52 protein-coding genes (1 of these 52 cut by a window edge) are annotated in these 56,212 nt (G+C 62.5%); 16 read left to right on the top strand and 36 right to left on the bottom strand.

Going from position 1 to position 56,212, the window contains the following annotated elements:
- Positions 1-106: 106 nt before the first annotated feature.
- Positions 107-1,360: a tRNA 2-thiouridine(34) synthase MnmA gene (gene mnmA / locus IB272_RS24075; protein ID WP_051659745.1), complete on the bottom strand. Its 1,254-nt coding sequence runs from the start codon at positions 1,358-1,360 to the stop codon at positions 107-109.
- A 167-nt stretch (positions 1,361-1,527) separates the two neighbouring features.
- The gene (locus IB272_RS24070) at positions 1,528-2,277 is read right to left on the bottom strand and encodes a LuxR C-terminal-related transcriptional regulator (RefSeq protein WP_034806462.1); all 750 of its coding nucleotides are present in this window, start codon (positions 2,275-2,277) and stop codon (positions 1,528-1,530) included.
- A gap of 478 nt (positions 2,278-2,755) precedes the next feature.
- Between IB272_RS24070 and IB272_RS24065 the strand changes: the two genes are divergently transcribed.
- The gene (locus IB272_RS24065; protein ID WP_003527546.1) at positions 2,756-3,031 is read left to right on the top strand and encodes a DUF1153 domain-containing protein; all 276 of its coding nucleotides are present in this window, start codon (positions 2,756-2,758) and stop codon (positions 3,029-3,031) included.
- 206 nt (positions 3,032-3,237) lie between these two features.
- A complete protein-coding gene (locus IB272_RS24060; protein WP_060581188.1) occupies positions 3,238-3,519 on the top strand; it encodes a GNAT family N-acetyltransferase in 282 nt (93 codons plus the stop codon).
- Between the two features lie 331 nt (positions 3,520-3,850).
- Here IB272_RS24060 and IB272_RS24055 read toward each other — a convergent pair whose 3' ends face one another.
- Positions 3,851-4,201: a flagellar export protein FliJ gene (locus IB272_RS24055; RefSeq protein WP_034806460.1), complete on the bottom strand. Its 351-nt coding sequence runs from the start codon at positions 4,199-4,201 to the stop codon at positions 3,851-3,853.
- 441 nt (positions 4,202-4,642) lie between these two features.
- Here IB272_RS24055 and ctrA point away from each other — a divergent pair, with 441 nt between their 5' ends.
- Positions 4,643-5,344, top strand: coding sequence for a cell cycle two-component system response regulator CtrA (ctrA, locus tag IB272_RS24050; protein WP_025424706.1), 702 nt, complete (start codon positions 4,643-4,645; stop codon positions 5,342-5,344).
- 276 nt (positions 5,345-5,620) lie between these two features.
- Here ctrA and IB272_RS24045 read toward each other — a convergent pair whose 3' ends face one another.
- Together IB272_RS24045 and IB272_RS24040 are read right to left on the bottom strand one after the other, a co-directional pair.
- Positions 5,621-5,983 carry a response regulator gene (locus IB272_RS24045; RefSeq protein WP_034806707.1) on the bottom strand — a complete coding sequence of 121 codons (363 nt, stop codon included), beginning with the start codon at positions 5,981-5,983 and terminating at the stop codon, positions 5,621-5,623.
- A gap of 253 nt (positions 5,984-6,236) precedes the next feature.
- A complete protein-coding gene (locus tag IB272_RS24040) occupies positions 6,237-6,887 on the bottom strand; it encodes a histidine phosphotransferase family protein (RefSeq protein WP_034806457.1) in 651 nt (216 codons plus the stop codon).
- Positions 6,888-7,161: 274 nt separating this feature from the next.
- Here IB272_RS24040 and IB272_RS24035 point away from each other — a divergent pair, with 274 nt between their 5' ends.
- On the top strand, positions 7,162-7,755 hold the full coding sequence (locus IB272_RS24035; RefSeq protein WP_082572792.1) for an EipA family protein: 594 nt from the start codon (positions 7,162-7,164) through the stop codon (positions 7,753-7,755).
- A gap of 161 nt (positions 7,756-7,916) precedes the next feature.
- Positions 7,917-9,080 (top strand): hypothetical protein, encoded by a 1,164-nt coding sequence (locus tag IB272_RS24030; protein WP_060518656.1) that lies wholly within the window; start codon positions 7,917-7,919, stop codon positions 9,078-9,080.
- 46 nt (positions 9,081-9,126) lie between these two features.
- On the opposite strand, the gene IB272_RS24025 is transcribed toward IB272_RS24030, so the two are convergent.
- Entirely contained in the window at positions 9,127-9,963 is an 837-nt protein-coding gene (locus IB272_RS24025; protein WP_034806450.1) for an RNA methyltransferase, read from the bottom strand.
- 4 nt (positions 9,964-9,967) lie between these two features.
- Positions 9,968-10,351, bottom strand: a complete 384-nt coding sequence (locus IB272_RS24020) for a hypothetical protein (RefSeq protein WP_034806447.1) — start codon at positions 10,349-10,351, stop codon at positions 9,968-9,970.
- A 29-nt stretch (positions 10,352-10,380) separates the two neighbouring features.
- On the opposite strand from IB272_RS24020, the gene IB272_RS24015 reads away from it, so the two are divergent.
- The gene (locus tag IB272_RS24015; protein WP_034806444.1) at positions 10,381-11,409 is read left to right on the top strand and encodes an RluA family pseudouridine synthase; all 1,029 of its coding nucleotides are present in this window, start codon (positions 10,381-10,383) and stop codon (positions 11,407-11,409) included.
- Positions 11,410-11,619: 210 nt separating this feature from the next.
- Positions 11,620-12,525, top strand: coding sequence for an RNA polymerase sigma factor RpoH (gene rpoH, locus IB272_RS24010; RefSeq protein WP_034806441.1), 906 nt, complete (start codon positions 11,620-11,622; stop codon positions 12,523-12,525).
- Between the two features lie 109 nt (positions 12,526-12,634).
- Here the strand turns inward: rpoH and IB272_RS24005 are convergent, their stop codons facing one another.
- A complete protein-coding gene (locus IB272_RS24005; RefSeq protein ID WP_060581187.1) occupies positions 12,635-14,938 on the bottom strand; it encodes a hypothetical protein in 2,304 nt (767 codons plus the stop codon).
- A 63-nt stretch (positions 14,939-15,001) separates the two neighbouring features.
- Positions 15,002-16,300 (bottom strand): adenylosuccinate synthase, encoded by a 1,299-nt coding sequence (locus IB272_RS24000; RefSeq protein WP_034806437.1) that lies wholly within the window; start codon positions 16,298-16,300, stop codon positions 15,002-15,004.
- 204 nt (positions 16,301-16,504) lie between these two features.
- Here IB272_RS24000 and IB272_RS23995 point away from each other — a divergent pair, with 204 nt between their 5' ends.
- Both IB272_RS23995 and IB272_RS23990 read left to right on the top strand, forming a co-directional pair.
- Positions 16,505-17,386, top strand: a complete 882-nt coding sequence (locus tag IB272_RS23995) for a DMT family transporter (protein ID WP_060581219.1) — start codon at positions 16,505-16,507, stop codon at positions 17,384-17,386.
- Positions 17,387-17,511: 125 nt separating this feature from the next.
- Positions 17,512-19,326, top strand: a complete 1,815-nt coding sequence (locus IB272_RS23990) for a methyl-accepting chemotaxis protein (RefSeq protein WP_192445200.1) — start codon at positions 17,512-17,514, stop codon at positions 19,324-19,326.
- Between the two features lie 43 nt (positions 19,327-19,369).
- Here the strand turns inward: IB272_RS23990 and IB272_RS23985 are convergent, their stop codons facing one another.
- From IB272_RS23985 to tolQ, 14 genes are all read right to left on the bottom strand, one after another.
- Positions 19,370-19,876: a GNAT family N-acetyltransferase gene (locus IB272_RS23985; protein WP_060581186.1), complete on the bottom strand. Its 507-nt coding sequence runs from the start codon at positions 19,874-19,876 to the stop codon at positions 19,370-19,372.
- Positions 19,877-19,996: 120 nt separating this feature from the next.
- A complete protein-coding gene (gene serA, locus IB272_RS23980; protein ID WP_034806426.1) occupies positions 19,997-21,592 on the bottom strand; it encodes a phosphoglycerate dehydrogenase in 1,596 nt (531 codons plus the stop codon).
- 132 nt (positions 21,593-21,724) lie between these two features.
- Positions 21,725-22,903 carry a phosphoserine transaminase gene (locus tag IB272_RS23975; protein WP_060581185.1) on the bottom strand — a complete coding sequence of 393 codons (1,179 nt, stop codon included), beginning with the start codon at positions 22,901-22,903 and terminating at the stop codon, positions 21,725-21,727.
- A gap of 252 nt (positions 22,904-23,155) precedes the next feature.
- Positions 23,156-23,989, bottom strand: coding sequence for an outer membrane protein (locus tag IB272_RS23970; RefSeq protein WP_060581214.1), 834 nt, complete (start codon positions 23,987-23,989; stop codon positions 23,156-23,158).
- A 189-nt stretch (positions 23,990-24,178) separates the two neighbouring features.
- Positions 24,179-25,003 (bottom strand): outer membrane protein, encoded by an 825-nt coding sequence (locus IB272_RS23965; protein WP_060581121.1) that lies wholly within the window; start codon positions 25,001-25,003, stop codon positions 24,179-24,181.
- Between the two features lie 380 nt (positions 25,004-25,383).
- A complete protein-coding gene (glmM, locus tag IB272_RS23960; RefSeq protein ID WP_060581120.1) occupies positions 25,384-26,736 on the bottom strand; it encodes a phosphoglucosamine mutase in 1,353 nt (450 codons plus the stop codon).
- Between the two features lie 316 nt (positions 26,737-27,052).
- On the bottom strand, positions 27,053-28,993 hold the full coding sequence (gene ftsH, locus IB272_RS23955; RefSeq protein ID WP_034806263.1) for an ATP-dependent zinc metalloprotease FtsH: 1,941 nt from the start codon (positions 28,991-28,993) through the stop codon (positions 27,053-27,055).
- A gap of 100 nt (positions 28,994-29,093) precedes the next feature.
- The gene (gene tilS, locus IB272_RS23950) at positions 29,094-30,359 is read right to left on the bottom strand and encodes a tRNA lysidine(34) synthetase TilS (RefSeq protein WP_060581119.1); all 1,266 of its coding nucleotides are present in this window, start codon (positions 30,357-30,359) and stop codon (positions 29,094-29,096) included.
- A gap of 64 nt (positions 30,360-30,423) precedes the next feature.
- Positions 30,424-31,452 (bottom strand): tol-pal system protein YbgF, encoded by a 1,029-nt coding sequence (gene ybgF / locus IB272_RS23945; RefSeq protein ID WP_034806258.1) that lies wholly within the window; start codon positions 31,450-31,452, stop codon positions 30,424-30,426.
- Positions 31,453-31,715: 263 nt separating this feature from the next.
- On the bottom strand, positions 31,716-32,249 hold the full coding sequence (gene pal / locus IB272_RS23940; protein WP_034806256.1) for a peptidoglycan-associated lipoprotein Pal: 534 nt from the start codon (positions 32,247-32,249) through the stop codon (positions 31,716-31,718).
- Between the two features lie 297 nt (positions 32,250-32,546).
- The gene (gene tolB / locus IB272_RS23935; RefSeq protein WP_034806253.1) at positions 32,547-33,860 is read right to left on the bottom strand and encodes a Tol-Pal system beta propeller repeat protein TolB; all 1,314 of its coding nucleotides are present in this window, start codon (positions 33,858-33,860) and stop codon (positions 32,547-32,549) included.
- 79 nt (positions 33,861-33,939) lie between these two features.
- Positions 33,940-35,019 (bottom strand): hypothetical protein, encoded by a 1,080-nt coding sequence (locus IB272_RS23930; protein WP_034806249.1) that lies wholly within the window; start codon positions 35,017-35,019, stop codon positions 33,940-33,942.
- A gap of 9 nt (positions 35,020-35,028) precedes the next feature.
- Positions 35,029-35,481: a protein TolR gene (tolR, locus tag IB272_RS23925; RefSeq protein WP_034806246.1), complete on the bottom strand. Its 453-nt coding sequence runs from the start codon at positions 35,479-35,481 to the stop codon at positions 35,029-35,031.
- A gap of 27 nt (positions 35,482-35,508) precedes the next feature.
- Complete coding sequence (tolQ, locus tag IB272_RS23920) at positions 35,509-36,231, bottom strand: protein TolQ (protein WP_034806243.1); 723 nt, start codon at positions 36,229-36,231, stop codon at positions 35,509-35,511.
- A gap of 294 nt (positions 36,232-36,525) precedes the next feature.
- On the opposite strand from tolQ, the gene IB272_RS23915 reads away from it, so the two are divergent.
- Both IB272_RS23915 and ligD read left to right on the top strand, forming a co-directional pair.
- Positions 36,526-36,837, top strand: a complete 312-nt coding sequence (locus IB272_RS23915) for a hypothetical protein (protein ID WP_192445199.1) — start codon at positions 36,526-36,528, stop codon at positions 36,835-36,837.
- Positions 36,837-38,462: a non-homologous end-joining DNA ligase gene (ligD, locus tag IB272_RS23910; protein ID WP_192445197.1), complete on the top strand. Its 1,626-nt coding sequence runs from the start codon at positions 36,837-36,839 to the stop codon at positions 38,460-38,462. Before IB272_RS23915 ends, ligD begins: the two co-directional genes overlap by 1 nt.
- Here the strand turns inward: ligD and IB272_RS23905 are convergent.
- The 3 genes from IB272_RS23905 to ybgC form a co-directional block, all read right to left on the bottom strand.
- Entirely contained in the window at positions 38,459-39,352 is an 894-nt protein-coding gene (locus IB272_RS23905) for a haloalkane dehalogenase (protein ID WP_113135985.1), read from the bottom strand. The two genes, ligD and IB272_RS23905, sit on opposite strands and share 4 nt — an antisense overlap.
- Positions 39,345-39,941 carry a TetR/AcrR family transcriptional regulator gene (locus IB272_RS23900; RefSeq protein ID WP_034806234.1) on the bottom strand — a complete coding sequence of 199 codons (597 nt, stop codon included), beginning with the start codon at positions 39,939-39,941 and terminating at the stop codon, positions 39,345-39,347. Before IB272_RS23900 ends, IB272_RS23905 begins: the two co-directional genes overlap by 8 nt.
- Positions 39,942-40,067: 126 nt before the next feature.
- Positions 40,068-40,523 carry a tol-pal system-associated acyl-CoA thioesterase gene (gene ybgC / locus IB272_RS23895; RefSeq protein WP_034806232.1) on the bottom strand — a complete coding sequence of 152 codons (456 nt, stop codon included), beginning with the start codon at positions 40,521-40,523 and terminating at the stop codon, positions 40,068-40,070.
- A gap of 124 nt (positions 40,524-40,647) precedes the next feature.
- Between ybgC and IB272_RS23890 the strand changes: the two genes are divergently transcribed.
- From IB272_RS23890 to IB272_RS23875, 4 genes are all read left to right on the top strand, one after another.
- The gene (locus IB272_RS23890; protein WP_034806229.1) at positions 40,648-41,868 is read left to right on the top strand and encodes an NAD-dependent epimerase/dehydratase family protein; all 1,221 of its coding nucleotides are present in this window, start codon (positions 40,648-40,650) and stop codon (positions 41,866-41,868) included.
- Positions 41,865-42,725: a glycosyltransferase gene (locus IB272_RS23885; RefSeq protein WP_060581115.1), complete on the top strand. Its 861-nt coding sequence runs from the start codon at positions 41,865-41,867 to the stop codon at positions 42,723-42,725. Before IB272_RS23890 ends, IB272_RS23885 begins: the two co-directional genes overlap by 4 nt.
- Positions 42,722-43,612, top strand: coding sequence for an NAD(P)-dependent oxidoreductase (locus IB272_RS23880; RefSeq protein ID WP_060581114.1), 891 nt, complete (start codon positions 42,722-42,724; stop codon positions 43,610-43,612). Before IB272_RS23885 ends, IB272_RS23880 begins: the two co-directional genes overlap by 4 nt.
- A 179-nt stretch (positions 43,613-43,791) precedes the next feature.
- Complete coding sequence (locus IB272_RS23875) at positions 43,792-45,000, top strand: hypothetical protein (protein ID WP_034806219.1); 1,209 nt, start codon at positions 43,792-43,794, stop codon at positions 44,998-45,000.
- Between the two features lie 125 nt (positions 45,001-45,125).
- Here the strand turns inward: IB272_RS23875 and IB272_RS23870 are convergent, their stop codons facing one another.
- The 4 genes from IB272_RS23870 to ruvC form a co-directional block, all read right to left on the bottom strand.
- The gene (locus tag IB272_RS23870) at positions 45,126-46,028 is read right to left on the bottom strand and encodes a metallophosphoesterase (RefSeq protein ID WP_034806217.1); all 903 of its coding nucleotides are present in this window, start codon (positions 46,026-46,028) and stop codon (positions 45,126-45,128) included.
- Positions 46,029-47,072: a Holliday junction branch migration DNA helicase RuvB gene (gene ruvB, locus IB272_RS23865; protein ID WP_034806214.1), complete on the bottom strand. Its 1,044-nt coding sequence runs from the start codon at positions 47,070-47,072 to the stop codon at positions 46,029-46,031.
- 96 nt (positions 47,073-47,168) lie between these two features.
- Entirely contained in the window at positions 47,169-47,786 is a 618-nt protein-coding gene (ruvA, locus tag IB272_RS23860; RefSeq protein WP_034806211.1) for a Holliday junction branch migration protein RuvA, read from the bottom strand.
- Between the two features lie 66 nt (positions 47,787-47,852).
- Positions 47,853-48,365, bottom strand: coding sequence for a crossover junction endodeoxyribonuclease RuvC (ruvC, locus tag IB272_RS23855; RefSeq protein ID WP_034806209.1), 513 nt, complete (start codon positions 48,363-48,365; stop codon positions 47,853-47,855).
- A 170-nt stretch (positions 48,366-48,535) separates the two neighbouring features.
- Between ruvC and IB272_RS23850 the strand changes: the two genes are divergently transcribed.
- Complete coding sequence (locus tag IB272_RS23850; protein ID WP_060581213.1) at positions 48,536-49,537, top strand: LLM class flavin-dependent oxidoreductase; 1,002 nt, start codon at positions 48,536-48,538, stop codon at positions 49,535-49,537.
- Positions 49,538-49,547: 10 nt separating this feature from the next.
- On the opposite strand, the gene IB272_RS23845 is transcribed toward IB272_RS23850, so the two are convergent.
- From IB272_RS23845 to IB272_RS23820, 6 genes are all read right to left on the bottom strand, one after another.
- Positions 49,548-50,177: an HAD hydrolase-like protein gene (locus IB272_RS23845; protein WP_060581113.1), complete on the bottom strand. Its 630-nt coding sequence runs from the start codon at positions 50,175-50,177 to the stop codon at positions 49,548-49,550.
- Positions 50,178-50,248: 71 nt separating this feature from the next.
- Positions 50,249-50,995: a YebC/PmpR family DNA-binding transcriptional regulator gene (locus tag IB272_RS23840; protein ID WP_060581112.1), complete on the bottom strand. Its 747-nt coding sequence runs from the start codon at positions 50,993-50,995 to the stop codon at positions 50,249-50,251.
- Between the two features lie 85 nt (positions 50,996-51,080).
- Entirely contained in the window at positions 51,081-51,563 is a 483-nt protein-coding gene (locus IB272_RS23835; protein ID WP_090299744.1) for a hypothetical protein, read from the bottom strand.
- A gap of 18 nt (positions 51,564-51,581) precedes the next feature.
- Positions 51,582-52,418 (bottom strand): MBL fold metallo-hydrolase, encoded by an 837-nt coding sequence (locus IB272_RS23830; protein ID WP_090299742.1) that lies wholly within the window; start codon positions 52,416-52,418, stop codon positions 51,582-51,584.
- Positions 52,419-52,701: 283 nt separating this feature from the next.
- The gene (locus IB272_RS23825; RefSeq protein ID WP_060581110.1) at positions 52,702-55,878 is read right to left on the bottom strand and encodes a multidrug efflux RND transporter permease subunit; all 3,177 of its coding nucleotides are present in this window, start codon (positions 55,876-55,878) and stop codon (positions 52,702-52,704) included.
- Positions 55,875-56,212, bottom strand: the 3' portion of a protein-coding gene (locus IB272_RS23820) for an efflux RND transporter periplasmic adaptor subunit (protein WP_060581109.1). It continues 817 nt past the right edge of the window; only the last 338 of its 1,155 coding nucleotides appear in the window; its start codon lies beyond the right edge, outside the window — the gene reads right to left on this strand; it ends in the stop codon at positions 55,875-55,877. The genes IB272_RS23825 and IB272_RS23820 overlap by 4 nt, the downstream gene beginning before the upstream one ends.

Below are 56,212 nucleotides of genomic sequence, written 5' to 3'. Positions count from 1 at the left end.
GCCGTCTTGACTGGACGGGCGGCTTATACGGCCCGCCTCCGCCCACTGTCAACCCAAGTCTCCGGGAAAATGTGAAGTTTTCACAACAGCCCGGAAATCAAGGGCTTCAGGCGGCTGCCTGCGCCGAAAGCAGCGCCTTCAGCGCGGCTTCTGCGCCGGCTTCGCGTTCCGATTTGCGAATAAATCCGCCGCCATAGACGCGCGCATCCTCGCCGACGCCGGAATAGAGTGCGCAGGCTTGGCCGGGTGCAATACCGGCTTCGCCTTCCGCAAGCTCCACATAGATGCCCTCTTCGTCCATCGCGAGCACGGCAGGCGCCGGCTGGCGGGTGGAGCGCACCTTGGCGAAACATTCAAAGCCCCGCGCAGCGGCCACTTCGACGTCCTCATCACCCAGCCAGTTGACGTCGCGCAGGTAGACGCGGCGCGTTTCCAGCGCCTCCTTGGGGCCGACGATGACGCGGCGCGAGCGGGCGTCGAGATAGACGACGTAGAGCGGCTCGCCGGTCGCAACGCCGATGCCGCGGCGCTGGCCTATCGTGTAGTGCAGGATGCCCTCATGCGTGCCGAGCACGCGGCCGTCGAGATGCACGATCTCGCCGGAAAGCGCTGCATTCGGCTTCAGCTTCGACACGATGTCGCTGTACTTGCCCTGGGGCACGAAACAGATGTCCTGGCTGTCTGCCTTCTGGGCGACGACGAGGCCCATCTCCTCGGCGAGCTTGCGGGTCTCGGCCTTGGAGAGATGCCCCAAGGGGAAGCGCAGATAGTCGATCTGCTCCTGCGTCGTTGCAAAGAGGAAGTAGCTCTGGTCGCGATCGGCATCCGTCGGCCGGTAGAGCGCCCGCTGGCCGGCATAGCGCGGTTTCGGGCTCGGGCGCGAGCGGATGTAGTGGCCGGTCGCCAGCGCATCGGCGCCAAGCTCCTTGGCGGTCAAAAGCAGGTCGGCAAACTTGACCGTCTGGTTGCAGGCAACGCAAGGGATCGGCGTTTCGCCGGCGATATAGCTTTCGGCGAAGGGATTGATCACCGTTTCGCGGAAGCGCGCTTCGTAGTCGAGCACGTAGTGGGGAATGCCGAGGGTTTCGCAGACGCGGCGTGCATCGTCGATGTCCTGTCCGGCACAGCAGGAGCCGGCACGGTGCACGGCGGCGCCGTGATCGTAGAGCTGCAGCGTGATGCCGAGAACGTCGTAGCCCTCGCGTTTGAGCAGGCCGGCAACGACGGAACTATCGACGCCACCGGACATGGCAACGACGACACGCGTATCTTCGGGCTTGCGGTCAAAATCGAGACTGTTCACGGGATCCAATCCGGCCTTCGGGCGGCAACCTTGCGCCTGCCCTGTTTCACGCTTCATGCGATGCTTTGCCGAGGAACTCTCGGCCCACGGCATCTTCGGCTCCGCGGCGGCCGGCATCAATCGGATGCATAGAGCGCGTCGCAGTACTTTCAGTTCCGCGACATATAGAAACTTGTCCGTCCGGCGGCAAGGCCGGCCCCGGCCGCTGCCCGGCCTTAAAGGCGTCAGATCAGCTTCAATCGCATGGCGCGGGCAATCGCCTGCATGCGGTTGACGGCATCGAGCTTGCGGGTCGCGCTCTTGAAGTAGCTGCTGACCGTGTAGGTCGAGATCCCCAGGATGATGCCGATCTCGTCGCTGCTCTTGCCGGCAGCCGCCCAGCGCAGACATTCCAACTCGCGGCTCGAGAGTTTTTCACGTGCCGTATTGCCGGTGTCGAAGGTGCGCTCCAGACATTCGAAAAGCTGGACCAGCGTGAGATACAGCGTCGCCCGCTCGACGCCGGCAGGTGCCTCGCGACGGCCCGAAAGCATGGCGATGAAGGGATCGCCGCCACTCGTGTGCAGCAGCACCGCGAAATGGCGCGCCATCTCCGGATGGGCCAGCAGGCGGTGCACCATGGCCTCGTCCGCGGGCTTGGCCGCAACATCGAGCAGCTCGGCCCCGCCGGTCACCGGCAGCTTGGTGAACCGCAACTTTTCGACCAGCCCGCTCGACTGGAAAGTCTCGCAGGCGTCGTACTGGCGCACCAGTTCGGACGGCCAGTTGCTGAGCACCAGCCGCTCGGAAAAGCGCTGCTGTTCGGCCAGCGGCATGCGCGCGATCATGAAATGGCCGAAGCCATAGCGCGCGATCAACCGCCGCATGAGATGCAGAAGTTCGTACTCGGTGCGGACGGTGGCCGTATCGATGTCCGAAAACATCTCCACCGTTTCAGCCTCGCGCAGCAAGGCCGGTTCATGCGATTCCTTCATCTGCGATCACCACATCCCCGGCGCCACCGCACCGGTCGAGAGAAATACAAACAACGCCCCACATCTTCAGGAGCATGAAATTCACCCGACAGGCGAAATAAAACTGCCGCTCCCGGCCTGCCCGCGAAAGAAACGCGCCCGGTTGTGAAAACTATGACGATGCACCAAGAATGAATGCGGGAGCGTACATACGACGCTCATCCTTATTTCGGGGCTTCGTTACCAAAAATTTTAGTTAAAGTGAAATGTGGTATTTGCATGGCTCCCATGTCAATTCCGCGAGAATTCGGATTGTTCTCAAGCGTTTCCACAAGTCGGGGAAATATTGCCCCAAGATCTAAGGGGCGCCGTACACGGGCAAAAGCCCACCGGAAGTGTCTCAAATTATGAGCAAATTGTTACTTGACGCTTAGGCAAATGTTAAATGTGGCAGGCTAAGGTCACGGTCATATGGTCTTGAGTTTGTGTAGAGAGTCCCATGACCGAAATGATGCGACCACGCGTGAAATATGTCATCGGCCCCGATGGCAGCCCTCTGACGATTGCGGATCTGCCGCCGGCTAATACCCGGCGCTGGGTGATCCGCAGGAAGGCTGAGGTTGTTGCCGCCGTGCGCGGTGGCCTGTTGAGCCTGGAAGAGGCGTGCGAACGCTATACCCTTACCGTCGAGGAGTTCCTGTCCTGGCAGTCCTCGATCAACGATCACGGTCTCGCCGGCCTGCGCACCACTCGCATCCAGCAGTATCGCCACTAGTTCGCCCATCACAGGGCCATAGGTCGCGCGGCGGCTCCGGGTTTCCCGGGGCCGCCGCCGTCGTTTTCCCAGGTCCCGCGCGCACCGGCATTGGTTGCGTTTAACGAACGCTCTGTCCTCCGGCGATGGCGGGGCAGGCGATTCCGATTTGCGGAAAACTGCGCTAGCTTCCACGCAGACAAACCCGTTCATCAAGGAAGGCTGCCATGGAAATCATGCACGAGGAAACCGGATCGCACGGCCGCTACTCGACATCAGTCGAAGGCCATACCGGTGAAATGACCTATTCGCGCACCTCGCCTCAACTGATCATCGTCGATCATACGCTCGTTCCGGATGCTCTGCGCGGCAAGGGTGTCGGCCAGGCGCTGGCCAAGCATGCGATCGAGGAAGCCCGCAAGGGCGGCTGGAAGATCATTCCGCTCTGCCCTTTCATGAAGGCCCAGGCGATGCGGCATCCCGAATGGCAGGATGTCATCCAGGGTTGAGACAACCGCGCCGGCAGCCACGGCACAAATCTTAAATCGAAATCGCGACCTTGGCGCGTCTTGAAAGAGGCGCGGCCCTGCAGATCCCAAAATGAGAAGACCCGCCCGGATGCCGAGGCATCGGGCGGGTCTTTTTGTCTTGTCACGATCGTGCCGGATCGGATCATGCCAGCCGCATGATCCGTCAAGGATGGAACCATCTGCTCCGAAACGGGCTATCGGCCCGTCCAACGGACAAATCCCCCTTGCCAGATCCGGCTCGGGGTTCAAATCACCCTTTGGAACAAGGCGTTACGGCCCGCTGCGCCGAATTATGGCGCAGGAGCCGCAGCTATGCCCGCAGGCGGGTCGACGTGTCCCGCTCTTCGAGGGCCGCCGCCTTCGCGTATTCGGCCTGCACTTCTTCGAGCGCGAGTTCGGCAGCATCCTGCTGCGTCTTCAGTTCGCGAATGGAAACCTGAAGATTGTCGGCTCTTTGACGTGCGGCCTTGGCGAAGGTGGGATAGGCGAAGTGCTGGGGATCGGAGATACCCGACTTCTTCTCCTCGAAAATAATCTGATTTTCCAGATCCTTGGTCATCCGTTCGAACTCAGCCATCATCATCTGAAGCTGGTTCAGCTGACGCTGCTTCTCCCGGACCTGAAATTCCTTCAGGCGGACAAGGCTCTCACGTGCTTTCATACGCAATACTCCCGTGGATAACGAGACCCCGGTTACTGATTTGCCCGCGAGCCGGCCCGAACAGGGCCGGAAACGAAAAATCTTCAGCGATATTAACAAAAGCCTACCGCTGGTAACCTTTCGTTTACGGGCATCGTTAATCATAGGCGTGATGATTTAAGGCTCCGTAAATGCTGAGGCATGAAATGTGACCGCCCCGGCATTAACGAGTCAGAAGAGTCAGATAACGGCATTTCCTCATGTTTCACATGAGATTAGCCGTTCTGGATTCACGTTTGAAATCAGGAGACTGCTAAAAATATTTAACAAACTCGATACACCTTGCCAGAGGGAATCAGAATTTGTTAACCATTTGGTGGCAGCCTCCAAATCAGGCAACGACTGGATCCGTATCGCGTAAGGGTGCCACGACAACCTTGGGCGGCGGAAAAGGGGAAGAATATGCGGGTTCTATTAATTGAAGACGACAGTGCAACGGCTCAGAGCATTGAGCTGATGCTCAAGTCCGAGAGTTTCAACGTCTACACCACCGATCTCGGTGAAGAAGGCGTCGATCTCGGCAAACTTTATGACTATGACATCATCCTTCTCGACCTCAATCTGCCGGACATGTCCGGCTACGAAGTCTTGAGAACGCTGCGTCTTTCCAAGGTGAAGACACCCATCCTGATTCTTTCGGGTATGGCCGGCATCGAAGACAAGGTTCGCGGCCTGGGCTTCGGCGCAGACGACTACATGACCAAGCCGTTCCACAAGGACGAACTGGTCGCTCGCATTCATGCGATCGTCCGCCGCTCCAAGGGCCACGCCCAGTCGGTCATCTCCACCGGCGAGCTCATCGTCAACCTGGATGCCAAGACGGTTGAAGTCGGCGGACAGCGCGTCCACCTGACCGGCAAGGAATACCAGATGCTCGAGCTGCTCTCGCTGCGCAAGGGCACGACGCTCACCAAGGAAATGTTCCTGAACCACCTCTATGGCGGCATGGACGAGCCGGAACTGAAGATCATCGACGTCTTCATCTGCAAGCTGCGCAAGAAGCTTGCAAACGCCGCCGGCGGCGCCAACTACATCGAAACCGTCTGGGGCCGCGGCTATGTGCTGCGCGAGCCGGATGGCGCCGAATACGCCGAAACTGCCTGATTCCCCGCCAGGGCTTGCACCGATCCCCGCATGATGCGGGCCCGACATTCAAGAGTTTCGCAAAACCCGCCTTATGAGGCGGGTTTTGTTTTGCGCGCAAACAACCACGCTTGCCGGTCCTGCAATGCCCGGCGGATGCCAGGGTTGCACGCGCCTGCACCCTCCCCTTCCCCGACGCTCGAAAAATCTGTTCCGCTCGCCCGCTCCGCACACAACAAAAAGCCGCGGCAAACGCCACGGCTTGATTTTGCTGCAAACAGATCAGGATAAGGCGGCTCAGGCCGCCATCGACTGGCTCGCGAAAACGCTGGTCAGGATCTTGCGGTCGAAAGGCTTCAGCAGGAAGTCGTCCGCGCCAGCGCGCTTGCCGGCCATCATCTTCTTCAGGTCTGCCTCGACGACGCAGTAATAGATCCGCACCGAAGGGCCGTTCGGCAACCGCCGAATATTGCCGATGAGCTCGAGCGCGCCTTCGAGGCCCGCGTCGATGATCAGGATGTTCGGGAGTTCCGCTTCGCAGCGCACAAGCGCCTCGAGGCTGTTCGACGCCTCGTAAACCATGAAGCCCATGCCGGAGAGGATACGTTTTCCAACTTTCCGCACGACATCCGAGCCGTCGGCAATCATCAAACGTCGCATGTCCAACTCCCTTCGCCACTTACCTATACGCGTATCGGCATTCCTGAAACAACTCTATACAAATTTGGGAAAGATTTCGTTACGGAGTTTGCTTAACGAAGCTTTTTCATGCGGGATCAACACTCTGAAAACATTAAATTTTCTAGAATGCGAGCGAGATCGAAACGCATATGGCAGATACGTTTCCGCCGGATGCGATGGCACCCGGCGGCTGTCGAGAAGTCAAGAAATCGCAATACCTGGCGCCGTCGAATTAAACCTCAGGCTGCATTTTGGCCGTAAAGATGATTTCCTCGCCGGTCGAGGTAACGGCGATTTCCATGCGCGCCTCCTCGCCGAGAAGCACGGTGTAATAGGGCTGGATCGAATGGGCATCGACCGCCTCTTCCGGCGTGCCGGACAGGAGTTCCACCAGCCTCGGCGGTACCCGCATCATCCGGCCCTTCGCAACGAGCGTGAACGCGGCGTCGAATTCCGGATTCTCGAGCGTCACGTCGATCGAGCCGCCGCGCGGAATGGCGCCGTAGGCAATCAGGAAGAGGTTCAGAAGCAGCTTGACCCGGTTCTTGGCGATGATCGCCCGCGGGCCGTGCCAATTGACCTCGGTCTTCTTCTCGGCAGCGGCAAAATCCTTGGCGGCCTTTTCCGCTTCGCCGGTGTCGATCGACGCGCCGACCGAACCCGAGGCACCGAAGGCAAGGCGCGCAAACTTCAGCCGGACAGAGGCGTTGAGCGCGCTCGTGCGGATGAGGTCCATCGCATCGGCATCGGCGCCGCCCTCGTCGAGCAGTTCCAGGCCGTTGTTGATGGCGCCGACCGGGGAAATGATGTCGTGGCAAACCCGGCTGCACAGAAGCGCGGCCAGATCGGGTCCCGTCAATGTCAGGTTCGGATTCGTTGCCATCTTAGTTCCTTGTTTGGTGCCATCGGCCGTCGCCTGGAGCACGCGCCGTGGTCACGCCGGTAAACCCTCACGCGTGAAGACGCAAGTCATGAGCTGCCCGGCGCAGCCGTTCATCAGTGGAACATAATGACACCACATTTGGTAAACCGATTGTTAAGACCATCAGTTCAAATTGCATGGCATTGGTCCAGACCCCAACTGGCCGAGCAGTGATCTGACTGTCGGCCACTGCAAACCCGCAAGCGAGCAATTTTCGCGCCTGACGGAGGATATGATGCATCAGATCATGAAGGCAGCCACATCGGCTGGCCGTGTTGTCCTGGCCACGATGTTTCTGGTCGCCGGCGCCCTGTCCGCTGCGCACGCCCAGTCGGCGAACAACAACAGCCAATACACAATGCAGGAAATCGTCGATGCTGGTCACGGCTTCTTCGGCGAAACCTCGGGCGGCCTTGCCAAGGTCGTCGAACGTGCCTTTGAACGCTACGGCCTGCCGAACGGCTACATTCTCGGGCAGGAAGGCTCAGGCGCGTTCATCGCCGGCCTCACCTATGGCGAAGGCGAGCTCAACACCAAGAATGCCGGACAGCACAGCGTCTTCTGGCAGGGTCCGTCGCTCGGCATCGACTGGGGTGGCCAGGGCAGCCGCGCGATGATGCTCGTCTACAATCTGCCGAGCGTGCCGGCGCTCTACAAGCGCTTCGGCGGCGTCTCCGGCTCGGCCTATGTGGTTGCCGGCGTCGGCATGACGGTGCTGACCGACGAGAACATCGTCGTGGTGCCGATCCGCACCGGCATCGGCGCGCGCCTCGGCGTCAATGTCGGCTACCTCAAGATGACCCAGACCCCCACCTGGAATCCCTTCTAAGACCGTTGCCGGACCTGCCTGTCGCAAAATCCGGCACCATAGACTTGCAGCGCACGAAACGTCATGTTTAGTGCAAGGAAGCGGAAGATGGAGCGCCTGCCGCGCCCTTTGTGGCCGGGCAGGCGGTTCGGTTTCCGGTCCAGTTTCGAAACGGCCAGCTCGTGATCCAATTCTCGCTTCTCTTTGCCCTGGGCTTTCTGACGGCGATCATCATCGGTCTCCTGGTCGCACCGGCGATCCACCGCCGGATCGTGCGTTTCGCCGAGGACCGGCTGAAAGCGACGATGCCGCTCAGCCCTCAGGAGGTGCGCGCGCAAAAGGATGCTGCCCGCGCCGCCTTTGCCGCCGAGAATGCCCGCACGCTTCAGGCCCTGAAGCGCGAACGGGACAAGGGCGTGTCGCTGATGCTGACCAACGAGAAGAGCCTGCAGGAAGCCCGTCGCCTCAGTGGCGAAAACGCCGATCTGCACGCCCAGCTGGCCGACATGAACGTTGAGGCGGCAGACATGCGCTCGGCCATCCGCCAGTTCGAACAGCGGCTGGAACGCATGAAGGCGACCCTCGACAGCGTCGAGCGGGACAACGCCGGCAAGGCTGACGAGATCAGAAAGCGCGACGCCCAGCTCGCCCAGGATGCGGCCCAGACCGACAATCTGCGGATCGATCTGGCTGCGCGCGAGACCGAGGTCGAGCATCTGAAGAGCCGGATTGCCACGCTGCGCGACGAGCGCGAAGCCCTGCGCAGCGACTTGAAGACCGAGACCACCCATGCAAAGGAAATGGAGCTCCGCCTGTCGCGCGACGGGACCCGCCTTCACCGGCTGGAAGACAAGCTTGCGCGCGAAATGGCGACCAGCGCCGATCGCGAGAGCGCGCTCGAAAGGCGCGCCGGGGAAATCGAGAGATTGAAAGCCAAGGTCAAGGACACCAACCAGGAAATGCGTGACGCCGCCAAGGCTCTCCGCGCCGCGGGCGTCGCCTTTCCCCTGCGCCGCGACCGCAAGCCGGCATCCGAACCGGCCGCCAACGGCGCCGCGGAACCGGCCCAATCCGTAGGAGGGGAGCCCGGCTCCATCGTCGCCGCCGACGACCTGCGCAATCGCGCCACCGCCCTTTCGGAGCGCCTAACCAACTCCAAGTCCGCAGCCCATGACGAGGCGCTTCGTGATGAAGTCGCAGCAATCGCCGCGGGCATGGTCGCACTGACGGCGACGAACGAAGGCGCCGCCTCCCCCATCCTCGGCCTGCTCTCGGGCGAGGAAGAAGGCACCGGTAACAGGAAAAGCCTGGCAAAGCGCGTCAAGGACATCCTGCCGCGCGAGTAGTGCGCGCAGCGGTCGGAATCATCTGCCCTTACACCAGTGCGAACCGTCAGATCCGGCCGTTGATCAATGCCACCTGGTGCAATGCGATGCCCGCCGCGGTCGACACATTGAGGCTGTCGAGCCCAGGACGCTGGCGGATGCGCGCCGTCTGGATCGCCGTCATCACCGATTGCGGCAGCCCCTCGCCCTCGGTCCCCATCAGAAGCGCCGTGCGCTGTGCCGCCGGGATCGCCCCGATGTCGATCGTTCCCGCCGGCGACAGCCCCCAGATTGCAAAGCCCGCATCCTGCAGCTGCTGCAGCATGACGGCAACGGACCCTTCGCGGGCAAAAGGCACCGTCAGCACGGAACCGACGGAAACGCGGATCGCCTTGCGGTACATCGGATCGCAGCTCGTCTCGTCCATCAGCACCGCATCGACCCCGAAGGCCGCGGCGTTTCGGAAAAGCGCACCCATATTGTCGTGGTTGGAGATGCCGCAGGCCGCCAGCACCAGGCTCGACGCGGGTAGCGACGCGATCAGCGCGTCGCGATCCGGCTCGCCTTCGCGGCGCCCCAGTGCCAGCACGCCGCGATGCATGTTGAAGCCGGCGATCGCGTCGAACACCTGCGCATTCGCCACATAGACCGGCACGTCAGGCGGGAAACGCCGAAGAATGTCGCCAACGCCCTCCAGACGGTTTTCCAGAAGCAGGAGGGCCTCGGCCGCAAAGCCACGGCCGGTCTCGTGCGCGGCAGCCAGCATGCGCAGCACCACGGTGCCTTCGGCGATGAAGCGACCCTGCCGCCCCGTCAGATCGCGCTCCTTGATCGAGACGAAACCGGCGATCCGGGGATCGGCGGGATCGTCGATGCGCAAGACGGGCGGGAGGGCGCCTGGCATGCCGTCAGTTCGTCCGAACGGTAATATCCGCAACGATGCGGCCGGTGCCGATGTCGAAGACGATGGCGCGCGGCTCGGCGCCGGGCAGGTTGCCGTAGAACAGCACCTGCGAGCCGGAAAGCGCGACATTCGTCACGGTGAAGCCTGCGGGCAGCGCGGCAACGGCGTTGAGCGGTGCCTCGCTCGGGACGACGGCAGCGGACGTCTGGGCCGGCGCTTTCTCATCCGTGCGTGTCAGCTTGTAGACAATCGTTCCAAGGACAGCCATAAGCATGACCAACATGACGCCGGCCGAGACGAGCTGCAGCTTCACCATCTTGCGGCGGACATTTTCCATCGCCGGATCTAGCGGCTTGTCTTCCTGGTCGTCGGGCTCGATTGCGGTCATGGCTGGCCTTTTTTCGGATTTTTAGCGGAATGAACGACCCCTTTAAACAAGCAACGGCCAATAGGAAAGTCCTGACGGCGGGCGAGGATGCCGCAGGGCGGCTCGATTCCTTCCTGACGGACGCACTTTCGGGTGAATTCTCCCGCAACCGCATCAAGGCCCTGATCGAACAGGGTGCGGTGTCAGTCAACGGCAAGCCGGTGAACGAACCGAAAAAGAAGGTACAACCGGGCGACGTTTTCGAGATCGACCTGCCCGAGCCGGAAGATCCCGAGCCGAAGGGCGAGAACATTCCCCTCGACGTGCTCTATGAGGACAGCGACCTGATCGTGCTGTGCAAGCCGGCCGGCCTTGTCGTGCATCCGGGCGCCGGCAACTGGACCGGCACGCTGGTCAACGCCCTGATCCACCATTGCGGCAGCAGCCTGTCGGGCATCGGCGGCGTCAAGCGCCCCGGCATCGTCCATCGCCTCGACAAGGAGACGAGCGGCGTCATGGTCGTCGCCAAGAACGATGCGGCCCATCGCCATCTCTCGGACCAGTTTGCCGACCACGGCCGCACCGGCCCGCTCGAGCGCGCCTACCGGGCGGTCGTCTGGGGGCGGCCACGGCAACTGAAGGGTACGATCGACGCGCCGCTCGGCCGCGCCGGCGACCGGACGAAGCGCGCGGTCAAGCGCGAGGACAGCGACGACGCCCGCGAGGCGATTACCCATTACGAGGTGGTCGAGCGCTATCTCGAAAAGCCCGACGGCACCTCGCTCGCCTCGACCATCGAATGCCACCTGGAAACGGGCCGGACCCACCAGATCCGCGTGCACATGGCTCATATCGGCCACCCGCTGATCGGCGACCCCGAATACGGCGCCGCCTTCAGAACCAAGGCGAACCTTCTGCCGGAGGCCGCCAAGACCGTCGTCAACCAGTTTCACCGCCAGGCGCTGCATGCCTTCATGCTGCAGTTCGAACACCCCTCGACCGGCGAGACCATGCATTTCGAAGCACCGATGCCGGCCGACATGGCAGCGCTGATCGACGCGCTGCGCAGCGGGGAGTGACCGCCCCTTGAAATCCGGCGAAAGAATTCCGATCTAAGGCGAGCCTCTATTCGTGACATTTCCGTCGCTCCGGCGTCACATGCTTGTGAACCGGACTCCTTGAATCATGCTTTCGCCGTACTTATTTTCTACGTTCGTGGGGTCTTGACGAAGACCCACATGCCCGGCTTGCCGACCGGAGGCCGGAGACTAAAAAGGGGGGTGCTTCATATGGCCCGAAACAATTTGCCGTCCATTGCCGCTGGAGAAGGCGGCCTCAATCGTTACCTCGACGAAATTCGCAAGTTCCCGATGCTGGAGCCGCAGGAAGAGTACATGCTCGCCAAGCGGTACCAGGAACATGACGACCGCAAAGCAGCCCACAAGCTCGTCACCAGCCACCTTCGCCTCGTCGCCAAGATCGCGATGGGTTATCGCGGCTACGGCCTGCCGATCGGCGAAGTCGTGTCGGAGGGCAACGTCGGCCTGATGCAGGCCGTGAAGAAGTTCGAACCCGATCGCGGCTTCCGTCTCGCCACCTACGCAATGTGGTGGATCAAGGCCGCGATCCAGGAGTACATCCTGCGCTCGTGGTCGCTGGTCAAGATGGGCACGACCGCCAACCAGAAGCGGCTGTTCTTCAACCTGCGCCGCCTCAAGGGCAAGATCCAGGCACTCGATGAGGGTGACCTGAAGCCGGAGCAGGTCAAGGAAATCGCCACCACGCTCAAGGTGAGCGAGGACGAAGTCGTGTCGATGAACCGCCGCCTGTCCGGCGACGCCTCGCTCAATGCGCCGATCAAGGCGAGCGAGGGCGATTCCGGCCAATGGCAGGACTGGCTCGTCGACGATCACGACAACCAGGAAGAAATCCTGATCGAGCAGGACGAGCTCGAAAGCCGCAGGGCGCTGCTGGCAAACGCGATGAAGGTGCTCAACGACCGTGAGCGTCGCATCTTCGAAGCACGCCGTCTGACCGAAGATCCGCTGACGCTCGAAGATCTTTCGGCCGAGTTCGACATCAGCCGCGAGCGCGTCCGACAGATCGAAGTTCGCGCCTTCGAAAAGGTTCAGGATGCCGTGCGCAAGGCAGCGCTGGAGCGCGCCAATTCCCTGCGCGTCGTCGAAGGCGCCTGAGGCGACTGCAGCACTTCAGCGAAGGTTCTGCTTCAAGAACGCGAAATCCAATAAAAAAACCCGGCGGTTGCTTCCGCCGGGTTTTCTGTATCTACCGCTCTTATCGAGCTTACTGGCTGTTGCTTTCGGCAGCCGTTCCCGTCGTCGACCAGGCGCGCATCGCCTGATTGAAGGCATCCGTACCGCTCTGCCCCTTTTCAAGCGTCAGCAGCGCGCGGCGGCCGTTGCGATAGGTGAGCGGAATATCGATCCAGCTGCGGCTACGCAGCAGTTCGGTGTTGTTGCCGATGGCGTCCGTCGCATCGTTCAGCGCGATCATGTGGAAATCGTCGGTGATCTTGGCCGGAACCGCGATCAAGGCGTCTCCCCGGTCCTGCTCGGTCCGCTTCATCGATACGCGCTGGACGCTGTCGATAGCGCCGCCTTCGAAGTTCGACGGCAGCGAGAACACGAATTCGATGACGTGACTTGCCGGCAGCGACGGATCCGCATTCCGCTTGATCGTCATCAGCGCGGTGAGACCACGGTCGGGAACGGTGATCTGGGCCTGGATTGCCGGTTCGGGCTTGGCGTCGCCGCCAGGCGACTCCTCCTTCACCGTCCATGCCACGGTTCCCGGAACGGCCGTGGGCGAAGACTGGCCAAGACGCTCCTCGTAGAGGAACATCTTCTCGCCGGTCGCAAGCGCGACTTCAGGCTGGTTCGGCTGGCCCGCCGGCTGGCCTGTCGCAGGCGCTCCGGCCTGGCCGGCCGTGCCGCCCTGCCCGGCGGCCGCTTCGACAGGCTTGCCTGCCTCCGTCTGCGGCGCCACGGACTTGCCTTCCTGCGCCGCGCTCTCGCCGGTTGGGTTGGCCGGACCGTCGTCGGTTTCCGATCCGTCCGCCATCAGGCGCTGCGTGAACTTGGTCGAGCTGTTGTCCGGAGCGACGGTATCGTCGTGCGCAGCCGGTTCCTGCGTGGCGGTTTCGCCAGCGGGCTGCGGCGGCGTGCTTTGTTCTGCCGGCGCTCCGCCGATGTTTGACACCACCGAGGTTATCGACGCCACCATGCCGGAGATCCAGGCATTGCCGGCCTCTCGGTTCTGCCAGTAGGCAAACCCGCCGCCGCCAAGCGCCAGCAGGGCGACGCCCGCAATCGCGAGACGCTTAATGCTGAAGCGCGACGGCTTCGGCGTGGCCCGGTAAGATGTCGGCCTCGGCGCCGCCGGGGTTGCTTCGCCAGCCCGTTCCGGCTCGCGTGCTGCGGCCGCAGCTCCGGCTCCCGCCGCAGCAGTATTGGCCGCGTCCTCGAAACCGAGCAGGTCGTCGATATGATCCCAAGCGGTACCAGCGCGTTCCTGCTGGTTCTGTGCCGCCGGTGCGGCAGTAGCTGGCTTTTCGACCGGCCATGACCAGTCGCTGATCTCCGGTTCGGAAGTCTTCTCGGCCCGCCGCTCTTCGATCGCCGCGAAGGGGTCATTGTCGTCAAACGACCAGCCGCGCACCGGGTCCGCCTTCGGCGTCGCCTCAGGCGCATGTTGGTCCGGCTCGGCAACCGGGTGCATCCCCAGGAGCTCGGGCGCGTTATCCGGTTCGTGAGTCTCGGCGGCACGTTCGTCGCTGAGGTGTTCGGCAACCGGGGCGACGGTCGAAGTCGGACCAACGGTCTCCCACTCGGGCAGGTCCCACTCCGAGAGTGCCGGCTTCTGCTCGGCGCTTGCCGCCGGCGCTTCCTCCCAGGCCGGCTCATGCGCGGCATGGTGCAGCGCCTCGACCGACGGGGAAGGCTCCGATGTGTCCTGCGTTTCTGCCACCGGCTCCGAATACTCGGGCGCTTCGTAGGCTGGCGCGTCTTCGTGCGGCTGAGCCACGACGGGATTTTCGTCCAGCGGCGCCGCAACGGCTTCGGCAGGCTCAACGACCGGTTCGTATTCTACCGGCTCGACCGGAGTTTCCTCGGCCAGTTCAGCATAAGGCTCGACGACATGCGCCGGTTCCTCATAAGCCTCGACATGGTGGTAGGGCTCGGCGGCGCTTTCCGGTTCCGCGGCCGGCTGTTCGACCTGCTCGGCAACGGCCACCGGTTCGCTTTCGGCAACCGGCGCAGACTGAGCTTCCGGTTCCGGTTCCGGTTCCGGAACGGGTTCGTCTACTGCAGCGTCCGAGGGAACCGGTTCGACGGTCTCCGCCTCGGCTACCTCCGGCTCGTCGAGCGCCGGCAGGGCCTCGGCATGTTCGCTGTCGACCTCGGCGATCGCATTTTCGAGCTTCGCCAGCTGGCGATTGATCATGTCGTCCGACGGACGCGGGTTCATGTTTTCGAGTTGGCGGCGCACGGCCGCGCGCGCCTTCTCGTATACCCTGTCCCGCATTTCAGGTGTGTTTTCCGACAGGCCGTCAACGGTCCTGCGAATAACTGCAACAAAGTCCGCCATTAGTACTTTCTCATACGCCCAGGTATGTCTTTGCGATCACGACGCAATGTCAGTTCGCCGACACTAGTCCTCAAAGGGGTCCGTCACAAGTATTGTGTCGTCCCGCTCCGGGCTGGTCGAAAGAAGAGCAACCGGTGCACCGATCAGTTCTTCCACCTGGCGGACATACTTGATCGCTTGCGCCGGAAGATCTGCCCAGCTGCGCGCGCCAACCGTCGATTCTTTCCATCCTTCAAGCGTAACATACACTGGCTTTGCCGAAGCTTGCTGCGCCTGGCTTGCCGGCAGATGGTCGATCTGCTGCCCATCCAGAGTATAGCCGATGCAGATCTTCAGTTCGTCGAGACCATCGAGAACGTCGAGCTTGGTAAGCGCGATGCCGGTGATGCCGTTGGCGGCGACCGACTGGCGCACCAGAGCCGCATCGAACCAGCCGCAGCGACGCTTGCGACCCGTGACCGTGCCGAACTCATGGCCCTTTTCGCCGAGGAACTGGCCGATTTCATCGGTAAGCTCAGTCGGGAACGGACCTTCGCCGACGCGCGTCGTATAGGCCTTGGTGATGCCGAGGATATAGCCGAGCGAACCCGGGCCCATGCCCGAGCCAGCGGCAGCCTGGCCGGCGACCGTGTTCGACGAGGTGACGAACGGATAGGTGCCGTGGTCGATGTCGAGCAGCGTGCCCTGCGCGCCTTCGAACAGGATGCGGGCGCCCTTGCGGCGAGCCTTGTCGAGCAACACCCAGACGGTGTCCATGAACGGCAGCACCTTGGCGGCGACCGACGAAAGCTCCTGCATGATCGCGTCATGGCTGATCTCGGCTTCGCCGAGGCCGCGGCGCAGCGCGTTGTGGTGCGTCAGCAGGCGATCGACCTTGGCCGGCAGCGTGTCAAGGTCGGCAAGATCCATGACGCGGATGGCGCGACGGCCGACCTTGTCTTCGTAAGCCGGACCGATGCCGCGGCGCGTGGTGCCGATCTTCGTACCGCTGTTGGAGGCGGCGTCCTCGCGGATGCCGTCGAGCTCGCGGTGCAGCGACAGGATCAGGGTGGCATTGTCGGCGATGCGCAGATTGTCCGGCGTGATCGCAATGCCCTGCTTGCCGAGCTTGTCGATTTCGGCGATCAGCGCGTGCGGATCGATCACGACGCCGTTGCCGATGACGGCAAGCTTGCCGGGACGCACGACGCCGGAGGGCAGGAGCGACAGCTTGTAGCTGACGCCGTCGATCACCAGGGTATGGCCGGCATTGTGACCGCCCTGAAAGCGCACGACGATATCCGCGCGCTCGGAGAGCCAATCCACAATCTTGCCTTTGCCTTCGTCACCCCATTGGGAGCCGACCACTACGACATTCGTCATAATTCTCTTCCTGTTCAGGCGCGCAACCGAGGCTGCGCTGTTCTCAAACCCGCGCATCTATACTGTGTTGTCATCTGGAAAGCGACCCCGTTATGTCGGGCGTTCCGCCCTTTTTGCATGACAAGGCCGGGATATAGAGCCTATATCTTGCGCGCTCCCGCCATCGCGACAACCGGTCGCCATCCCCATGCAGGTCTGACCATCGTGAATTCCAGGGCCTACTTCTATCTGTGCATCACCGCTCTCTTCTGGGGCGGCAACTCCGTCGCCGGAAAGATGGCCGTTGGCCATGTGAGCCCAATGATGCTGACGACCCTGCGCTGGGTCTTCGCGCTCATCGTCATCCTGGTGCTGATGACGCCGCAGATCCGCCGCGACTGGGACAAGATCCGCAAGCACTGGCTGCAACTTCTTGCCTATGGCGCGATCGGCTTCACCACCTTCAATGCCCTGCTCTACTCTGCGCTCAAATATACGAGCGCCATCAATGCCGTCATTCTGCAGGCCGGCATCCCGATGCTGATCTTTCTCTTCAACTTCGTGCTCTTCCGCACCAAGGCGTCGATCGCCCAAGTGATCGGCTTTACCGTCACCCTCGTCGGCGTGCTGGTGACGGCGGCCCATGGCGACGTCACCAGCGTGCTGTCGCTCGAATTCAACTTCGGCGATGCGCTGATGATCGCGGCCTGCATCGTTTATGCCGGCTACACCGTGGCGCTGCGCTACAAGCCGACCATGCACTGGCAGAGCTTCATCGCCGCCCCCGCCTTCGGCGCGCTGTTGAGCGCCATCCCGCTGTTGTTCTGGGAGATCGGCACAGGCACGGCGATAGTCCCAGATACCACGGGCTGGGTCATCGTTCTCTATGCCGCGATCTTCCCGTCGCTGATGTCGCAGGTGCTTTATGTGCGCGGTGTCGAGATGATCGGCGCCAACCGCGCCGGCCTGTTCATCAACGCCATTCCCGTTTTCGGCACGCTGCTGTCGGTGATGCTGATCGGCGAGACCTTCCACCTCTTCCACCTCGTCGCCCTGCTCTTGGTGCTCGGCGGGATCGCGATCGCCGAAAAAGGTCGCCCGCGCTAGAGAAGTCTCGCGCCTGCCGGGCAAGTTTCGGGCGATGCAATCGCTAGAACTCGGGAGGCGACTTAAGGCTTGATTAGCAGATGGGTGTTTCTGTCGCCGCCAGGATTTTCCTTGGGGCTAAGGCAGTGAAAAATATTAGAATTTCGACACGTATCTACTTATTGACGGCGATGGCGCTGGTCTTCATGGCAGCCGCCATGGCCTACAAGACTCAAGTCGCCAACTCGGAAGTCAGCGACGAGCGCCGGCAGATGCTGCGCAACGTCACCGAAGCGGCGATCTCGACGATCGCAAGCTTCGAGGAGCAGGAGCGCAATGGCACGCTCTCGCATGAGGAAGCCCAGAGCCGCGCTATTTCCGCCGTTATGGCCATGCGCTTCGGCCAGGACGGCTACTTCTTCATCAACGGCTTCGACGGCATGATGATCGCCCACCCGCTCGCCAAGAAGCTCGTCGGCACCGACGTGCGCGGCCTCAAGGATACCAACGGCAAAGCCTTTAACGTCGAGCTCATCGCGTTGGCGCAGAACCCGGGCAGCGGCATCGTCAACTACTATTGGGACAAGCCCGGCCATGAGGAGCCGGTCGAGAAGTACTCCTACATTCAGGGCTTCAAGCCCTGGGGTTGGGGCGTCGGCACCGGTGTCTATGCCGACGATCTCGCCGCCAAGTACAATGCGTCTCTGCTAATGACGATCATCATCACGGCGATCGCCGCGATCGCGACGCTTGCTGCCGCCATGGCGATCGGCCGCTCGATCAGCCGGCCGATCAACCGGCTGAAAGACGTGATGCTCAAAGTATCGAACAACGACACCCGTTCGGAAGTTCCGGATACCGACCGCCGCGACGAGATCGGCCACATGGCCGATGCCCTCGTCGTGCTGCGCGCCTCGGTGATCGAGCGCAACGCGCTTGAAGTTCGCCAGCGCGAACAGCAGGTGGCGCTCGACGGCGAGCGCAGCGCCAACGAGGAAATGCAGCAGGCGACCGCCCGCGTGCAAGCCCATGTCGTCAGCACCATCGGCGGCGCCCTGGAAAGGCTCGCGAGCGGCGACCTGACGACCCATGTCCCCGATCTCGGCGCCGACTACGAAAAGCTGCGCCAGGACTTCAACACCGCCGTCGCCGCACTTCGCTCGACGGTGAGCGCGATCGCCGATTCCACCTCAGTTGTCACCGGCAATGCCAATGAGATCAGCAGGGCAGCCAACGACCTGTCGCAGCGCACCGAGCAGCAGGCAGCGTCGCTCGAAGAAACCGCAGCCGCCCTCGACGAGATCACCTCAGCGGTTCAGAACTCCACCAACCGCGCCGAGGAGGCGACCCGCATGGTCGCCGAGGCCCGCAAGGGTGCGGCCACCTCGAGCGAGGTCGTTCGCGACGCAATCACCGCCATGGGCCGCATCGAAAACTCGTCTTCGAAGATTGGCGAGATCATCGGCGTCATCGACGACATCGCCTTCCAGACGAACCTCCTGGCGCTGAACGCCGGCGTCGAGGCGGCACGCGCCGGTGATGCCGGCAAGGGCTTTGCCGTCGTCGCGCAGGAGGTGCGGGAACTGGCGCAGCGTTCGGCAACGGCGGCCAAGGAGATCAAGGGGCTCATTACCGCGTCGGGTGTCGAGGTTTCGGCCGGCGTGCGTCTGGTCGAGGCGACCGGCTCGGCGCTCGGCGACATAGAGCGGCGGGTCAACGAGATCAACGACCGCATCGTCGCCATTGCGACAGCCGCCCGCGAACAGTCGGTCGGGCTGCGGGAGATCAACACCGCCGTCAACCAGATGGACCAGATGACCCAGCAGAACGCCGCCATGGTCGAGCAGACCTCCGCCGCAAGCCAGGCGCTCGCCGGCGAAAGCAACGTGCTATCCGGCCGGCTTGCCCAGTTCACGGTCGAGGAGAAAACGTGGCGGCCCTCGGCGCAGCGGGCGGCCTGATCCAGCACAAAACGAAAATGGCGCCAATCGGCGCCATTTTCCTTCAGACGAGATGCCGCTCCATATAGAGCGCATCATCGCCATAACTTGAAAGCTTCTGCACCAGCCGTTCGTCCATCCGAACCTCGAAGCCCTGTCGCTCCCAGAAGCGGCGGGATCCGTTGACGGAAACGAGCGACATCGACCGGAACCCTTCCGTCCGTGCAACATCGGCAAGCATCGGCAACACGCCGCCCCCTGCCCCGGAGCCACGCATTTCGGGCAGAAGGGCGAGGTCATGGATGTACCAGGTATCGGCAGTCTCAGGGATTTCGCCAAGCATGCTGTTCAGCGACGGCGGCGCACCGCGAAGCCAGGGGTGGCTCAACACATAGCCGCGCGACAGGCCCTTTGAGTCCAGCATGAAACAACCGGCAGGGCTGAGCGCGATGCGGTCGGCGAGCACGGCGTCATCCTCGGGAAAGGCCTGGTGAACCACGAGCTGGATCTCCGATACGGATGCGAGGTCGGGCAGGCTTGCCTCACGCCAGCGGAATGTCATTTCGGTCATTTCTCGTCATATGCGTTCGAAACAGGAAAACGCACCGGCGGTCGGCCGGTGCGTCCTCGATATGTCCCGTGAGTGGGTCGGCAAAGTGGCAGACCGTGCTGCCCCGTGCTGTGGCTGGCATCAATCGATGTTGAAGACCAGCGGCTTTGCCTGGCGAATTGCCGGATTGGCACGCAGCTTGTCAAGCACGGCCTCGGAAACAGCGCCATCGACGTAGAGCAGCGCGATCGCGTCACCGGCTTCCTTCTCGCGGCCGAGCTGGAAGTTCGCGATGTTGACGCCCGCATCGCCGAGCGTCATGCCGATGAAGCCGATCATGCCGGGAACGTCGGTGTTGGTGATGTAGACCATGTGGTTGCCGACATCCGCATCGAGGTTGATGCCCTTGATCTGGATGAAACGCGGCTTGCCGTCCGAGAACACCGTGCCGGCGACCGAACGTGTCTGGTTCGCCGTCTTCACCGTCAGCTTGATGTAGCCGTCGAAGACGCCGGTCTTGTCACGCTTGACCTCGGACAGGATGATGCCCTTTTCCTTGATCATGACCGGCGCCGAAACCATGTTGACGTCGGCGACCTGCGGCCGGATCAGACCGGCAAGCACGGCACTCGTCAGCGCCTTGGTGTTCATGCCGGCGGTCGAGCCGTCATAGAGGATCTCGATTTCCTTGATCGCGCTTTCGGTCACCTGACCGACGAAGGCGCCGAGAACATCGGCAAGCCGGATGAACGGCTTCAGGATCGGTGCTTCCTCAGCGGTGATCGACGGCATGTTGATGGCGTTGGAGACCGCACCCTTGACCAGATAGTCCGACATCTGTTCGGCCACCTGCAGCGCGACGTTCTCCTGGGCTTCCGTGGTCGAAGCGCCGAGATGCGGCGTGCAGACGACGTTCGGCAGGCCGAAGAGCGGGCTTTCCGTTGCGGGTTCGACCTCGAAAACGTCGAAACCGGCGCCGGCGACATGGCCCGACTTGATCGCTTCGGCAAGCGCCTTCTCGTCGACCAGACCACCACGGGCGCAGTTGACGATGCGCACGCCCGGCTTGGCCTTGGCAAGCGCTTCGGCGCTCAGGATGTTGCGGGTCTTGTCGGTCAGCGGAACGTGCAGGGTGATGAAGTCAGCCTGGGCGAGCAGTTCGTCGAGTTCGACCTTGGTGACGCCCATTTCTTCGGCACGCTCCTTGGAGAGGAACGGGTCGTAGGCAAGCACATGCATCTTCAGACCGATGGCGCGCGAGCAGACGATCGAGCCGATGTTGCCGGCGCCGATGACGCCGAGCGTCTTGCCGGTGATTTCGACACCCATGAAGCGGGACTTCTCCCACTTGCCGGCCTGCGTCGAGGTGTCGGCGGCCGGAAGCTGGCGGGCAACGGCAAAGAGCAGCGCAATCGCATGTTCGGCGGTCGTGATCGAGTTGCCGAAGGGCGTGTTCATCACTATGATACCGCGGCGCGAAGCGGCCGGGATGTCGACATTGTCGACGCCGATGCCGGCGCGGCCGATAACCTTGAGGTTGGTCGCAGCGGCGATCAGCTTTTCCGTCGCCTTGGTGGCGGAACGGATGGCAAGACCGTCATAGTTACCGATGATTTCGGCGAGCTTGTCCTTGTCCTTGCCGAGCTTCGGCTGGAAATCGACTTCGACGCCGCGGTCGCGGAAGATCTGGACGGCGGTTTCCGACAGTTCGTCGGATACGAGAACACGAGGTGCCATGGGAGGCCTCCTTAAAGATCAGGTCTGAATGGGAATGCGGGTAGCCAGGCCTCGCTCCCATGGGGAGCGAAGCGGATCACTCAAATCAGTGTGAGATGCGGGCGAAGTTCATTGTCCTCACCCTTTGTCCGATCAGGCCGCGGCCTGTGCCAGCGTTGCCTTCTGGGTCTCGAAAGCCCAGGTCAGCCACGGCATCAGCGCCTTCATGTCGGCGGCCTCGATCGTGGCGCCGGCCCAGATGCGAAGACCGGACGGGGCATCGCGGTAATGGCCGATGTCGAAGGCAACGCCTTCCTTTTCGAGGAGCGCAACCACGCCCTTGGCAAAGGCCGCCTGTCCGTCGGCGTCGAGCGCGAGCACGTCCTTGTCGACGATCTTCAAGCAGACCGAGGTGTTGGAGCGGGTCTCCTCCTTGACCGCCAGGTTTGCGATCCAATCGTTGGCGGCGACGAAATCGAAGATTGCCTGCGCATTGGCATCAGCCCGGGCCATCAGGCCCTTGAGCCCGCCGACCTGCTGTGCCCAAAGCAGCGCATCGATGTAATCTTCGACGCAAAGCATCGACGGCGTGTTGATGGTTTCGCCGGTAAAGATGCCTTCAATCAGCTTTCCGCCCGAGGTCATGCGGAAGATCTTCGGCAGCGGCCAGGCCGGCACGTAGGTCAGCAGCCGTTCGACGGCGCGCGGCGACAGGATGATGACGCCATGGGCGCCCTCGCCGCCAAGAACCTTCTGCCAGGAGAAAGTGACGACGTCGAGCTTGGCGAAATCGAGGTTCTGCGCAAACGCGGCAGAGGTCGCATCGCAGATCGTCAGGCCCTTGCGGTCAGCCGGGATGAAGTCGCCGTTGGGCACACGCACGCCCGAGGTCGTGCCGTTCCAGGTGAAGACCACGTCGCGGTCGAAATCGACCTTCGAAAGGTCGGGAAGTTCGCCGTAGCCGGCTTCGAACTTGCGTACGTCGGCGAGCTTCAGCTGCTTGACCACGTCGGTCACCCAGCCGGCGCCAAAGCTTTCCCAGGCGACCATGTCGACGCCGCGCGGACCGAGCAGCGACCAGAGCGCCATTTCGACGGCGCCGGTGTCGGAAGCGGGCACGATACCGATACGGTAGTCGGCCGGCACTTCAAGAATGTCACGGGTAAGATCGATGGCCTGCTTCAGCTTCGTCTTGCCGATCTTGGCGCGGTGCGAACGACCGAGCGGAGCATCGGAGAGAGCGTCGAGCGTCCAACCGGGGCGCTTCGAGCAAGGGCCAGAAGAGAAATGGGTATTGTTCGGACGGAGGTCCGGCTGTGCAGGCTTTGCCATGTGCTATCCTTCCAGATAGATAGCCCTTCGTTGGGGAAGGGTGTCCCGCCGTCGTCGATATTGGCGGCGGGATCGGAAGTCAAGCGCTTTGTCGCAATCGACAAAATTAATGGCGTAGCGGGCAACATATGAAAAGACAGGCGGCCACCGCCGAACGATTGTTGCCAGACAACGCCTTCATGTGGGCAACAGGTTGAATCACTTGGGGAAAGAACGCAGCGAACCTGCTCGACTTTCCCGCGGCCGATGGCGCTAGAACGAGAAGCGCAGGCCCGCTCGGATTTCGTGACGGGAAAGACCATCGTCAAAGCCCTTGCCGCCACGTGCGCCCGCAAGCGCCTCAGTGCCGAAGCCGAACATCTCGCCGTCGGCGATATGGGAGTAGCGGTAGCCGACATCGAGCTTCAGCTGATCGCTGAGGTCGTAGGAAACGCCGGCCATCAGCGCATAGGTGAACCGCCAACTGTCGCGCCCCTCGTAAGAGATGGAGCCGGCAGCTCCGGCGCAGGCGCCGCCACCGGCAACGCAGGTCGCCTTTTCAACCGTCGTATCCCAGTTGAGACGCGTCGCGCCGAGACCAGCGCCGACATAAGGCGTGAAGCCGGCAAGCGTGCCGAAATCGACATAGGCATTCGCCATCAGGCCGAGAGCGGAATAGTCGGCCCCGGTCGAAAACGCGCAGGATGTTCCCGCCCCTTGCCCCGCGCACGGGCTTGCCGATGAGGATGAACCGTTGAACCGGCCCTCGAAATACTCCGCCGTCAGGTCAGCGCGGAACGTGTCGGTAAACTGGTAGCCGACGCCAAGCGACCCGGAAAACGGCTTGTCGAAACGGGCGTTGTCGAAGGTGGTGCTGTCGTAGGTCGACGTGCCCGCATCGAAGGTCCGGTAATAGGGATCGCCTTCGCTACGCCAAGGCGCATAGCCGATATCGCCGCGCAGATAGATCGCACTCGCGCCAGCCGATTCTTTTTCGATGGTGATCTCCGGCGCATTCAGGAGATCCTCATCGGCAGCGAATGCCGCGCCGGAAAGGAGCAGGCCGGCACCAAAAGCGGCCCCGCAGAACCCGTTTCGCCAATCCATGCCCATGCCCTTTCACCACTGCTATCGGTGCGGGATGGCGCGCTGCCGTCACCGCTTCGTTCAGCGTTAACTATTGGCAGCGACTGGTTAACCCCCGGTTAACCATGCCTGTTAAGGAAACAAGCAAAGAATGGCGGCAACGAAAAAGGCCACCCGAAGGTGGCCTTTTGTATCATCTGGTCTGGCCGATCACTTGTAGACGATCGGCTCCGGCTCGTAGGGCACTTCGCAGACACTGCCGAACGAGTAGCGCAGACCAGCGCGCGCCTCGTGGATGTAGAAGCCTTCGTCGGAGCCCGGACCGCCACCGTTGGCGTAGCCGAACATGTCGCCATCGTCGACCTGGCGGAAGCGGTAGCCGACGTCGGCTTTGAGATTGCAGGTGAGGTCGATGGCAGTACCGGCCATCAGCGCATAGGTGAAGCGCCACTTGCTCTCGCCGTCATGACCGGTCGTCGGGTCGCATTGGCTGGGATCGGCGATGCTGCAGCTGGTGTTGCGCAGCTTGTCCCACTTGACGTGGGTGGCACCGATACCGGCACCGACGTAAGGCGTGAAGGCGCCGTAGGTGCCGATGTCGACATAGGCGTTGGCCATCAGGCTCCAGGCGGAAACGGAGGTGACGTCACGCGACCGGCAAGGACCGACCACGCTGCCGCAGTTGCCCAAAGTCGAGCCAGTGAAGTCGGCGCCGCCCCAGTAGTCGGCCGTGATGTCGGCGCGCAGATAGTTGTTGAACTGGTAACCGACACCAACGCCGGCGACCCAGGAATCATCGATATCGGCCGTTTCGAAACTGGTGATGGAGCCGCCGGGGCCCCCTTGGTAGTAGTTCGCGCCGCGCAGATTGTTCCAGGCGTAACCGACATCGCCGCGCAGGTACCAGCCGCTGGTCTGGATGACTTCGACCGGCTGTTCCGGCACCGGCTCGATAGGCGGTTGATAGACATCCGCAGCAAGAGCTGCCGTGCCGCTGAGCAAGATCGCAACAACGCCACTCAAAATTCTCTTCATGGCCCACTCCAATAGATTCCGTTGCTTGGATCACCGTGAAAGCGGTGCCCAAATCCCGTTGTTGTTGTGGATAATGAGGAGCAAAGGTTAAGTTCCGATTAACTACAAACGTTTACCGCGTTTGTTAAGGAATCGGCATATTCTTGTAGTTGTCGTGCAGTTTACTGCCTGCTGCCCGAGATCACATAAGGTAGAGCTAAATAGAACAGCAGAACAACACTCTCTTTTGTCGTGATGGTTGCAGGTTCTGTTCCCCAGCGGAGTTCTAACGGGAAAATGGCCCGGACCGCGGCGACACTACCGGCAAAAGCAACAGGCAACGGGAAAAAAAGAGGCCGGCGCTTCGCACCGGCCCTGGAGGGAAGTCGATTGGTACCGGCTTAGGCGGCGTTGCGCACGCTGCCGATGACATTGACCAGTTCGTCGACGATGCGCTCGACCTGGCCGCGATCGTCGCCTTCCGCCATCACGCGGATAAGCGGCTCCGTGCCGGACGGGCGGATCAGCAGACGACCTGATTTCGCAAGCTCCGCTTCCGCGTCCGCAATCGCCTCGCGCACGGTCGCGTCTTCAAGCGGCTTGCCGGCCGAAATGCGCACGTTCTTCAGCACCTGCGGCACTGGCTCGAAGCGGTGGCAGACCTCGCTCACCGTCTTGCCCTGACGCTTGATCACCGCAAGGATCTGCAAGGCCGCAACAAGACCGTCGCCGGTGGTGCCGAAATCGGAAAGCACGATATGGCCCGACTGTTCGCCGCCGACGTTCAGCCCGTCCTGGCGCATCTGCTCGACGACATAGCGGTCGCCGACCTTGGTGCGGCGCAGGTCGATGCCGCGCCCTTTAAGGTAACGCTCGAGACCGAGATTGGACATCACGGTCGCCGCAACGGCACCGCCGCGCAGCATGCCGTCCTCGGCCCAGCTGTCGGCAATGACGGCCATCAGTTGATCGCCATCAATGACGGTACCGTTCTCGTCGACGATCAGCACGCGGTCGGCGTCGCCGTCGAGCGCGATGCCGATATCGGCGCGCACTTCATGGACCTTCTTGGAAAGAGCAGCCGGATGCGTCGAGCCGCAGTCGAGGTTGATGTTGAGGCCGTTCGGCTCCGTACCGATGGTAACGACTTCGGCACCCAGTTCCCAAAGGGCGGTCGGCGCCACCTTGTAGGCCGCGCCATTGGCGCAATCGACGGCGATCCTCAGGCCCTGCAGCGTGACATCGCGCGGCAGCGTGCGCTTGGCATGTTCGAGATAGCGATAGATGTCGCCATCGACGCGCTTCGCGCGGCCGATGTCTTCCGACTTCGCCAGCTGGCCCGAGAGATCCTGGTCGAGCAACGCCTCGATCTTCTGTTCGATGTCGTCGGAGAGCTTGTAGCCATCGGGGCCGAACAGCTTGATACCGTTGTCCTGGAAGGGATTGTGGGACGCCGAAATCATCACGCCGATATCGGCGCGCAGCGAGCGGGTGAGCATGGCCACACCCGGCGTCGGGATTGGCCCGAGCAGGAAGACGTCGAGACCGGCCGCGGTGAAGCCCGCCACCATCGCGTTTTCGAGCATGTAGCCGGAAAGACGCGTGTCCTTGCCGATCACCACCCGGTGGCGATGGGCGCCATTGCGAAAGATCGTACCGACGGCGATGCCGACCCGCATCGCCAGATCCGGTGTCATCGGAAACATATTGGACTGGCCGCGAATACCGTCGGTGCCGAAATACTTGCGCTTCATAAGAGCTCCATCGTTCTGCCGGGTCAGCGCTGGCTTTGCCAGTTTCGCCTGTCTGCGGGGTGCGCGACTGGGTTTCATTGACCGGACCTCATTTCATATCGGCGGTTGCCGTACGCCTCCGATCGCCGTGCCCACCTATGGCCATGCGATCGCGACACATGAGTCTTCTTTGACACAAAAGCGCAGCAAACGGCAGCGAGCCTAGCATCAGAAATCATTACATCCCGTTACCAAATGCCAGGTGCAAGATCGCCAACGAAAAACCGCCGCTCCACTTAAGGAACGGCGGCTTCAATACATGGCCGACAGGTGTCGGTTATTGCGGCTGCGGCTCGAACCCGCCTTCGGACTCTTCGCCCTTGCCCGCCGAGCCTTCCTTCTTGGCACCGGCCGAGGGAACGGCCGAGCCACGATGCGGCGGCGTGTCGTCGCCGAGATCACGTGCCGGCTTCTCTCCGCGGATCAGCGCCTTGATTTCTTCGCCGGTCAGCGTTTCGTATTCGAGCAGCCCTTCGGCAAGAGCCACGAACTCGTGGTTCTTCTCCGTCAGGATTTTGCGGGCGGTCTCGTAGGCCTCATCGATCAGACGACGGATTTCGTTGTCGATCTTCTGGGCGGTCGCTTCCGACACGTTCTTCTGCTGAGCAACGGAGTGGCCGAGGAAGACTTCCTGCTGGTTCTCGCCATAGGAAACCTGGCCGAGCTGGTCGGAGAAGCCCCATTGCGTCACCATCGCACGGGCAAGCTTGGTGGCCTGCTCGATATCCGAAGATGCGCCCGAGGTGATGTTCTCCTTGCCGAAAGTCAGTTCTTCGGCGACGCGTCCACCCATCATGATGGCAAGACGCGAGACCATCCACTTGTAGCTCATCGAGTAGCGGTCGCCTTCCGGCAGCTGCATGACCATGCCGAGCGCGCGACCGCGCGGGATGATCGTCGCCTTGTGCAGCGGATCGGCCGAGGGAACGTTGAGCGCGAGGATCGCGTGACCGGCTTCGTGATAGGCGGTCAACTTCTTCTCGGCCTCGGTCATCGCCGACGAACGACGCTCCGCGCCCATCATGATCTTGTCCTTGGCATCCTCGAACTCGAGCATGGTGACAAGACGCTTGTTGCGACGGGCGGCCATCAGGGCGGCCTCGTTGACGAGGTTCATGAGGTCGGCACCGGAGAAGCCGGGCGTACCACGGGCGAGCACCTTTAGGTCGACGTTCGGCGCCAGCGGCACGTTGCGCACATGCACCTTGAGGATGCGTTCGCGGCCGTTGATATCCGGGTTCGGCACGACGACCTGGCGGTCGAAGCGGCCCGGACGCAGCAGTGCCGGGTCGAGAACGTCAGGACGGTTGGTCGCGGCGATCAGGATGATGCCTTCGTTGGCTTCAAAGCCGTCCATCTCGACCAGCAGCTGGTTGAGCGTCTGTTCGCGCTCGTCGTTGCCGCCGCCGAGACCGGCGCCGCGATGACGACCGACAGCGTCGATTTCGTCGATGAAGATGATGCAGGGCGCATTCTTCTTGGCCTGTTCGAACATGTCGCGCACACGGCTGGCGCCGACGCCGACGAACATTTCAACGAAGTCCGAACCGGAGATCGTGAAGAACGGCACGTTGGCTTCGCCGGCAACCGAGCGGGCCAGCAGCGTCTTACCGGTACCGGGAGGACCGACGAGCAGCACGCCGCGCGGAATGCGACCGCCGAGGCGCTGGAACTTCTGCGGGTCGCGCAGGAATTCGACGATTTCTTCCAGGTCCTGCTTGGCTTCGTCGACGCCGGCGACGTCGTCAAAGGTAACACGGCCATGCGCTTCGGTCAGAAGCTTGGCCTTGGACTTGCCAAAACCCATCGCTCCACGCGAGCCGCCCTGCATCTGGCGCATGAAGAACAGCCAGACGCCGAGGATCAGAAGCATCGGAAGCAGGGTACCGATATAGCTGAGGAACCCGGACGAACCGTCGGTTTCCGGGCGAACCGTGACCGTCACGTCCTTGGCTTCGAGGCGCTCGGTCAGCGCCGTATCGACTGAAGGCGCGTAGGTCTGGAAGGTTGCGCCGCTTTCGGAATAGCTGCCGATCACTTTCGAGCCGGTGATCACGACTTCCTTGACGCGGCTCGCATCCACGTCCTTGAGGAATTGCGAGAACGGAATCTCGCGCGAGCCGGTGCGCTCCGTCGGCTGTTGGAACATGCTGAACAGCGCGATCAGCAGAAGCGCTATGATTGCCCAAAGGGCAAGATTACGAAAATTAGGGTTCATCGAACTCCCCGGAACCTGTCACGACCCGCGCATTTCGCGAGCCGCTGTCTTGCTCCCTAACATAGGGTTCTGGTGACGTATTGCCAAGGCAAACCGCCGGCTACCGTTCCATTTCTGTCAATAGATCGTGAACCGGCGGCGGAGGATAAGGCTCTCGTCCGAACAATCCGGCGATCCGATCGGCCATGATCCGGTCGAAACCCGGCAAAAAGGTGTCGTAGAGCCCGATCCGCGGCTCGATTGTGATGGATGCGACACTTTCGCCGTTCTCAGACAGGACCCTCGGCGCCGTAAGCGATGCACGACCGGCAACGCCCGGTGGCAAGCCTGCGGCAATAAGTCTCTGCTGTTGTGGCCCGCCTCGGCCCTCTGCCGCGACGGAGATGGGCGCGCTTCCGCCATTTCGCACATGGAAGCGGCCATCCCATGTTGCGGTCTCGCCGCCTGCAAGCGTCAAAGTCGTCAGGCCCCGCGCCTCGCGATAGAGGTAGAGCCCGCTTGCGCGGCGGTCGAACACGCATCTTCCGGCCGTCATCCTACCGAGCGTTGTCTCTCGCAGAAACGCCGCCACCCGCTTCACCGTATCTGCGGCGGGGATATGCGCGCGGCCGCCGACCACGGCCACCAGCGCGAGCAGCGCCCGCTGCCAATCGACGTTGTCGCGATGGTCGTCGAGAGCAAGCGGGATCTCCACCACCAGGCCTGCATGCACGCGCACATGGCGGGTGATGAAGGCGGCAGCCCTTGCCGACGACTGGGCCCTGGCTCCAGCATCCCATACACCCTCTTCCGCCCGCGGTGATTGCGCCAGTTCGGCCCGGACGCGGACCCGCTCGAAGGTCGGGTTGGCGTTGCTCGGATCATCGAACCAGATCACGTCGCGCGTCGCGAGATAGGCGCGGATCGACGCTCGGTCTAGGTCGAGGAACGGCCGCACCACCCAGATCCGGCGGTCATAAAGGGTGGCACTCGCCATGCCGGAAGCGCCCGGCCCCTGCGCCCTTTGCATCCGCATCAGGATCGTTTCGCGCTGGTCGTCGCTGGTGTGGCCGGTGACGATACAGCCGGCCTCAAGCCGCTCGGCGGCATCCGCCAGTAGCCGATAGCGCGCCTCGCGCGCCGCCGCCTGAATGCCGGTCAGCGGTTTGGGGCCATTCCAACGCTTGATGAGGTGCGGAACGCCGATGCTTGCGCAGAAGGCGGCAACGCCTTGCGCTTCCGCAGCCGATTCCGGCCGCAGGGCGTGATCGACCGTACATGCGGCCAGGGAAAATCTGTTGGGGTCGCTTGCCTCGATCGCCTCGTTCAGGGCGAGAAGCAAGCCCTTGGAATCGCTCCCGCCGGAGACGGCAACGAGGATACGCATCGGGCGAAGACAGGAGGCGAGAAATCGTTTTGCCGTTTCGACAACGGCTGTCGGCGCTGGAGCCTCAGCAGCCAAAGCGGCTCTGCTCGCTCGTCACCTTCGCCTTCACCGCAGGCGAGGCCTTGGGATAGCGCTTGTTGACCTCGCCCAGCGTCGCGCAGGCGGTTTCCTTGTTGTCGAGCGCACCGAGCGACATGCCGAGCTTCAACAGCATTTCGGGCGCCTTCGGCGATTTGCCGTGGGCCTGATGCGCGTTCAGGAAGGTCTTGGCGGCGTCGCTGTATTTGCCTTGCGAATATTGGGCTTCACCCAGCCAGAAGCTGGCATCGGCTGCCTTGTCGCCCTTCGGAAACGCGGCCAGGTAGTCGCCGAATTCCTGCTCGGCAGTGCTGTAGTCGCCCGAAAGGACATGACCGTAGGCCGACTGGTAGAGGTCGCCGGGATTGTCGAGCGATGCAGTCTGCTGGCTGCCGGGATTGCTGTTCAAGCCGCCGTCGGCCGGTGCGCCGGAATCGACGCCGGGAAGCGTGGCGTTTGCGCCCGGCCGCCCATCCGTCGTCGCTGCGACCGGATTGCCGTTCTCGTCGAACACGATCTGTCCGAGTGTCGACGGCGGGGCCGCGCCGTTGCCGCCCTGGCTTGCTCCGGGCGAAACGCCCGAAGACGCCATGTCGTTGCCGCCGGCTGCGGGCGCCATGGTCTGGCTATCCGTCACCCCCGGGGTGACGGACGCCTGATCGCTGGTTTTCGGCGTCTGCAGAGCGCCGCTCTTCTTGGGGGAGGCCTTGCCGCTTTCCAGATCCTGGAAGCGGAACTCGTTGTCCTCCTGGAACTTCCGGATCTGCTCCTGCATCTGCAAGAGCTGGAAGCTCATTTCCTCGATACGCCCGTTAAGCGAGCGGATCTGTTCTTCGAGCTGGCCAATCCGTGCGGTTTCGGCCGACTGCACCTTTACGACGGGCAGGTTCTGCGCGCCGCTGTTGGTCTCAGTCGTTCGGGCCAGCAGCCCTGAAAGAGGCATGGCGTTCGCCGTCTGGCCGAGACCCGCAAGGGTCGCAAGACCGATCAGGCCCGCCACGACAAATTTCTTCATTTCATTTGTCCTGTTCGAATACCGGTTGTCCCACCCTTGACCAGGGGCCCGCAATACATCTCGCCGAGTCATCTGGGTGATTGCCGCACAGTTTTCCAATTGCCCTGAAAAAGCAACGGAGTTCGGCCAAAGTGTGGTAAAAAAGCAAAGGGCGGCCAAGGGCCGCCCTTTTAATTTAGCGATCTGTGATCTCCGGAACACGCAACGCCTCCTGGGATCAAGTCGTGATTGCGGGCCACACAATGCGCGCGGCCGCGGCATCATTACATGCCGGCGCCACCGAGAACGGTAACGGCGCGGCGGTTCTGCGACCAGCAGGAAATGTCGTCGCAAACGGCGACCGGCTTTTCCTTGCCGTAGGAGATCGTCTTCATGCGGTTCGACGGAACGCCCTGGCTGATCAGGTAGTCGCGGGTCGAGGCCGCACGGCGGGCGCCGAGCGCCAGGTTGTACTCGCGCGTGCCGCGTTCGTCGGCATGGCCTTCGATGGTGATCGCGTAGTTCGGGTACTTGGCAAGCCACTGGGCCTGACGAGCGAGCGTCTGCTGCGCGTCGGCGCGGATCGAGGTGGAGTCGGTGTCAAAGAAGATGCGGTCGCCGACATTGACGGTGAAGTCCTGCTGCGAGCCCGGCGTTGCCGAACCGGCGCCACCGAGACCGAGTTCGCCAGCGCTGCCCGGCAGGTTCTTCTTCGATGCACAGCCAGCCAGGGCAAGCGTCATGACCAGGGCGATCATGACCGGGTTGCGAGCGATGGTCTGCATGCGGCCTGCGGCCGGGGTGTCAATTCGGCTCATACGCCGGTCTCCTTGAGAAGTGTCTGAATTCACGGTTGCCAGACTGTAACCGGAAGCGGTTAATCGCTATTCAACAGTTATGGTTAACAAATCGATAATTTCGGCTCGGGCCCTGCTAGACCAGCACTTTGCGGCGAGAAAGCGGCATCATTGCCACATTTTCCCGCCGCGAATCGGATCAGCCTGCAGCGGGATCAGGAAAAAAGGAGGCGGCTTTCCACCGGCCTCCCGCCCTTAAGCGGACGAGAGGGCGATCACGTTACTGGCTTTGGATCGGGCGACCCAAAGCCACGTGAACTACTCGAGCAGCGGCGACCAGGCCGGGTCGGATGCGAAGCCCTGCGTCTGGATCAGTTGCTCGTTGTAACCCGACAGATCGATCGAATAGAGCTGCGGTCCGCCGGAACCGGCACCCTGGCGGAAGAACATCAGGACACGGCCGTTCGGCGCCCAGGTCGGGCCTTCGTTGTGGAAGCCGGTGGTCAGGATACGTTCGCCCGAACCGTCGGTCTTCATCACGCCGATCGAGAACTTGCCGCCCGACTGCTTGGTGAAGGCGATGAGGTCGCCACGCGGAGACCAGACCGGCGTCGAATAGGAGCCGTCGCCGAAGGAGATGCGGCGCTGGCCGGAGCCGTCGGCACCCATGACGTAGATCTGCTGGCGGCCACCGCGGTCGCTTTCAAAGGCGATCTGGCTGCCATCCGGCGAATAGGACGGGGCGGTATCGATCGCGGCGGTGTTGGTCAGGCGCGTCGTGGTCCGCGAGCGCAGGTCCATTGTGTAGATGTTGGCGTTGCCGTCCTGCTGCAGGCTCATGATTACCCGCTGGCCATCCGGCGAGAAGCGCGGCGAGAAGGTCATCCCGGGGAAGTTGCCGACGACCTCGCGCTGTCCGGTTTCCAGCTGCAGCAGGTAGACGCGCGGCTGCTGGTTTTCGAACGACATGTAGGTGACTTCCTGGCGGTTCGGCGAGAAGCGCGGCGTCAGAACGATGTCGTTGGAATTGGTGAGCGCACGGGCGTTGAAGCCGTCCTGGTCCATGATGGCGAGCTGACGCTTGCGTGCCGTCTTCGGGCCGCTTTCGGCGACATAGACGATGCGGGTGTCGAAGTAGCCCTTTTCACCGGTGACGCTCTGATAGATGGCGTCGGCGATGATGTGGGCCACGCGGCGCCAGTTTTCCGGCTGGGTGAAGAACTGCTGGCCGGTCATCTGCTTGTTACCGAACGTATCCCACAGGCGGAACTCGGCCTTCAGCCTGCCGTCGCCTTCCTGCGTCACGCGGCCGGTGACGAGCGCCTGCGCGTTGATGACCTTCCAGTCCTCGAACCGCGGCGTCGCATCCGGATTGCTGATCTTCTCGATGAACGCTCCCTTGTTGATCGGCGCGAACAGGCCCGAACGCTTCAGGTCCGCCGCAACCACGTCCGAAATTTTCTGGCCGAGTTCGCCCTGGAGAAAGTCCGTGACAGCGATCGGCAGCGGTTCGACGTTGCCCTTGTTGATGTTGATTTCAACTTCAGCATTTGCCGGTGTCACCGCCGCCACGACGGCGGCTAACATGCCCGCGGCCACCATCAGGGCGCGGAAAAGAGAGACCTTGATCATAGGGACAAGCCTTTCAGCTTCGTACGAAGGGTTTGCAGGGGTGGTTTGCTATCCGGCATGGGTTCCAATCCCGGCAGCTCTAGAGTGCGAATTCCGAGGGGTCGAAATTCAGCACGAGGGTATTCCATCCTTTTTCGCCCTCATATTTTTCAGGCGGGAGGTTCTGTAGCGGGGCCGAACGGCGGATCGCGCGCAAGGTGCTGCTTTCAACGGCACGGCGCGTACCTTCCGGACCGCCGGTTGCGGTAACCTCGGGTGTGCCGACGATATTGCCGGCGGGATCCAGTTGCACGCGCACCGTGACGCGCACTTCCTCGACGCCGGTCAGGCCTGGTGTCAGTGACCAGTTGCCCTGGATCTGGCCCTTGACGCCATCGATCTCGTTGGCGCTCAAGCCCACACCAATGGTTTTCTTGCCGCCGAGCGCCGCTTCCTGTGTCGAGCGCTTGGCACCACCGGCGGAGGGATCCTGCCGGTTGAGAAGGGCGGCGATCTCATCGGCGTTGAACTTGCTTTCCTCGGTGGAGGCAGCTTTCTTCTGTTCCTTCGGCGTTGCCTCGTTCTTGCGGTCAGGCGTCTTGGCGCTCTGGGCGGGCTTTTCGACCTTCGGCTTTGCCGCCGGCGTCGGCACCTTCTCAGGCAGCGCTTCGGCTTCCGGGTTCTCGGCCGGCTTTTCCTCGGCGGGTGCCGGCTCCGGCTTCGTCTCCGGCTTCACTTCCTGCTTCGGTTCGGGCAGAGCGGCAACTTCGGTCGCAGGTTCGGAGGCGGGCTTGGATTCCTCGACCTTCTTGATCTCTTGCTCGACCGGATCGGGCGTCGGCTCGGGCTTCTCGTTCTTTTCCGGAGAGGCCGTGGCTTCGCTCTTCGACGGCTTGGCGTTCGGCGTCGGCGGCGTCTTCAGGTCGGTATCGTTGTCGCCGATGTTTTCGGCAGGTTGGTTGGTCTCCGGCCGCTTGGTCGGAACCGGCGACGAGGTCTCCTTCTTCGGCGCCTTCTTGTCGCCCTGCTGAACCTGCGTCATCTCCGAATAGGGAACGATGTCGACAGGCAAAGCCTCGACGTCGGCGACCTGGAAGTCAGCCGGGCTGCCAAGCGACACCAGCGCCCAGGTCAAGACCATGGCGTGGAGGACAGCAGATGTAGCGAGACTGCCCTTCATCGTGGACGATCACTTTTCCTGTTCTTGCAGCGTGACAAGGCCGAGGTTCTTGAAACCGGCGGCCGAGATGCGGGCCATGACCTTCATGACCGTGCCGTAGTCGGCATTGGTGTCACCGCGCACATAGATGCGCTCGTTGTAGCCGGTGGTGGCGATCGCCTCGAGCTTCGGCACCACTTCGTCGATGGCGATCGCGGTTTCCTGCAGGTAGATCTCGCCTGCCGGGTTGACCGAGACAGTGATCGGCTGCGTATCGGAATTGAGCGCCTTTGCCTGCGTTTCCGGCAGATCGATCGGCACGCCGACCGTCATCATCGGTGCTGCCACCATGAAGATGATCAGGAGCACGAGCATGACGTCGACGAACGGCGTCACGTTGATCTCGCTCATCATGGCTTTCTTGCCGCCGCGGCGACGACGTCCGCCACCCGAACCCTTGGCTCCGCCAACCGACATACCCATCAGCGTGGTCTCCGTACTCTCTGGCGATTACTGCGCGGCCTGGCGCGGGTTCTGCAGCTTCTCGTCGATCTGCCGCGACAGGATGGCGGAGAATTCGTCGGCGAAAGCTTCCATGCGTGCCGACAGCTTGCCGGCGTCGGCCGAGAACTTGTTGTAGGCGATAACCGCGGGGATAGCGGCGAGCAGGCCGATCGCGGTGGCGAGCAGTGCTTCGGCGATACCGGGCGCCACGACCGCGAGGTTGGTCGACTTCGAACCGGCGATCGCCTGGAACGAGGTCATGATACCGACGACCGTACCGAAAAGGCCGATGAACGGGGCGGCCGAACCGATGGTCGCGAGCGAGCCGAGACGGGCTTCCAGCGATTCCGATTCCCGGGCGAGCGTCACGTCCATGGCGCGGTCGATACGCATCTGCAGGCCGATCGGCGAACGGGCGCCGCGCTCGAAGCTCTTCTTCCATTCGCGCATGGCGGACACGAAGATCGCACCCATGCCGGCCGTCTGGCGGTCGGCGAGCGTGCGGTAGAGTTCTTCCAGCGACTGGCCGGACCAGAACACCTGCTCGAAGCTGTCGAGCTGGCGGCGGACGCGGCCGTAGTTCAGCGTCTTGTCGACGACGATCGCCCAGGTCCAGACGGAGGCTGCGACCAGCCCCAGCATGACCAGCTTCACGACGAAGCCCGCTTGCATGAATAGCGACCAAAGGCTCACATCGTGTGTTGCCGCGGCCAATCCAACCTGTTCCATCGTCTTCAGTCCCCGAATCCAAACACCCGGCAAGAGCGGTTCATGCTCGTGACCGGGTAGCCCAAACGTCCTGTTTGCAAGAGTGCCCGGCACCGCCGCAGATCGCACCATCGCGACCTTAATTAGCTTTAGGTTGCCTTCTTGCCGTCAATTTTGGTCAAAGGATGACGTGCACTGCACAAATCCTGATGCGATGATTAAGACACCATTATGGTTAAGAGACCGTTACCGTTGTGTGTCTTTGCAGTATCACCCGGCGGTCGGAACTTAGCGTTGCCGAGTACGTTCCTAGGGATGGCCCAACGAACGACAGGACAACGAAGCGAAGGAAAGTCCTCACCGGACTTTGATCCCCGGGACCGATTGATCCTCGCCCTTTGCGCCGAGCTCAAGGCCGAGCGGGAAACCCGCGCCGCCCTGGAGGACGCACTCGCCCACGGCGTCGTGTCGCTTGAAATCCTCCAGGCCGTCATCTCCGATCCGGTTCCCGTGGTGACCGAGGAGGACATTGTTCGCATCGAACGGGTCCTCGCCCTCGATGCGGCCAGGTCCGCTATTCTGGCTAAGGACGCGCCGACCGTCCGGGATCTCCGTGGAGGCGGGTGATGGCGTCCCTTCGCAGCCCGCTTGCCGAATACAACAAACGCCGCAACTTCGGCGAGACGCGCGAACCAAAGGGCAAGCTTGGTCGCGGCCGGTCCGGCCGCATGCGCTTTCTCGTGCAGAAGCATGACGCCACCCGCCTCCACTACGACTTGCGGCTGGAATGGGACGGTGTCTTGAAGAGCTGGGCGGTCACCCGCGGACCAAGCCTCAATCCGGAACACAAGCGACTAGCTGTCAGAACCGAGGATCATCCGCTGGCCTATGGCGATTTCGAAGGCACAATCCCCGAAAAGCAATATGGCGGCGGCACCGTCATGTTGTGGGACAGCGGCTGGTGGGAGCCGGAAAACGATCCGGACGAGGGCTTGCGCGAGGGCAAGCTGACATTCCATCTTCACGGTCAGCGGATGCAAGGCGGGTGGGCATTGGTGCGGATGCGGTCACGCCCCGGTGAAAAGCGCGAGAACTGGCTGCTGATCAAGGAGGGTGACGAAATTGCAGCCGAGGGCGGCGACGTTCTGCTGGAGGACCATCTGACGAGCGTCAGCACCGGCCGCACCATGGCCGAGATTGCCGATGGGAAGGGCGAACGCAAGAAGCATGTCTGGACCTCCAAGGGGGAGGACAAGGAGGCGAAGGCCGTGACAGTCAAAACATCCAAAACCGCAACGAAGCCCAAGGACAGAGCAGCAAAGCCGGCAAAGGCGAAGCAAGTCATGTCGGACGAAACCGTGCTTGGGGTGCGCATCACCCATCCGGATCGCGTCCTGTTTGCCGACCAGGGCATCAGCAAGCTCGATCTCGCCCGCTACTACGCCGTCGTCGCCGATCGCATATTGCCCCATGCGGCCGAGCGTCTCCTGTCGCTCGTGCGTGCGCCGCAGGGCGTGAAGGGTCCGCGCTTCTACCAGAAACATGCGAGCGACGGTTTTCCCGACGAGATCAAGGAAGTCCCCGTCGAGGAAAGCTCCGGCGAAACGGAAAACTACATGTATGTGCGCGACGCCAAGGGGTTGGTCGCTGCGGTCCAGATGGGCACGCTGGAGTTCCATATCTGGGGATCGCATGTCGACAAGCTGGAGATCCCCGATCGACTCGTCTTCGACCTTGATCCTGACGAGGGTCTCGACTTCGAGATGGTCAAGGGTGCGGCCGTGGCCTTGCGCGATGCGCTCGACGAGATCGGGCTGAAATCGGTTCCGATGGTCACGGGCGGTAAGGGCGTCCACGTCATCGTGCCGCTGACGGCCCGCGCCAGCTGGCCGGAAGCCAAGGCCTTCGCCAAGACCTTTGCGCAAGGTTTCGCCGATCGCGAACCGGACCGGTTCATCGCCACCATGTCGAAGGAAAAGCGCAAAGGACGCATCTTCATCGACTGGCTGAGAAATGAGCGCGGCGCGACCGCCATTGCCCCCTACTCGACCCGGGCGCGCGCTGACGGACCGGTGGCGACGCCCATCAACTGGGAAGAACTTGCCGATCTCAAGTCGGCCAACAGCTTCCACATCCCGGACATCCTCGAGCGGATCGAAAATGGCGCAGACCCCTGGCAGGATGTGTCCAAGATCAGGCAATCCCTGACCAAGACGATCCTGGGCAAAATCGGCGTGAACGAGGCTGACTAGGCCGCCGACGCCCCGCGCAATCCCTCGATCCACGAGCGTAATGCCGTCCCGATCGCGTGCGGATGATCCTCCTGCAGGTAGTGCGCGCCCGCGCCGAGTTTCACCAGGCGGCAATTCGCAAGCTCGTCGGCATAAGCTTCCGCCTCCGCCGGCGAGATGAGCGCACCAGGGTCGCCCGAGAACAATAGCTTGGGATATCCTGAGGCGCGAAGCGTGGCGTGATCTGCCGTACTGGTAGCGTAGAACTCAGAAGGCGCGCCCTCGATCGGCAGTTCACGCGGCAGGCGCAGCACGGGGCGGCGGGAAGATGGATTCGGAAACGGTGCCCGATAAGCAGCCATTTCCTCGTCGTTCAGTTGACGCAGGATCGCGTTCGGTACGACCCGTTCGATGAAGACGTTTTCCTCCAGGATCAGCCGCTCGCCGACGCCTTCAGTTCGGAACGCCCTGAACAGTTCGCGGGCCTGCGGCTTTTGATGAAACGCCTCATAAGTTTCAGCCGGCCGGATATATTCCATGAAGGCGAGGCCGAGCACCTTCTCCCGATTGAGTGCGGCAAAGTGGAAGGCAAGCGCTGTTCCCCAATCCTGCGCGACCAGGAAAAGTGGACCGGGGGCGACCTTTTCGATGAAGGCTTCGAGATAGCGGAACTGGTCGAGGAAGGTGTAGGCGATGTCGGGCTTGTCGGATTGGCCATAGCCGATCAGATCCGGTGCAACGCAGCGCCCGACCGGTGTCACATGCGGCAAGATGTTCCGCCAGATATAGGACGACGTCGGGTTGCCGTGGAGAAACAGGACCGTCGGTCCCGTGCCTTTTTCGATATAGGCCATCGACGATCCGAAAATGTCGACGAATGACTTGCCCGCTGCGAATGCCTCTTCACGCATGCTTCCCTCCATCAAACACGGTTGAAAAAACGATCGTCCTGAACGTTGCAAGCGGCGCCGGGCTGCGATCGACCTTCATGCGCAGCATGGCCCCCTGCCAGGCGCTGAGCAGGAAGTCGGCAAGCTCGGCCGCCGAGCCGAGCGGAGCGATTTCGCCCTTCTCCAGCCCTTCGGCGATGCAGGCCTCGAAGGGACCGCGCCAGGTCGCAAAGAGTTTCGACAGATGTGCCCTGAGCCGTTCATTGTCGAAGGAGGCTTCGAGGCTGAGATTGCCGATCATGCAGCCGCGGCTGTAGTCGGCGTCAGCCAGCTTGCCGGTGATGAGGTCGATGTAGCGACGCAACCGGTCGACGGAGCGCACGCTTCTGTCGCCAAGCGCCTCTTCCACGAGGCCCGAGACATAGGCGAAGTAGCGATCGAGCACCTCGATGACGAAGTCTTCCTTGGACGTGAAGTGATTGGTGAAGGACCCAGGACGGGCGCCCGCAGCCTCGACGATGTCGCGTACGCCGGTCCCGGCGTAGCCTGTGTTCCAGACGAGCTGATCGCCCGCCTTCAGAAGATTTTCGCGTATCGATTTTCTGGACATGGCGAAATAATACGTACGTACGTATTATTGTCAATGCACTGAATCGAATGCAGTGAAAACGCGCGTCCACCAACGAAAAACGCCCCTGGAAGGGGCGCCGTGTCTCCGTTCGACTGAAGGAGAGCTCTAGCCCGCGCTCTCCTTCGCATGATGGAATTTGTAGGCGAGCGCCTCGGGCAGCCGCCGTGGCCGACCCTGGCCGTTGATCACGGCGATGATCACCTTGGCGGCGATCAGCAACTGCTCGCCGCGGCGGATCTCCTGCTGCAGCACCATCTTGGCGCCGCCGGCCTTCTCGGTGACGGTGGTAATCGTCAGGATGTCATCCATGCGCGCCGGCAGCTTGAAATCGATCTCCATGCGATGAACGACGAAGACGAGGCCTTCGCTGTCGCCCTCGATCGCCAGCGTTGCCTGCTCGACGCCGAGCAGCCGCAGGAAATCGGTGCGGGCGCGCTCCATGAAATGCAGGTAGCGGGCGTGATAGACGACGCCGGAAAAGTCGGTGTCTTCGTAATAGACGCGCTGGATCAGCTGATGGCCGTTTTCGGTCAGTTCGCCTGCGAGCGAAATCAGGGACATACTTTTCTCCGAAAGAATTTCCCGTTTCCTGTGCAGGAACAAAAAGCCGTTTGCAAGCATTGCAGCCTTGTCACAATCCTATCCTATCACGTGACGGACTTCCTTTGCGATCAGGAGAACGTGCATGAAGATTGCGATTCTCGGCGGCGACGGTTTCGTCGGTTGGCCCACGGCCCTTCATTTGTCCGATGCCGGTCACGACGTTCATATCCTCGACAATCTCTCCCGCCGATGGATCGATACGGAACTGGGCGTGCAATCGCTGACGCCGATGGATTCGATCCAGGAACGCACGCGTATCTGGCATGCCGAAACCGGCCGGCGCATCCATTTCAACCTGATCGATCTCGCCCGCGACTACGAACTCCTGAAGAACTGGCTCGCCGACCATCGCCCTGACGCCATCGTGCATTTTGCCGAACAGCGTGCCGCGCCCTATTCGATGAAGAGCGACCGCCACAAGAACTACACGGTCAACAACAACGTCAACGCCACGCACAATCTTCTGAACGCACTGGTCGAACTCAGCCTCGACGCCCACCTCGTGCATCTCGGAACCATGGGCGTCTACGGCTACTCCACCATCGGCGCGGCGATCCCCGAGGGCTATCTGCCTGTCGGCATCGAAACGATGGGAGGCGAGACCGTCAGCCAGGAGATCCTCTACCCCTCCAATCCCGGCTCGATCTACCACATGACCAAGTGCCTGGATCAGTTGCTCTTCCAGTTCTATGCCAAGAACGACGGGCTTCGGATCACCGACCTGCACCAGGGCATCGTCTGGGGTACGCATACCGAGCAGACGCGCCGCCACGCCCAGCTCATCAACCGCTTCGACTATGACGGCGACTATGGCACCGTGCTCAATCGTTTCCTCATCCAGGCGGCAATCGGTTATCCGCTGACCGTGCACGGCACCGGCGGCCAGACCCGCGCCTTCATTCACATCCAGGATTCGGTGCGATGCATCGAGCTGGCGCTCACGAACCCACCGGCGCGCGGCAGCCGTGTCGAGATCTTCAACCAGATGACCGAGACCCACCGGGTGCGCGATCTCGCCGAAATGATCGCCTCGATATCGGGGGCCGAGATCGCCCGGTTGCCGAATCCGCGCAAGGAAGCTGCCGAGAACGAACTCGTCGTGCACAACGAGAAATTCCTGAGCCTCGGTCTCAACCCGACGCGGCTGCAGGACGGATTGCTTTCGGAAATCGTCGATGTCGCCAAGAAATTCGCCTATCGTGTCGACAGAACGCGCGTGCCCGCCGTCTCCGCCTGGACCAAGGACATCGCGCCGCTGATCAACCACGACCCAGAGGGCAAGCGGCTGAAATCCGTTTCATGACATCGAACGATCCTTCGGAGGGGCTCCGCCCCTCCTCGACTCCCCAAGCCGACCATGCCTATGTGACGCTCGTCACCAATGCCGATTATGCGCTTGGCGCCCGCGCACTGGCGCGCTCCATAACACGCACGGGCACGAGGGCCGATATCGTCGTGCTGCACACGGGCGGCGTTTCTGTCGATGTACTGGCGCCGCTTGCCGAATTCGGCTGCCGGCTGGTGGAGACCGACCTTCTGCCGCTTTCGGACGCCTTCAACGCGCGCCACCAGCGCCGGAACGTGCATGATAAGGCGCCCTTCACGAAAGGCCGAAAGCCCGACTTCCACTCGCCGCTCGACAACTTCTGCAAGCTCCGGCTCTGGCAGCTTATCGAATATCGGCGCTGCGTCTTCATCGACGCCGATGCGGTCGTGCTCCGGAACATCGACCGGCTGTTTGCCTATCCGGAATTCTCCGCTGCCCCCAATGTCTACGAAAGCCTTGCGGACTTTCATCGGCTGAATTCCGGCGTCTTCGTCGCCGAACCGTCAATGGCGACCTTCGACAGGATGATCACCCAGCTTGACGCGCCGGACGCCTTCTGGCCGCGCACCGACCAGACCTTCCTGCAAGCCTTCTTCCCGGACTGGCACGGTCTGCCAGTGACGATGAACATGCTGCAATATGTCTGGTTCAACCTGCCCGAACTCTGGGACTGGGGCTCAATCGGCGTGCTGCACTACCAGTATGAAAAGCCCTGGGAGACGGATCATCCGCGCCGGGAGGCCCTGCAGCCGCTTATCGATCTCTGGCATGGCTACCTGACAGGAGAGGATATTCCGGACATCGCATCGCTCACCAACCCGGTCCGCCGATGACCCGGGTGCTTGTCTCCGGCGGCACGGGCTTCGTCGGCCGCTTCATCGTCGAGCATCTGCTGCAGGCGGGGTACGAGGTTGTGATCGGCGGTCGCACGCGGGCCCCAAACACCTTCTTCAGCGGGCCTGTTGGTTTCGTGCCCCTGTCGCTCGATCCGACGAGCGATCACAGCGCGGCCTTCGGCAATGTCCAGTGTTTCGTCCATGCCGCCTTCCAGCACATCCCTGGCCGATATCGAGGCGGCGAAGGCGATGATCCCGAGAGCTTCCGCCGCGCCAATCTCGATGGTTCGGTCCGGCTTTTCGAAACGGCACGCGAACAGGGCGTAGGTCGCTGCATCTTCCTGTCGAGCCGCGCGGTCTACGGAACGCACCCAGCAGGCGCCGTGCTGTCGGAGGGATCGACCTGCCATCCCGAGAGCCTCTATGGCGCGCTCAAGCTTGCGGCGGAGCGGCAACTAGAACTGCTGGGCACGGACGACTTCAGGACAGCAAGCCTACGCGTCACCGGCGTCTACGGAGCACCGGGCAACGGGGCGTCGCACAAATGGCAGGCCCTGTTCGACGACTATCTGCAGGGCCGCCCGGTTGCACCGCGGGCCGGCACGGAAGTGCATGGCGACGATGTCGCAGCCGCCGTGCGCCTCGTGCTCGAAGCGGAAACGCGCCGCTCACCGGTTTCGGTCTTCAACGTCTCCGATATCCTCGTCGACAACAGCATCATTCTGGAAATCGTTCGCCAAATCACCGGTTGTATGAACGACCTGCCCGAACCGGCCGCATTGACCGAATTCAACGCGATGGACTGTGGCCGTCTGCGCGCGCTCGGCTGGACGCCGGGCGGGCTCCCGCGGCTGCACGAGACGATCGAAAAGCTGCTCGGCTGAGACGCTGCGTAGAGCCGTTCTGTGTCGATCAAGGACTCCTTTAAGGAGTATTAATTTACAATTTAATACCCCAGGTTGCCGCCGAAAATCCGAGCTATGTTGGCTGCGCGGAACGGTTCCGGTCCGTGCAAAAAGCTCAACCCTCCCGTCGATCGACGGCGCTTCGAAGGAAATCAATCATGCCTATCGAGACGTTGAATCCTGAAGTCTGGAAGCTTGTCGGCACTTTGAACGGTGAATGGAAAACGAATGGCGGCAAGGATTTCGGCTGGGGCACGGTCAAGACCTCATCGCAAACCTTGACTGCAAACGCCTTGCTTTCGGTCTACAAACTGATGCGCGGCAACCAGAATCTGACGCGCGACTACTACCTCGTCGTCGGGGATGTCTATCACGGCATCCAGGGTTCGCCGTCCACTCCGTCGTCCAACTGGGTATCGGTCGGCTTTTACGCCAATCACATGAAGCTGCGCCTCGAGACGAACTCGCAGCAGGCGCGGCTCGTAACGTTCGGGCCGAACAGCACCGTCGAGCAAGCGACGATCAGTTTCTCGATCGGCGGCGAGCTCAGCGCCGAATACAGCAAGGAAGGCCCGAAGGGCGGCGCCTCGCTCAGCGCCAATGTCGGTGTCAGCTTCACGGCCTCCGAGGTTTCGTTTGCGGCACGCCCCGCAACGCAATCGATCGAGTGGCAGGCGAGATTGCCCCATGTCGGCTGGGTTTCGGCGGGAGTGCCGGCAAATCCCGGTCGCCCGTCCTATGCCGGTTACATCTGGAATGCGGCCGCGATCATCGAGGTCCCGCAAGGCGCGACGCCCAACTTCAAAGGGCGCTTCGAAGTGGACTTCGAGTTCAATTGGACGCGCGGCATTCGCAAGCGGTCGTTCACGCCCGAGATCGATCTCGTCTACCAGTCCCTTACCAGGACGGGCACCAGCGACATCGAGGTTATTCCGCCGCTGCCGACGATACTGGAGACATTGCGCTCCCTCGCCTCTTCGACCGGTCGGGACGGCAAGACCGACACCTTCCTGGCAGCGCTGGAAAACTCTCGTGTGATCGATGCGCTCGGCGACAGCAATCTTGACCAGATCGTCATCGCGCCAACCAACCTGGCCGTCCAGACCTACTTCGACCAGCACCCGCAAATCGCGCTCGAGGCCGTTTCGCCGGCAAACCAGGCCTGGCTCGATAGCTGGGTCGCCGAACGGATCATCAGCACACCGCCCGGCTCTGTTGAACTGGCAACACTCAGTGCGTCGGTAAAGAGCATGAGCGAGGGGGAATGGTACCAGTGCGCGGACGGCCTGCTGCTGGTCACCGACACCTATGAGGTGGCGTCCGGCCTGCGGGGCGCAGTGCGAAGCGGAGCCATCAGGGCCGCCTGACGCACCGTGACAAACGGGCGCCCTGCTCGGCTCAATAGAGCGGGCGGGCGGAAGCAAACAGGCCTGGCGTCGTCTCGATGCCAGGCTCTTTCAGCGCAAGACCGGACGAACCTGGAATTAGTCGCTCAGCCGAGATCGATCACCACGATCTCCGGCGGCATGCCGAAGCGAACCGGCGCAAGCGAGCAGCCGAGACCGCCGGAAACGATCAGATTGCAATCGTTCTCGGTCACATGGCCGTAGGCGTAACGCTCGCCGAAACGCGAGGGCACGACCGGCGCATAGCCGAGAAACCGCACCTGGCCGCCATGGGTATGGCCCGACAGTGTCAGTGCGACACGCGACGGAACACGCGGGAACACATCCGGCTCATGCGCCATGAGGATGACCGGATCGGTATCGCTCACCTGGGCGAGCGTACCGTCGAGATCGTCGAGACCGCTCATGCGCTTGCGTTGCCACTTCTTGCCGGGCACCAAGGCAAGCTGATCTTCGAGGCCAGCGATCCAGAAGCCCTGCCCCTCCTTCTCCAGTCTCACCGCCCGGTTGCTATAGACGTTGATGCCGACGTCCTGCAGCGCCTTGTGCCCGAAGGTCGGCCCGCCGCCGTTCTTCTGCGCGGTCCGGTCTTCCCACCAGTCATGATTGCCCATGACTGCGTGGACGCCGAGCGGCGCCTCGAGTGTGGCCAGCGCCTTCGACCATTCGCTGGAATGCACATAGCTGGTGACGAGGTTCATCCCGGCCACATAGTCGCCGAGCAGCAGCGTGATATCGCCGCCAAGGCTGTTGGCCTGCCGGCAGATCGAAGCGATACGGCTTGCCGGCATCCAGGGCTCGCACGCGTGGATGTCGGTGAGCACGACGGCGCGCAGCTTGAGGCCCGGTGTCCAATTGGGTGGCGTCAATTTGTATCGGGTGACGTTCAGCCGGGCCAGAGGTTCGACGGCAAAGGCGTAGCCGCCCAGTGCCGCCATGCTGACGATACCGCCGCCGATCAGTTTCAACAATCCGCGGCGGCTGATCATCTAGTCGTCGTCCTCTAATGTCAGGCGAAACTGGGTCGCCTCCATCTCCTTGGGGGGATTAAGGCCGATATGTTTCCAGGCATTGGCGGTCAAAATACGGCCGCGCGGCGTGCGTTGGATGAAGCCCTGCTGGATCAGATAGGGCTCGATGATGTCTTCGATCGCATCACGCGGCTCCGAAAGGCCCGCAGCGATGGTTTCGATGCCGACGGGACCGCCGCCGAAGTTCTGCGCGATCATGAAGAGGTAGCGCCGGTCGAGCTGGTCGAGGCCCATATTGTCGACGAGCAGCCGCGTCAGCGCCTCGTCCGCGAGCTCCTTGGTCACGGCTTCGGCACGCGCCACTTCGGCGAAGTCGCGCACCCGGCGCAACAGTCGGCCGGCGATGCGCGGCGTACCGCGGGCGCGGCGGGCGATCTCGCGGGCGCCGTCGTCGGTCATGCCGAGGCCCATCAGCCGGGCGCCACGCCGGACGATCGATTCCAGCTCTTCGACCGTGTAGAAATTGAGCCGCACCGGAATGCCGAAACGGTCGCGAAGCGGCGTCGTCAGAAGCCCGAGGCGGGTGGTTGCCGCCACCAGCGTGAACTTCGACAGGTCGATCTTCACCGACCGCGCCGCCGGGCCTTCGCCGATGATGAGGTCGAGCTGGAAGTCCTCCATCGCAGGATAGAGGATTTCCTCGACGGCCGGATTGAGCCGGTGAATTTCGTCGATGAAGAGCACGTCGCGCTCTTCGAGATTGGTGAGCAGGGCCGCGAGATCGCCGGCCTTGGCGATCACAGGGCCGGAAGTCGAGCGGAAATTGACGCCGAGCTCCTTGGCCATGATCTGCGCCAGCGTCGTCTTGCCGAGCCCGGGAGGGCCGACGAAGAGCACGTGGTCCAGCGCCTCGCCGCGATTTTTCGCCGCCTCGATGAAGATCTTCAGGTTGGCGCGCGCTTCCGCCTGGCCGGTGAAGTCATCCAGCGTCTGCGGGCGCATGGTCGCATCGAGGTCTTCACCGCGCTTTTCCGGCGTTATCAGGCGTGCGGCGTCAGTCATGCGTTCGTTCCATTCGGTCGGGCAGCTGAGCGCTGCAACCCGTCATCATGCCGGGCACGATGCGTTCTGCCTTCTGTGCCCAGCCAAGGCAAGCGTTCATCGCGCCAGTTCTTTCAGGCCAAGGCGAATGAGCTTGGCGCTGTCGCCGCCTTCGCCGCCGTTCTTCAAGGCCGCCGCAACGGCATTGGCCGCCTGGTCGCGCGAGTAGCCGAGATTGGTGAGCGCCGAAACCGCATCGGAAACCGGCGCGGAGGCGACGCCTTCGCCAAGCTCCTGCTTGAGGCCGATCGAGGCCGACATCTCGCCGGCGAAGGACGGCGCCTTGTTCTTCAGTTCCGTGACGATGCGCACCGCCACCTTGGGCCCGACACCGGGCGCACGGGAGACGGAGGTCTTGTCCTGCAGCGCGATCGCATTGGCCAATTCCCCCGGCGTCAGGGTGGAAAGCACGGCCAGCGCCACTTTCGAGCCGACCCCCTGCACGCTCTGCAACAGCCGGAACCATTCCCGCTCCAGCGCCGTCAGGAAGCCGAACAGCTTCAACTGGTCTTCGCGCACATAGGTCTCGATGAAGAGCACCGCCGCCTCGCCCGCCGATCCGAGCCTGGACAGCGTGCGCGCCGAACAAAAGGCAACGTAGCCGACGCCATGCACATCGAGCACGACGTGATCCTCGGCGATCTCGTCGATGGTACCCTTCAATTTGCCGATCATGTGGCGTCTCTCGCGGTGGGTTCTGGATGGTCATCGGACCATCGGAAATTATCGTGTCGGGCGCAACTACGCCATCAATGCGGCAAGCCGGCTCGTCACCGATTGCCGGTTGTGGGCATGGCAGATAGCGATCGCCAGTGCGTCCGCCGCATCGTTGCCCTTGAACTCGGCCTTCGGCATCAGAACCTTCAGCATCATGTGGATCTGCTGCTTCTCGCCATGGCCGACACCGATCACCGCCTTCTTGACCGCGTTCGGCGCATATTCGGCGACCCTGAGGCCTGCGCGTGCCGGTACCAGCATGGCGATGCCGCGCGCCTGGCCGAGTTTCAGCGTCGCTGTCGCGTCCTTGTTGACGAAGGTCTGCTCCACCGCCGCCTCGTGTGGCTGATAGCTGTGCACCACCTCGGCAAGGCCGTCATGCAGCTGGCAAAGTCTGGAGGCGAGGTCCATGTCGCCATCCGACGTCACCGTGCCCGAGGCGACGAAACGCAACGAATTGCCGAGCGTCTCGATGATGCCCCAGCCGGTACGACGGAGCCCCGGATCGATGCCGATGATGCGAATCGTGGTCTGCATGAATTTCACCCTATGATGTCAGTCCGGACGCTGCCAGCAAAAAGTGAACAAAACAAAAACATACGCACAGTTGAGGCGCGGCCTCAGGTTTTCTTCGGCACCGCCCTTGGATTGAGGAAAATTGAGCTTACATAGCCTTGCATCAATTTCTCTCAATAAAGGCCTTTGCCATGGCGACTTTCTCCGTCCTCGATCTTTCCCCGATCACTGAAGGCGGCAGCGTCGCCCAATCGCTGGAGAATTCGCGCCGTCTGGCCCAGGCGGCCGAGGAGAACGGCTACACCCGCTTCTGGCTGGCCGAACATCACGGCATGAAGGGCATCGCCAGTGCGGCGACCTCGATCGTGATCTCGCACGTGGCGGCAGCGACGAAGACGATCCGTGTCGGCTCCGGCGGCATCATGCTGCCGAACCACTCGCCGCTTGTCATCGCCGAACAGTTCGGAACGCTCGCCGCCCTCTACCCCGGCCGCATCGACCTCGGCCTCGGCCGTGCGCCCGGAACCGACATGCGCACCGCCCAGGCCCTCCGACGCAACATGGAGGCGAGCGGCAACAACTTCCCGAACGACGTCGTCGAACTGCAGGCACTGCTCGGCCCCGTCGCCGAGGACCAGAAGATCATCGCCGTGCCCGGCGCCGACACCAATGTGCCGATCTGGCTGCTCGGCTCAAGCCATTTCAGCGCCCATCTCGCCGGCATGCTCGGCCTGCCCTTCGCCTTCGCCTCGCATTTCGCGCCGGACATGCTGCTCTCGGCGCTGGAGATCTACCGCGAGCGCTTCACCCCCTCCGAGACCCTTGCCAAGCCGCAGGTGATGGTCGGCGTCATGGGGGTTGCCGCCGATACGGACGAGGAGGCGAACTACCTCTTCACCTCCATGCAGCAATCCTTCGTGGCCCTGCGCCGCAACGCGCGCGGGCAGTTTCCGCCGCCGGTCCAGTCGATGGATGGGCTTTGGAACTATGACGAGAAGATCTTCGTCGACCATTCGATGATGTATGCGGTGGTCGGAGGGCCAGAGACGATCCGGCGCAAGATCGGGGCGTTCCTCGAGCAGACAAAGGCCGACGAACTGATCATCTCCATGCCGATCTTCGACATGCAGGCGCGGCTGAATTCGCTTCGCCTCTTCGCCGACGCCCAGCGAGATCTCGCCAAGGCGGCGTAAAGCCGGCCGATCAGATCGCCCCGAAAGCGGGTGCGATCTCTTCCAGATTGGCAAAGAACCGATCCGGCCCGAGCCCTTGCAGGAAGACCGGGTCGGCATAGCCCCAGGCAACCGCACCGGCCGCCACGCCCGCCTTTCGCGCCGCATCGATATCGCGCGCCTCGTCGCCGATCGCCAGGATGCGAGCCGCATCGAGGCCGGAGTGCCGGATCGCACGCTTGAAGTGCTGTGCCTTGCCGAAAAGCGCGGCACCGCATTCGAAGAGATCAATCGTCGCTGCCGCCTCGCCGAGTACGGCGCGAATACCCTGCTCCGCGTTCGAACTCACGATCGCAATGCCGATGCCCGCCGCCTTCAATTTCCAGAGAAGCTGAGCGGCGCCCGGAAACAGCCGGACGCTTGCCGCTTCAGTCGCCATGGCACGGCGCATGAAGGTGGCGATCTGCGGCAGTTTCCAAACGGGCACGCCGAGATGCGCGATGATCTCGCGGCTGCCCATGGTGCGCAACGACTGGAACTCCTCGACCGAGAGTTCGCGGAAGCCGTAGCGCCGTGCAGCCGCGTTGCACGCCGTCATGAAACTCGCCGCCGTATCGGCAAGCGTGCCGTCGAAATCGAAGATCGCGAATTCATAGGTCATCGGGCCATCCAAAGAAAAACCCGCGGCCTTTCGGACGCGGGTGAAAATTCTGCGAGCGACGGTCGTCCCAATCAGGCCGACAGCTTCGCCAGGATCTCGTCCGAGACTTCGAAGTTCGAATAGACGTTCTGGACGTCGTCGTCGTCTTCAAGGATGTCGATGAGCTTCATCAGCGACTGCGCCTTTTCTTCATCGACCGGAACGGTGTTCTGTGCCTTCCAGATCGCCTTGACCGTCTCGGCTTCGCCGAGCGTGTCTTCGAGCGCCTTGGACACTTCGCCGATCGCCTCGAAACCGCAGATGATCGTGTGGCCGTCCTCGTCAGTGGTGACGTCGTCGGCACCCGCTTCGATCACCGCATCCATCACCTTGTCGGCGTCACCGACGGAGAGCTTGTAGGTGATCTCGCCGACGCGATCGAAGGAGAAGGAAACCGAGCCGGTTTCGCCGAGCGCGCCGCCGGCCTTGGTGAAGGTCGAGCGCACGTTCGAGGCGGTGCGGTTGCGGTTGTCGGTCAAGGCTTCGACGATGACGGCAACGCCGCCCGGGCCATAACCCTCGTAGCGGACTTCTTCGTAGTTCTCCGCGTCGCCGCCGGAGGCCTTCTTGATCGCCCGTTCGATGTTGTCCTTCGGCATCGACTGCGCCTTGGCGTTCTGGATCGCCAGGCGCAGGCGCGCGTTCATCGCGGGATCGGGCATGCCCGACTTGGCGGCAACCGTGATTTCGCGCGCGAGCTTGGAAAACATTTTCGAGCGCACCGCATCCTGACGGCCCTTGCGGTGCATGATGTTCTTGAACTGTGAATGGCCAGCCATGGCACCCTCTGCATGCATTAATTTGAATGGAATGGGGCGCCTTATAGTTTTATTGCCGCTTTCCGTCCAGCCGGGGGGCGGTTTTTCAGTTGGCCGAGACCTGCGCGCGGCTCAAGAGGAAGCTGTGTCCGTCGTCACGGCGGCAGGAAAGGCCAGTGCGTTCCGACACGCAGGAGAACGGCCCTCGCGACCAACTTTGCCCATAGTCGAGCACAGTCCCAGTCGAACAGCAGCTGGGATCGCCGACGGCGTGATTGAGCGTGGCGGCTCCCGCCCGGCCAAGGGTCGCCCTGACATAACGCGGCGCGACGATATCGCAGGCCAGCTCCGGACCGCCATCGGCGGGCTGATAGACGGACGTGCCGCCAGCCGGCGTGTAGATACAGCCGATATTGCCCGAGGGCATCGCGAAGATCTCCGGCTCACCCGCCGGTCGGACCGTGGTCTCCGGCTGGCTTTGCGGCTGTTGCCCCTCGGGAGACGGCATGCGCGGCGGCGGCGCGCCACCGGCCTCGGCAAGAGTCGAGAAGGAGAGAAAGAACGATACGCCAACCACGAGCAACTTCATCGGGCGATCCCAGGATGTTCAAACGCCCTTGAGGATATAAATCAGTGGTTTGCTTGGCAAGGAACGCAGGGATACTTTGATACTGGCGCTGTCGGCGTAACGCTTGTCGTAGTCGTCGCCGAACATGTCCAGAAAGGCGTCGATCGGCGGGCCACGGCGGTGCATCGGCAGGATCAGCGAGGCGCGCAGCCGGCTGACCACCCGGCTCATGCTCTCGGCACCCATGGTCAGGCCGCCATCGACAGGCACCATGAGCACGTCCAGCCGGCCAATCTGGCTGTAGTGGCTGTCGTCGAGTTCATGGTGCAGATGGCCCAGATGGCCGATGCAGAGATCCGCCACCTCGAAGATAAAGATCGAGTTCCCGTCGTGCTCCATGGCGCCGCCGCCGGCGCGGATGTCGGTCGTCACGTTGCGGATGTGGGCGTCGCCGACCACGAGATCGTGGCGCGCCGGTTGGCCGCTATCGCTCCAGCCATGCAGCACGGTCTTGATCGCCGGATCCGGCGTCAGCGTGTAGTGGCTCGAATGCGCCTTGTTCATGGTCGCGACCATCGGCGGCATCGACGGTGCATACCAGCCGCTATAGTCGGTTGCGATCGAGACGCCGCCGGGCGTCTCGATCAGGAAGGTGGAATGGCCGAGATAGCTGATCGTCACCTCGCCGGCCGTCGTCTGCCCCTTGGTGGCAGCCGCGGGCGTGAAACTGGCAAAGGTTGCCTGGGGGAGCGTTTCGGCGATCGCCTGGCATTGGCTGACAGGGCGCGGCTGTTGCTGCGCATGGGCGACCGATGGCCAGAACGCGTGGATGAACCATATGGCGGCGAATGTGTAGACAAAGTACCGGAGCATCAGCCTTCACCTCTCTCACTTGCCGCCTGACCTCGGGCCTTGGGGGCACGCGGCAGGCAGGTATTGAACAGCGAATGGAAGCCTTTGCCTTCGCTCGACCGAACGGTGGCGTCACGGGGCGCGGAAAGAATTGTTCAAGGGCCCGGCCACGTCCAGTTACAAACGGCAGGCGGTGCTCACGTTTACGTCACCGTCCCTGAGGCCGATAAGGCAATGATAGCCTCTTCAAAGCCGAATGCCCCGGCATTGCTGCCGGGGCATTCGTCTGATTGTCGTCCGGCCTGCCCTATTCGGCCGGGTGCGGCGCCGGTTCGCTCACCGCCGCCTTGCGTCGCCGGAACGACCGGAGCGCGACGTAGAACACCGGCGTCAGGAACAGGCCGAGGAACGTTACCCCGAGCATGCCCGAAAACACCGCCGTGCCGAGCGACTGGCGCATTTCGGCACCCGGGCCGGTCGCGATCATCAGCGGCACCACGCCGAGGATGAAGGCAAAGGCGGTCATCAGGATCGGACGCAGGCGAAGCTGGCTCGCCTCTACCGCCGCCTCGATCGGCGTCTTGCCCTCGTCTTCGCCCTGCCGCGCGAACTCGACGATCAGGATCGCGTTCTTGGCTGCAAGACCGATCAGAACGATGAGCCCGATCTGGGTCAGCACGTTGTTGTCGAGCCCGCGGATGAACACGCCGACCAATGCGGCCAGCACGCCGAGCGGCACGATCAGGATGATCGCCAGCGGCAGAACCCAGCTTTCGTACTGGGCCGACAGCGCCAGGAACACGAAGACGACCGACAGTGCGAAGATGAACACCGCGGTGTTGCCTGTCTGGCGCTCCTGGTAGGCGAGTTCCGTCCACTCGAAGGTCGTGCCCTGCGGCAGGATCTGGGCGGCGAGCGCCTCCATCTTGTCGAGAGCCGTACCGGTCGAGACACCGACCGCAGGGTTACCCTGGATCGGCACCGAGACGTACATGTTGTAGCGCTGCACCAGCGTCGGACCGGCCGTATCCTGGATCTCGACGAGCGTACCCATCGGCACCAGCGCACCGGTTGCCGAGCGCACCTTCAGCGCCAGGATGTTGTCGCGCTCGACGCGGTACTGCTGGTCGGCCTGCGCCCGCACCTGGTAGACGCGGCCGAAGGCGTTGAAGTCGTTGACGTAGGACGTACCGAGGTTGATCGACAGCGCCTCGAAGATGTTGGGGATCGGCACGTTGAGTGTGCGCGCCTTGTCGCGGTCGATCGCCAGGAAGTATTGCGGACTGGAGGCCGAGAAGGTGGTGAAGACCCCGGTCAACCCTTCCGTCTGGTTGGCAGCGCCCATCATCTGGTAGGCAAGCCCGAGCGCGCGGCGCATGTCGGAGCTCTGCCGGTCCATGATCTGCATCTTGAAGCCGCCGGAGTTGCCGATGCCGCGCACCGAGGGCGGCGGCACGGCGATGATGAAGGCTTCCTGGATGCTCTGCAGGCTGCCATAGAGCTGGCCGATGATCTGGTTGGCCCCCTGCCCGTTCTTCAGCCGCTCTTCGAAGCTTTCGAAGGAGGCGAAGACCACACCCGAATTGGACGCGTTGGTAAAGGTCGCACCGTTGAAGCCGGCAAAGGCAACAGCACTTTTCACGCCCGGCACGTCCTGGATGATCTTCGAGGCCCGCTTGACGACGGCGTCCGTCCGGTCGAGCGAGGCGCCGTCCGGCAGCTGGATGACAACGATCGCATAGCCCTGGTCCATGGTCGGCACGAAGCCGCGCGGCACGATCTGCGCCATGTACCAGGTGGCCCCCAGCAGCCCGACGAAGACGAGAAGGGCCGCGGCCAGCGCCACCTTCGTCGAGACGAGCTTGCGCACGACCCATGCATAGCCCGACGCCATCCGGTCGAAACCATTGTTGAAGCCGTTCGCCAAGGCCTTGCCGAAGCGCGTCAGCGGATTGCGGCTTTCATGATGGCCGTTCTCGTGCGGCTTCAACAGGATAGCCGCCAGCGCCGGTGACAGTGTCAGCGAGTTGAAGGCGGAAATCACCGTTGCGACCGAGATCGTCACGGCGAACTGCAGGTAGAACTGGCCGGCGATGCCGGGGATGAAGGCCGTCGGCACGAACACCGCGGTCAACACCAGCGAGATCGCGATGACGGCCGCCCCCACCTCGTCCATGGTCACATGCGACGCCTCGCGCGGGGTCATCCCTCGCGCGAGATTTCGCTCGACATTCTCGACCACCACGATCGCATCGTCGACGACGATACCGATCGCCAGCACCAGGCCGAACAGCGTCAGCATGTTCAGCGAGAAGCCGAAGGCATAGAGGAAGGCGAAAGTGCCGACGAGTGACACGGGGATGGCGACGATCGGGATGATCGCCGTGCGCCACGATTGCAGGAAGACGAGAACGACGATGGCAACGAGAATGGCTGCCTCGGCGATCGTCTTGTAGACCTCGTTGATCGATTCCGAGATGAACTCTGTCGGGTTGTAGACGATGCGGTATTCGAGCCCGTCGGGGAAGTCCTTGGAAACGTCGGTCATCACCTTCTGGATCTGCTCGGCGGCGTCGAGCGCATTGGTGCCCGGCCGCGAGAAGATGCCGAGCGCCACCGCCGGGCTGCCGTCGAGATAGCTGTTGTTGACGTATTCGCGAGCACCGAGCTCGACACGCGCGACGTCCTGCAGCTGCACGAGGCGACCGCTTTCCGTCGCCTTGACGATGACATAGCGGAACTGCCGCGCGTCGCTGAAGCGGCCGTCCGTCGTGACCGTGTATTGGAACGCGCTGTCGCCCGGCGCCGGCGGACCACCGATCGAGCCGCCGGAGACCTGCACGTTCTGCTCGCGCAAAGCCTGCACCACGTCACCGGCCGTCATGCCATAGGCCGACAGCTTCTCCGGATCGAGCCAGACACGCAGCGCATATTCGCGCTCGCCGAACAGGATGACGTCGCCGACGCCATCGAGCCGGACAAGCAGGTCGCGGATACGAGTGCGCGCATAGTTCGAGACGTAGAGTTGGTCATAGCGTTCGGTCGGCGACAGGAGATGCACGACCATCATCAGGTCGGGCGAACTCTTGGCCGTGGTGATGCCGATACGCCGGACTTCTTCCGGCAGCCGGGGCTCCGCGATCGACACGCGGTTCTGTACCAGCACTTGTGCCTGGTCGAGGTCGGTGCCGAGCTTGAAGGTGATCGTCAGCGCCATCGAGCCGTCGGCGGTCGAATAGGAGGACATGTAGAGCATGTTCTCGACGCCGTTGATTTCCTGTTCGAGCGGCGTCGCGACGGTGTTGGCAACGGTATCGGCGTCAGCACCCGGATAGGCGGCGCGAACGACGATGGTCGGCGGGGCGATTTCCGGGTACTGCGCCACGGGAAGCTGAAAATAGGCGATACTGCCGACGATCAGCAGCACGATCGACAGCACCGACGCGAAGATCGGCCGGTCGACGAAGAAGTGAGCAAACCTCATTGCGCCGCCCCCGCTGCTTGCGCTTCAGGAGGAAGCTGGACCGTCTCAGGCTTCACCTTGGTGCCGGGCCGCGCCCGCATCAGACCGTTGACGACAATGGTCTCGTCGCCGGTCATGCCGGAGCGGATGACGCGGTAGCCATGCAGCTTCGGGCCGAGACGCACGGGCTTGGTCACCACCGTTCCATCCCCGGTCACCTCATAGACGATGCGCTCGTTCTGGTCGGCGCCGATCGCTTCGTCCGGAATGAGGACGGCCTTGTAGGTGTTCGAGCCTTCGATCTGCACACGGCCGAAGAGACCGGGCTGCAGCACGAGGCTCGGGTTATCGAGAC

The sequence above is a fragment of the Ensifer sp. ENS08 genome (assembly GCF_014852195.1).
Classification (GTDB): domain Bacteria; phylum Pseudomonadota; class Alphaproteobacteria; order Rhizobiales; family Rhizobiaceae; genus Ensifer; species Ensifer adhaerens.
This window is presented reverse-complemented; position numbering and strand designations above follow the sequence as displayed.

What these genes read in the sequence shown, in the direction of transcription:
- IB272_RS24005 (WP_060581187.1), bottom strand. Translation starts at nt 14,938, where the DNA reads ATGGCGGACTTTGTTGCAGTTATTCGCAGGACCGTTGACGGCCTGTCG.
- IB272_RS24035 (WP_082572792.1), top strand. Translation starts at nt 7,162, where the DNA reads ATGCATCAGATCATGAAGGCAGCCACATCGGCTGGCCGTGTTGTCCTG.
- ybgF (WP_034806258.1), bottom strand. Translation starts at nt 31,452, where the DNA reads ATGAAGAAATTTGTCGTGGCGGGCCTGATCGGTCTTGCGACCCTTGCG.
- IB272_RS23850 (WP_060581213.1), top strand. Translation starts at nt 48,536, where the DNA reads ATGGCGACTTTCTCCGTCCTCGATCTTTCCCCGATCACTGAAGGCGGC.
- ybgC (WP_034806232.1), bottom strand. Translation starts at nt 40,523, where the DNA reads ATGTCCCTGATTTCGCTCGCAGGCGAACTGACCGAAAACGGCCATCAG.
- IB272_RS24025 (WP_034806450.1), bottom strand. Translation starts at nt 9,963, where the DNA reads ATGCCAGGCGCCCTCCCGCCCGTCTTGCGCATCGACGATCCCGCCGAT.
- IB272_RS23835 (WP_090299744.1), bottom strand. Translation starts at nt 51,563, where the DNA reads ATGAAGTTGCTCGTGGTTGGCGTATCGTTCTTTCTCTCCTTCTCGACT.
- IB272_RS23915 (WP_192445199.1), top strand. Translation starts at nt 36,526, where the DNA reads ATGGCCCAACGAACGACAGGACAACGAAGCGAAGGAAAGTCCTCACCG.
- tolB (WP_034806253.1), bottom strand. Translation starts at nt 33,860, where the DNA reads ATGATCAAGGTCTCTCTTTTCCGCGCCCTGATGGTGGCCGCGGGCATG.
- IB272_RS23875 (WP_034806219.1), top strand. Translation starts at nt 43,792, where the DNA reads ATGCCTATCGAGACGTTGAATCCTGAAGTCTGGAAGCTTGTCGGCACT.
- IB272_RS23890 (WP_034806229.1), top strand. Translation starts at nt 40,648, where the DNA reads ATGAAGATTGCGATTCTCGGCGGCGACGGTTTCGTCGGTTGGCCCACG.
- IB272_RS24060 (WP_060581188.1), top strand. Translation starts at nt 3,238, where the DNA reads ATGGAAATCATGCACGAGGAAACCGGATCGCACGGCCGCTACTCGACA.
- serA (WP_034806426.1), bottom strand. Translation starts at nt 21,592, where the DNA reads ATGGCACCTCGTGTTCTCGTATCCGACGAACTGTCGGAAACCGCCGTC.
- IB272_RS24065 (WP_003527546.1), top strand. Translation starts at nt 2,756, where the DNA reads ATGACCGAAATGATGCGACCACGCGTGAAATATGTCATCGGCCCCGAT.
- IB272_RS23825 (WP_060581110.1), bottom strand. Translation starts at nt 55,878, where the DNA reads ATGAGGTTTGCTCACTTCTTCGTCGACCGGCCGATCTTCGCGTCGGTG.
- tilS (WP_060581119.1), bottom strand. Translation starts at nt 30,359, where the DNA reads ATGCGTATCCTCGTTGCCGTCTCCGGCGGGAGCGATTCCAAGGGCTTG.
- ruvC (WP_034806209.1), bottom strand. Translation starts at nt 48,365, where the DNA reads ATGCAGACCACGATTCGCATCATCGGCATCGATCCGGGGCTCCGTCGT.
- IB272_RS23845 (WP_060581113.1), bottom strand. Translation starts at nt 50,177, where the DNA reads ATGACCTATGAATTCGCGATCTTCGATTTCGACGGCACGCTTGCCGAT.
- IB272_RS23930 (WP_034806249.1), bottom strand. Translation starts at nt 35,019, where the DNA reads ATGAAGGGCAGTCTCGCTACATCTGCTGTCCTCCACGCCATGGTCTTG.
- IB272_RS23975 (WP_060581185.1), bottom strand. Translation starts at nt 22,903, where the DNA reads ATGGCAAAGCCTGCACAGCCGGACCTCCGTCCGAACAATACCCATTTC.
- IB272_RS24045 (WP_034806707.1), bottom strand. Translation starts at nt 5,983, where the DNA reads ATGCGACGTTTGATGATTGCCGACGGCTCGGATGTCGTGCGGAAAGTT.
- ctrA (WP_025424706.1), top strand. Translation starts at nt 4,643, where the DNA reads ATGCGGGTTCTATTAATTGAAGACGACAGTGCAACGGCTCAGAGCATT.
- IB272_RS23970 (WP_060581214.1), bottom strand. Translation starts at nt 23,989, where the DNA reads ATGGATTGGCGAAACGGGTTCTGCGGGGCCGCTTTTGGTGCCGGCCTG.
- IB272_RS23885 (WP_060581115.1), top strand. Translation starts at nt 41,865, where the DNA reads ATGACATCGAACGATCCTTCGGAGGGGCTCCGCCCCTCCTCGACTCCC.
- IB272_RS24070 (WP_034806462.1), bottom strand. Translation starts at nt 2,277, where the DNA reads ATGAAGGAATCGCATGAACCGGCCTTGCTGCGCGAGGCTGAAACGGTG.
- ruvB (WP_034806214.1), bottom strand. Translation starts at nt 47,072, where the DNA reads ATGACTGACGCCGCACGCCTGATAACGCCGGAAAAGCGCGGTGAAGAC.
- ligD (WP_192445197.1), top strand. Translation starts at nt 36,837, where the DNA reads ATGGCGTCCCTTCGCAGCCCGCTTGCCGAATACAACAAACGCCGCAAC.
- tolR (WP_034806246.1), bottom strand. Translation starts at nt 35,481, where the DNA reads ATGGGTATGTCGGTTGGCGGAGCCAAGGGTTCGGGTGGCGGACGTCGT.
- IB272_RS23840 (WP_060581112.1), bottom strand. Translation starts at nt 50,995, where the DNA reads ATGGCTGGCCATTCACAGTTCAAGAACATCATGCACCGCAAGGGCCGT.
- mnmA (WP_051659745.1), bottom strand. Translation starts at nt 1,360, where the DNA reads ATGAAGCGTGAAACAGGGCAGGCGCAAGGTTGCCGCCCGAAGGCCGGA.
- IB272_RS24040 (WP_034806457.1), bottom strand. Translation starts at nt 6,887, where the DNA reads ATGGCAACGAATCCGAACCTGACATTGACGGGACCCGATCTGGCCGCG.
- ruvA (WP_034806211.1), bottom strand. Translation starts at nt 47,786, where the DNA reads ATGATCGGCAAATTGAAGGGTACCATCGACGAGATCGCCGAGGATCAC.
- IB272_RS24015 (WP_034806444.1), top strand. Translation starts at nt 10,381, where the DNA reads ATGAACGACCCCTTTAAACAAGCAACGGCCAATAGGAAAGTCCTGACG.
- tolQ (WP_034806243.1), bottom strand. Translation starts at nt 36,231, where the DNA reads ATGGAACAGGTTGGATTGGCCGCGGCAACACACGATGTGAGCCTTTGG.
- ftsH (WP_034806263.1), bottom strand. Translation starts at nt 28,993, where the DNA reads ATGAACCCTAATTTTCGTAATCTTGCCCTTTGGGCAATCATAGCGCTT.
- glmM (WP_060581120.1), bottom strand. Translation starts at nt 26,736, where the DNA reads ATGAAGCGCAAGTATTTCGGCACCGACGGTATTCGCGGCCAGTCCAAT.
- IB272_RS23905 (WP_113135985.1), bottom strand. Translation starts at nt 39,352, where the DNA reads ATGCGTGAAGAGGCATTCGCAGCGGGCAAGTCATTCGTCGACATTTTC.
- IB272_RS23965 (WP_060581121.1), bottom strand. Translation starts at nt 25,003, where the DNA reads ATGAAGAGAATTTTGAGTGGCGTTGTTGCGATCTTGCTCAGCGGCACG.
- pal (WP_034806256.1), bottom strand. Translation starts at nt 32,249, where the DNA reads ATGAGCCGAATTGACACCCCGGCCGCAGGCCGCATGCAGACCATCGCT.
- IB272_RS23985 (WP_060581186.1), bottom strand. Translation starts at nt 19,876, where the DNA reads ATGACCGAAATGACATTCCGCTGGCGTGAGGCAAGCCTGCCCGACCTC.
- IB272_RS23900 (WP_034806234.1), bottom strand. Translation starts at nt 39,941, where the DNA reads ATGTCCAGAAAATCGATACGCGAAAATCTTCTGAAGGCGGGCGATCAG.
- IB272_RS23880 (WP_060581114.1), top strand. Translation starts at nt 42,722, where the DNA reads ATGACCCGGGTGCTTGTCTCCGGCGGCACGGGCTTCGTCGGCCGCTTC.
- rpoH (WP_034806441.1), top strand. Translation starts at nt 11,620, where the DNA reads ATGGCCCGAAACAATTTGCCGTCCATTGCCGCTGGAGAAGGCGGCCTC.
- IB272_RS24020 (WP_034806447.1), bottom strand. Translation starts at nt 10,351, where the DNA reads ATGACCGCAATCGAGCCCGACGACCAGGAAGACAAGCCGCTAGATCCG.
- IB272_RS24055 (WP_034806460.1), bottom strand. Translation starts at nt 4,201, where the DNA reads ATGAAAGCACGTGAGAGCCTTGTCCGCCTGAAGGAATTTCAGGTCCGG.
- IB272_RS23870 (WP_034806217.1), bottom strand. Translation starts at nt 46,028, where the DNA reads ATGATCAGCCGCCGCGGATTGTTGAAACTGATCGGCGGCGGTATCGTC.
- IB272_RS24000 (WP_034806437.1), bottom strand. Translation starts at nt 16,300, where the DNA reads ATGACGAATGTCGTAGTGGTCGGCTCCCAATGGGGTGACGAAGGCAAA.